The organism is Micromonospora sp. BQ32 (assembly GCF_059358895.1).
On record NZ_JCADBI010000006.1, the window covers coordinates 229294 to 286964 of the forward strand.

Consider the following 57671-nt stretch of genomic DNA (forward strand, 5'->3'; position numbering starts at 1 on the left):
CCGCCCGGCTGCCGGCCGCCACCGAGGCCGAGTTGTTGCGCATCGCGCAGGAGGCGGTGACCAACGCGCGCAAGCACGCCGGGGCGTCGAATTTGTGGGTCACCTGTGAGGTCGACCCCCCGTACGCGCAAATAGAAGTGTCGGATGACGGTCAGGGGATGGCTGACCAGCGCCCGGACGGACGGTACGGTCTTGCGATCATGGCCGAGAGGGCGGAACGTATCCGGGGCCGGTTGGAGATCAGGCCGCGGCAACCCAGCGGCACGACCGTGGCGGTGGTTCTCGGCACCTCGGCCCGGCGCGATAACGTGCGCGGCAGCGCAGCACCAGAAGGGGAGTAACCCGAGGATGACCACAAGTCCGATACCGGCCACCCGTACCAAGGTCCTCCTTGTCGACGATCATGACCTGATTCGCAAGGGTTTGCGGCACGCCTTCGAGCGCGACCGCCAGTTCGAGGTCGTCGGTGAGGCGGCCACGGCGGCGGAGGGGGTACGCCAGGCCGGCGCCTTGCAGCCGGACGTGGTGATCATGGATCTGCGGCTGCCCGACGGCAGCGGCCTGGAGGCCACCCGCGCGCTGCGCAAGTCCAGCGCGTCGATGGGCATCGTGGTGCTGACCATGTACGCAGGCGACGATCAGCTCTTCGGCGCCCTGGAGGCCGGCGCGAGCGCCTTCGTGCCGAAGACCGCCCCTGCTGACGAGGTGGTGGCCGCCGCACGGCACGCCGCCTCCTCCCCCAGCGCGTTCACCGCGGCCGACCTGGCCGAGGCGATGAAGCGCCGGCTGGCCCCGTCCGGCCCGCAGTTGTCCCCCCGGGAGGGGCAGGTGCTGCGGCTGCTCGCCGACGGAATGAGCGTGGCGGGCATCGCCAAGCAACTGTTCGTCAGTGAGTCCACGGCGAAGACGCACATCTCCAAGCTCTACGAGAAGCTCGGCGCGGCCAACCGGGCTCAGGCCCTGATGACCGCGCTCCGGCTCGGCCTGCTCGAGGCACCGGACGCACCGAAGTTCTGACCTGCCTCCCGCTCGTCGAGCGGGACGTCGCGACCGACGGTCCGCGCCAGCTTCTCCCCGGCGCGGACCGTCGCGCATCGACCGACGTCGGCGGGTAACCTCTGGCGCGCTATGGTCTGGCGTGCGTGGCGGGTGCACAATACCCGCGCGGGCGACGACGCTCGCGTCGCGGACTCGAGGGGTTAAACCATGCAGCGGCCGGACTGGGCACCCGACACCATCGACATCGAGCGCCCGAGCGTCGCGCGGATGTACGACTACTACCTTGGTGGCTCGCACAACTTCGCCGCCGACCGGGCCGCGGCGCAGGCGATGGTCGCCGCGGTGCCCGAGGCACCGTTGATGGCCCAGGCCAACCGGGCGTTCCTGCGCCGGGCCGTGCACCACCTCGCCGAGGCCGGGATCCGTCAGTTCCTGGACATCGGCTCGGGCATCCCGACCGTCGGCAACGTGCACGAGATCGCCCAGCAGCTCGACCCGCAGTCACGAGTGGTCTATGTGGACGTCGACCCGGTGGCGGTGGCGCACAGCCGCGAGATCCTCGCCGGCAACGAACAGGCCGCCGTGGTGCAGGAGGACCTGCGCAACCCCGAGGCGATCCTGACCCATCCGGACGTCCGCAAGCTGCTCGACCTGAGCCAGCCGGTGGCCGTGATGGTCGTGGCCGTCCTGCACTTCGTCTCCGACGACGACCGACCGGCGGAACTGCTGCGGACGCTGCGCGACGCGTTGGCACCCGGCAGCTACCTGGTGCTGTCACAGGCCAGCGACGACGGGCGCAGCGAGGACGAACGCGCCGAGGCGGAGCGGGTCTACCGGCGCACCGACAACCCGCTGTGGGTGCGCAGCCGCGCCGAGCTGACCGCGCTCTTCGACGGCTTCGAGCTGCTCGACCCCGGTGTGGTCTGGGTGCCCGAGTGGCGACCGGACACTCCGGAGAGCGCGGAGGACGCCGAGCGTGCCGTCTTCATGGGCGGCGTCGGGCGCCTCGGTGGCTGAGTCGCCCGGGGCGACCCCCTACCCGGGGACGTTCGCCCGGGCCTGGGCGAAGGCGGTCTCCGGCACCAGTTACCTACCGATGACCCAGGCCCAGTTGGAGTCCCTGCTGGACCGGCTCACCGGGCAACTGGCCGGCGCGTTGCTCACCGAGCCGTTCGACCTGCGTGCCGGGCACCGGGTCGGTGCCGAGTTGGTCGCCGCGCACATCGCGTCCGCCGAAGGGCTGGGTCGTACCGTCGAGGTCATCCAGCTTCGCCTGGTGCGCGACCTGGGATTGGTGGCCGAGGACGTCGAGGACCGGATGGCCCGGCTGCTGGCAGCCGTGGCGACCGGCTACGCCCGCGCGCTGCGCGACCGGACGCTCGACGAGCAGGAGTCGATCCGCCGCGCCGCGATGCGGGCCCGTACCCAGGCCGAGCGGGCGCTGCGGGCCAGCGAGGCCCGGTTCCGGCATCAGGCCACCCACGACCCGCTCACCGGCCTGCCCAACCGGACGCTGTTCACCGAACGGCTCGCCGCCGCGCTCAACGAGCCGGGTCGGGGCGCGCAGCGGGTCGGGGTGTGCTTCCTTGACCTGGACCGCTTCAAGGTGGTCAACGACACCCTGGGGCACCAGATCGGTGACCTGCTGCTGGCCACGGTGGCCGAGCGGCTGCGCAAGGCCATGGGTGAACACCTGGTGGCCCGGCTCGGCGGCGACGAGTTCGTCATCCTGGTGGAACACACCGCCGGCACCGACGACATGGTCGCGGTCGCCGAGACCGCGCTGGCCGCGGTACGCACACCAGCCCTGGTCGACGGGCACGAACTGCAGATCTCGGCGAGCATCGGCATCGTCGAGCGCCAGGTGGCCGGGGCCAACCCCACTGACCTGATGCGGGCCGCCGACAGCACCCTGCACTGGGCGAAGTCCGCCGGCGGCGCGCGTTGGGCGCTCTACGACGCCGAGCGCAACCAACGCGAACTGGCCCGTTACGCGCTCTCCGCGGCCATCCCGGCGGCGTTGGAGCGGGGCGAGTTCTACCTCGACTACCAGCCGCTGACCTCACTCCGCGACGGCAGCCTGGTCGGCGTGGAGGCGCTGGTCCGCTGGCGGCACCCCGAGTTGGGGGTGCTGCGGCCGGACAGCTTCATCGGGTTGGCCGAGGAGACCGGCCTCATCGTCCAGTTGGGCGGGTGGGTGCTGGCCGAGGCGTGCCGCGAGGCCGAGGCGTGGTCGGCCTGGAGCGCCGCCGCGCCGTTCGTCAGCGTCAACCTGGCGGTACGGCAGGTGCACCGGCCCGGGTTGGTGCAGGAGGTCCGTGCGCTGCTGCGGCAGACCGGCCTGCCACCGGAGCGGCTCCAACTGGAGATCACCGAGAGCACGATGATGAGCACCGCCGAGGAGCCGGTCCGTGCCCTGCGGGTCCTTGCCGACCTCGGGGTACGCATCGCCATCGACGACTTCGGCACCGGCTACAGCAACCTGGCGTACCTGCGGGATCTACCGGTGACCGAGCTGAAGGTGGCCGGCGAGTTCGTGGCCGGCCTGCGGTCGCCCTCCGTCGGCCGCACCGACGAGCGGATCCTCGCCTCCCTGGTCTCGCTGGCGCACGCGCTGGACCTGACCGTCACCGCCGAAGGGGTGGAGACCGCCGGGCAGGCTGAGCGGCTGCGCGCGATCGGCTGCGACGCCGCCCAGGGCTGGCACTTCGGCCGCCCGGCCCCCGCCGATCGCATCCTGGCCCGCATCCGCTGAACCTCCCCCGCCCGACCACCCGGACGAGCATGATCCCCTCGCCTTTCAACCGCCACCTCAGCCCGGCCCTCGCCGCCACCACCTCGTCGAACGGGCTCACGGTCACGCAACTAGGTGACCCGAAGTCGCTATACCTCAAAGGTATTTTTATGACTCAGAGGTATACCGCTCACCAGACATCCCGCAGCACAGGCCGCACCGGCGGCAACGTCGCGCGGTGGGCGGCGGGCCGCCGCGGAGAGATCCCGCATCTGAGGTAGACACCGTCTACGGCACGTGGTAGACACTGTCTATGAGCGCGGACGAGACGGGGCTGCGGGCGCGGCTGGTGGCCGCCGGGGTGGACCTCGTGCTGCGCGAGGGCCAGTCGGCGGTGTCGCTGCGGGAGATCGCCCGCCGTGCCGGGGTCTCGCACGGCGCACCGCGCCGCTACTTCCCCACCCACGTCGACCTGCTCTCCGCCATCGCCCGCGAGGGCTTCGCCGACCTCACCGCCCAGGTCGAGCAGACGATGCGCGACGTCGGCCCGGACCCGCGTACCCGATTGACCGCGCTGGCCCGGACGTACCTGGACTACGCGGCGGCCCACCGGGGCATGTTCGAGCTGATGTTCCGCCACGACCTGCTGGACAGCGGCCGACTGCGGCTGCGCGAGACGAGCCTGCCGCTGTTCGCCGTCCTGGCCGACCTGGTGGCGCAGGCGCGCCGGCCCACCGACGCGCCCGCAGTGGTGCTGGCCGGCGCGCTGTGGGCAAACCTGCACGGCATCGCCCAGCTCTGGGCCTGGGGCAACCTGCCGCTGGCCACCGGCGCCACCGAGGACGACGCCCTGCTGCACGCCGCGCTCGATGCCCATCTCGGCCCACCCGCCGCCTGAGCCCGAACCCGGAGTACCCGTGCCCCTGCTGTACGACCTCACCAAGCTGACCGTCGGCGCCACGCTACGGCTGGGCTGGCGGCCCCGGGTGGAAGGGCTGGAGCATCTGCCCCGGCACGGCGGCGCGATCCTCGCCGGCAACCACCTGTCCGTCGCCGATGAGTTGTTCCTCGTCACCGCGACGCCCCGACACGTCACCTTCTGGGCGAAGGTCGAGTACTTCAACGGCCGGGGTCCGGGCGGCTGGCTCAACCGGCGGATCGTCGCCGGCATGGGTGCCATCCCGGTGGACCGCGCCGACGGCCGGGCCGCCCTGCGCGCCCTCGACGCCGCCGTGCCGGTGCTGCGTGCCGGCGGCCTCGTCGCGGTCTATCCGGAGGGCACCCGCTCACCGGACGGGCGGCTCTACCGGGGCCGCGTCGGAATGACCCGACTGGCCCGCGACGCCGAGGTGCCGATCATCCCGGTCGGGGTAACCGGCACCGCCGAGGTGCTGCCGGTCGACGCGCGGCTGCCTCGCCGACATCCGATCACCCTGCGGTTCGGCCCACCGATCCCGGTCGCCGAACGGATCACCGGGCCGCGGGACATCCGGACCATCACCGACGAGGTGATGGCGGCGATCCAGAAGCTCACCGGCCAGGAGTACGTACCGCGCTACGCCCCCACGCGGGAGAGCTGAACGCGGGCGGCGGTCAGCCGGCGAGCAGTGCCGCCATGCGTTCCGCCTGTGCCTCCCAGCGCCACTCCCGTTCCACCCACGCCCGGCCAGCCGCACCCAGTTGGCGGGCCAGGTCCCGATCGGCGAGCAGCCGGGCGACCCGGTCGGCGAGCTGGGCGACGTCCCGGCCCCGTACCACGTAGCCGGTCTCCCCCTCGCGGACCGCGTCCGGTGCGCCCCCGGAGTCACCGGCCACCACCGGCAGGCCGGCCGCGGAGGCCTCCAGGTAGACGATGCCCAACCCCTCGACGTCGAGGCCACGGTTGCGGGTGCGGCACGGCATCGCGTAGACGTCGCCGGCCGCGTAGTGCGCCGGCAACTCGACCGACGGCACCGTGCCGGTGAACACCACATCCCGTTCCACACCGGACTGGCGGGCCAGCTTCTCCAGGGTCGCCCGGTACGGCCCACCACCGACGATCAGCAGCGCCGCGTCGGGCACCCGGCGGCGGATCTCCGGCAGGGCCCGGATCAGGGTGTCCTGACCCTTGCGCGGCACCAGCCGGGACACACAGACGACCACCGGCCGGTCGGTCAACCCGAGCCGGGCCCGTACCTGTTCACCGTCCACGGTCGGGTGGTAGGTGTCCACGTCGACCCCGGGCGCGAGGCGGCGCAGCTCGGTCACCCCGTCCAGCACCCGGGCCAACCGGCTGCGGGTGTACTCGCCGAGATAGGTGGTCACGTCCACACCTCGCCCGATGCGCCGCAGCGCCGGCCGGGCGGCCGGCACCGCCGCCCAACCGACCTCGTGGCCGTGGGTCTGCGCCACCACCCGGCGGATGCCGGCCCGCCGACGCAGGCCGGCCGCGAGCAGCCCCAACGGGGCCGCCGCGCCGAACCACACCGTGTCGCAGTCGTACGCGCGGGCCAACCGGGCCGCCCTGCGGGCGATCAACGGGGTGGGCAACAGCACCCGGGTGCGCTCCCGGATCACCTCGAACGGCTGGTCGGCGTCGAACTTCGCGGCCCCGCGCCAGCTCGACGCGTAGACGACCACCGAGCCGGCCGGTTGACGAACCGCGAGGTTGTGCACGAAGGACTGGATCCCACCCGGGCGGGGCGGGAAGTCGTTGGTGATCAGCAGCGTGCGGCTCATCGGCCGACCTCCCGGGCGTACGCGCGGGCGGCGGCCATCCGCTCCACGGTGGACGGATGCGAGGCCGAGTAGAGGTATTCCCAGCGGGGCGGGTCGGGGTCACCGAGGTTGACCGAACCGAGCCGGCGCTGCATCGACTCGAAGGACTCCGGGTCGTTGGTGAGCGCGAGCGCGTGCGCGTCGGCCCGCGCCTCCACCCGTCGGGACATCAGCGCCTGCACCGGAGCGGCGACCAGCCCGGCCACCGTGACCAGGGCGACCAGCAGTGGAAACGCGCTCGGTTGGGCCACCGAGTCGACACCGGCCAGCCGCAGCAGTGGCCCCCACGAGCCGAGCAGGTAGAGCGCCACCACGGCCGCCGCGGCGCCCAGCGCCCCGGTCAGCGTGCCGACCGCCACGTCGGAATCCTTCGCGTGCCCCAACTCGTGCGCCACGACGGCGGTCACCTCGGCCGGGGTCGCCTCGCGCAGCAGTGTGTCGTAGACGACCACCCGCCGGGTCGGCCCGAGACCGGAGACGTACGCGTTGACCGCCCTGGTGCGGCGGGAGGCATCGGCGACCAGCACGTCACGCACCGGCACCCCGTCGCGGGCGGCCATGCTCATCAGCTCGGTGCGCAACGGGCCCTGCTCCATCGGGGTGAACCGGTTGAACACCGGCTCCACCAGGACCGGCAGCACGAACGACAGCAGCACCACCAGCACCGCGGCGCCGGCCGCGCCGAACGCCCACCACCAGCGCGGCGCGAGTCGGATGACCGCGTAGAAGCCGAACAGCGCCACCGCGCCGATCACCGCGCTGACCGCGTACGACTTGAGCAGGTCGACCGCCCAGCCACTCCAGCCGTTGGTGCTCAACCCGTAGCGGGTGAGCACGCTCTGGCGCCAGGCGGCGAACGGGAGCGTCACCAGGTCGGCGACGAGCACCACCGCGAGCCCGCCGAGCACCGCCTGCGCGGCCCAGTGCCCATCGAACGGCCGGCCCGCCAGCTCGACCAGGCGACTGCCCAGCGGGGTCAACCCGAGCGCGAGGGCGATCAGCAGCCCAACGGCGAGCGCGGCGTAGCCACCGGGGCGCAGGGCGGCGCGGAACTCCCGACCCTTGGCCACCTGCTCGGCCGGCAGGTCGCCCAGCGCGGCCAGCTGGTCGGCCCGGGGCGCCGGCGGGCGGTGCCACGGGATGAGCAGCGCGGCCAGCAGGACCAGCGAGATGGTCAGCCCGGCCAGGGCCAGCAGCGCCCAACCGCGCGGGGTCACCGCGTCACCGCCCGTCGGGCACCGTCGCCGCCACCGAGCGCAGCGCCACCGAACGCGCCGTCGACGAGCCCGCCGTCGTGCCGTCGTACCCCGCTCATCGCGCCGCTCCTCCCGCCGTGACCGCTCATCCTATGGCCCGCGAAAAGCCCGCTTCCGGGCGCGGTGTCGCGGTCAGGCGACGCGGCGGTTGGCCCGGCGGCGAGCCGCCTCCGGGCGTGCGGGCGCGGCCAACACCTCCACGTCGAAGCCGGCCCGGGCGAACACCTCGATGGCCTCGACCTCGGCGGCGACCAACCCGGCCGCCGGGGACGTCTCGTCGAACAGGGCGGTCAGCGGGCAGCCGGAGCAGCCGTCGGCCCGCTTCGCGCACCCGTCGCAGTCGATAAGCATCCCGCCTCCTGATCGGCTCGCGGTGCCCGGCCGACGCCCTGTCGTCGCCGACCGAGCACCGTCGGTCACATCGACACTAACCACCGGGTACGACAGGAACCCCGTCCGACCGTCCGTTTCAGGGCTAGATCCACTCCAGATCAGCGATATCGGGGTATCCCACCCGGCCGGACGACCCGACATCAGGGAACTCGTGTCGATCGAGCGAAGGAGGGCATGACTGGCGGCAGCCCACCGCCGACCGGCCGTCGCCGGCGAGGTCTCAGCCCTGCGCGTCGAGGTCACGCAGCGCGAAGCGGAGGTGCTGCCACTCCTCGTCGAAGATCACGTGAAGGCAGTGCAGGACGGACACGATGGACTCGGGCCACCAGGCGCTCGGCCGGGACTCGGCGAGCAGCTCCGGCGTGACGGTCGCCAGGAAGTCGCGCACCATTGCCTGCCGCTCGGCCCGCACCTGGAGGACCGCCTCGAAGGTCGGCTGCTCCGTCGCGAAGACCGACATGTCGAAGCCGTCGGTCTCGTACTCGACGTGCGACCGACCGAGCGGGTGGAACGGCTGTGGCAGGCGCAGGACCGCCTTGCCCAGCCATGCGTCGGCGGCGAACACGAGATGGCGCAGTGTCTGCGCGAACGACCACTCCCCGTCGACCGAGACGTCGACCGCGCCCGGGGGCATGGACCGGACCCGGTCGATCGCGGACGCCCAGGCTGCTTCGAGCCCCGCCCACGCCGCGCGCAGGTCGTCGGGGTCCTCGGCCCGCCTCAGATCACGCCCGGGGAACCGCCGGTTGAGCTCGGCCTCGACCAGCGGCACGACATCGACGCCGTTGACCACGAGCCTGCCTTCGGCCAGCCACGGCGCGTCGATGTCCAGGCCATTCACGTCGACACCGCGCATCACCGCGCCGGCCAGCGTCGAGCGGTTGAATCGCGCCTCCCGCAGGTCCTTGTCGACGAAGACCCTGACGTCGTCCTGTGCCATCGCGACTCCATCCCTCGGCGGTCGCGGCGATGCTAACGCCGGGGTGGGACAGGCCCTGACCGAAACCGAGGAAGAGGGCCCGACACCGAGGCCGACAGAGGCCGCCTGGGCCGCTCACGGTGCGACGTGCCGCGCGCCGGTCGGGCCCGCCCACACCTCGCCGGGGCCCGGCCCGTCGACGTGTCGGCCGGTGCGGTCAGGAGCGGGCGAGGCGCCGCAGCAGCGAGTCGGCGCCCAGCGGGTACGCCCCGTGCCGGCGTACCCCGTCGGCGACCTCGCGGTCCGACGAGACCACGACCACCGGCCGGCCCGCCGGCTCGGCGCGGACCAGACGCCGGATCAGCTCGTCGGCGGTCTCCCCCTTGCGGGAGAAGAGCACCCGTACGCCGCGCGGTGCGGGCGGCAGCCCGTGCATCCGCTCGGCGCCGTCGAAGACCACGGTGACCTCGTCACCGGTCTGCGCGGCGATCCCGCCCAGCCCGGTGATCAAGCGTTTGCGCTGTTGCTCCAGGGACATCTCGCCGAAACCACGCTTGGTGACGTTGTAGCCGTCCACCACGAGGTGCGCCCGGGGCAGGGCGAGCAGTTGGTCGAGCCGGGCCGGGTCGTCGGTGTCGCGGGCGCGGGCGGCGGGGCCGGCCGGGGCGGTGCCCGGCTGCTCGGCGAACGCGTCGGCGACGAAGTCGGCGGGGAGTTTGTCCACCGGGTCGAGGGCCAGCTCCCGGCGAAGCCCGACGGCGGCCTGGCCGATGGTCTCCAGCAGCAGCCAGAGCCGGGCGTCGTCGACCGAACGTGCCTCCTTGGCGCTGGCCCGGGCCACCCCGGCGGCGGCCTCGGCCTCGGCCAGCCGGGCCCGGGCGCGGCGGAGTTCGGCGTCCACGTCGGCGCTGGCGCGGGCGGCCCGGCCGCGCTCGGTGGCCAGCAGCTCGGTGGCCTTGCGCTCGCGGGCCTGGGTCTCCCGCAGGGTGCGCGCCACCTGCCGGGACTCCTCGCGCAGCTGACCCAACTCCTCGCGGACGCGGGCCAGCTCGTCGCGGAGCTTCTCGGCCTCGACCCGGGCCACCGCGCGGTCGTGCTCGGCCCGGGTGGCCCGCTGCTCGGCCTCGCGGACCAACTCGGCGACGACGGCGCTGTCCGCCTCGGCGCGCACGGCCGCGCCACTGGCGTCGATCAGCTCCCGCCAGCCGCGGGGCCGGGCCAGGTAGGCCAGCGCGGCCACCTCGACCGGGTCGGCGGCGGCCGGCGCGGTGCCCTCGACCACGGCCGCACCGAGGTCACCGGCGTCGGCCAGGACCCGCGCGGTGACCCGCTGCCGGAACAGCGGGTCGGCGGTGAGCTGGGCGGCGATGACCGGTGCGCCGAGCCGGGCGCGCCGGTTGGGGGCGAACTTGGCCACCCGGCGCAACGGCACCGGCACCTCGTCGGTGGGGAGGGTGGGCAGCACCGCCGCGGTCAGCGTCACGATCCGCTGCCGGACCGGCTCGGGCAGGGTCGGCTCGGGCTCGGCAGCGGGGCCGTCGCCCGTCGTCGTCGGGTCCGATGCGCCCGATGTGTCGGTGACTACGTTGTCGTCCGGGTTGCCCACAGCACCGTCGAGCGCGACCGGATCCTCCTGCGGGAGGTGGTCGTCGTACGGCTCGGTGAGGGGCATGTGGCAAGTCTCCCACCGGGACCGGGCCCACCGCCCGGTGAGTGAGCCGATCTCTCATCCTAGCCCCATGGTGACGGATGGGGCCGCTGCGACGGGAGTGTCGGACCGGCGCGCTAGCGTGCCGCCGATGGCACAGGCGGAGTACGTCCAGGAGTCACTGGCCGGTCTCGACCCGGCGGTGGGCGGGGTGGACCCGGCGCTGCCGCTCTACGCGACGACCTTCGTGGTGGTCGACCTGGAGACCACCGGCGGCGCGCCGGACGGCGGCGGCATCACCGAGATCGGTGCGGTCAAGGTCCGTGGTGGCGAGCAGTTGGGGGTGCTGGCGACCCTGGTCAACCCGGGGCAGCCGATTCCGCCCTTCATCACCGTGCTGACCGGCATCACCCAGGCCATGCTGGTGCCGGCGCCACCGATCGAGCAGGTGCTGCCGAGCTTCCTGGAGTTCATCGACGACGCGGTGCTGGTGGCCCACAACGCCCCGTACGACGTGGGCTTCCTCAAGGCCGCCTGCGCCAAGCACGGCTACCGCTGGCCCAACCCCCGGGTCCTGGACACGGCGGCGCTCGCCCGCCGGGTGCTGACCCGCGACGAGGTGCCCAACCGCAAGCTCGGCACCCTGGCCGCCTACTTCCGCACCGCCACCCAACCCACCCACCGGGCGCTGGACGACGCGAAGGCCACCGTCGACGTGCTGCACGGGCTGATCGGCCGGCTCGGCGGGCACCGGGTGGACACGGTCGGCGACGCCATCGAGTTCGCCCGCGCGGTCACCCCGACCCAGCGCCGCAAACGGCACCTGGCCGAGGGGCTGCCCAAGGTCCCCGGGGTCTACATCTTCCGGGCCGCCGACGACCGGCCGCTCTACGTGGGCACCTCCGTCGACATCGCCACCCGGGTGCGCAGCTACTTCACCGCCGGCGAGAAGCGCGCCCGGATCTCCGAGATGCTGGGCGCGGCCGAGCGGGTCGAGGCGGTGGAGTGCGCCCACTCGTTGGAGGCGGAGGTCCGTGAGCTGCGGTTGATCGCCGCGCACGCCCCGCCGTACAACCGCCGGTCCAAATATCCGGAACGGATGATCTGGCTCAAGCTGACCGACGGTCCGTACCCTCGGCTGTCGATCGTCCGCGACCTCTCCCCCACCGACACCGCGTACCTCGGGCCGTTCAGCTCCCGGCGGGCCGCCGAGCTGGCCGCCGCCGGTTTCCACGACGCGGTGCCGCTGCGCCAGTGCACGCACCGGCTCTCGCTACGCACCGTCACGCCGGCCTGCGCGCTGGCCGAGCTGGGTCGCTGCCCGGCGCCCTGCGAGCACAAGATCACCCCCGAGGAGTACGACCACAGCGCCGCCGCGCCCTTCCGCACCGCGACGGCCAGCGATCCCCAGCCGGTGGTGGACGCGCTGCTCGCCCGGATCGACGTGCTCTCCCGCGACCAGCGCTACGAGGAGGCCGCGGTGGTGCGGTCCCGGCTGGCCGCCGTGCTGCGGGCCACCGTGCGGATGCAGCGCCTGGCCGCGCTGACCGGGATCGTCGAGCTGGCCGCGGCCCGGCCGGCCGCCCGCGGCGGCTGGGAGTTGGCGCTGGTCCGGCACGGCCGGCTGGCCGGCGCGGGGGTGTCCCCGCCGGGCGTGCACCCACGGCCCACGTTGGCCACGATCCGGGCCACCGCCGAGACGGTGTCGGGCGGGCACGGTCCGGTGCCGGCCGCCACCGCCGAGGAGTCCGAGCGGATCCTGTCCTGGTTGGAGCGACCGGAGACCCGACTCGTCGAGATGTCCTCCGGTTGGTCCTCTCCGGCGAGTGGCGCGGGCCGGTTCCGTGACCTGCTGGCGAAGGCCGAGAGCGGCGCGTCCCACCAACTCTCGACCGAACGCTCATGACCAACTGACCGATCGGACTACGTCGACTCGCTTAGGCTGTTAGAGAAGTGCAGTCCTGCCCGATTCGTGGGCCTGCTCCCGCCGCCGGGCTCCGGCGACGCGGAGCCGGGGTGAGGAGGTGTCCCTCGTGGACGTCGACGCCGGACACGGCGCCGCCCTGGGGGGCGCCCTGCCGACACAGCCGGGTGAGCTGCCGCTCGCCCGCCGGCTGAGGTCGCTGCTCAGCTGGCCGACCACCGACTCCGACCCGGTCACCCAACTGGTCCGCACCCACCGGGGCATCCACGCCGGCACCGACCCCGCGGTGCTGCGCCGGGCGTACACGATCGCGGAGAACATGCACCGCGGGCAGTTCCGCAAGAGCGGGGAGCCGTACATCACCCATCCCCTCGCGGTGGCGCAGATCTGCGCCGAGCTGGGGATGGACACCACCACCCTGGTCGCGGCGCTGCTGCACGACACCGTGGAGGACACCCGCTACACCCTCCAGGCGCTCTCCGAGGACTTCGGCGGCGAGGTGGCCCACCTGGTCGACGGGGTGACGAAGTTCGACAAGGCGTTCTACGGCAAGGCCGCCGAGGCGGAGACGATCCGCAAGATGATCGTCGCCGCCGCCAAGGACGTCCGGGTGCTGATCATCAAGCTGGCCGACCGGCTGCACAACATGCGCACACTCGGGGTGCGCTCCGCGTCGTCGCGGGAACGGATCGCCCGCAAGACCCAGGAGGTGCTGGTCCCGCTCTGTGACCGGCTGGGCATCCAGACCCTCAAACGCGAGCTGGACGACGTGGTGCTGCTGCACCTCGAGCCCGACGAGCACGCCCGGCTGGCCCGGCACGTGCACGACCGGCCGGGCTGGGACGCGTACCTCGACTCGGTGGTCACCCGGGCCCGGGTGGCGCTGCGTCGCAGCCGGGTCGACGCCGAGGTGAGCCCCCGTCCCCGGCACCTCTACTCGATCTGGAAGGACACCATCGCCGGCGGCCACACCGCCCCGTACGACCTGCCCCGCATCGTGGTGGTGGTCGACGGCCCGGCCACCGACTGTTACGCGGCGCTCGGCGCGATCCACGGCACCTGGCGACCGGTGCCCGGCCGTTTCAAGGACTTCATCGCCTCACCGAAGAACAACCTCTACCGTTCGCTGCACACCAGTGTCTGCGGCCCCCAGGACCGCGCGGTGGAGGTGCTGATCCGCACCGAGGAGATGCACCGCTCGGCCGAGTACGGCATCGCCGCGGACTTCCGCTTCCCCCGCTCGGCCAGCAGCAGCGCCGCAGCCCGGGCCGAGCAGCTGGACTGGCTGCGCCGGGTGCTCGACTGGGAGCCGGACGCCGCCGACCCGGCACAGTTCTACGAGTCGCTGCGCTGCGACCTCGCCGAGGGGCAGATCCAGGTCTTCGCCGACGGGCGGCAGGTCGTGCTGCCCGCCGGTGCCACGCCGGTCGACCTCGCGTACGAGCTGGGCAACGACCGGGGCGACCACTGCCTCGCCGCACGCATCAACGGTCGACTGGCCCCGCTCAGTTCGGAGCTGGACGAGGGCGACGTGGTGGAAATCTTCACCGAGAACGACGGCGACAACGGCTTCGAGGCCGGGGTGGCGCCGCGCGGCCCCCGCCGGGAGTGGCTGAGCTTCGTCAAGTCGCCGAACGCGCAGATGCAGATCAACCGGTGGTTCGCCGAGCACACCGAGCCGGGCATCACGATCAGCGACAAGGTGCGCCTGGGTCGGGCCACCATCGGGCTCGCCCTGCGCCAGCACAACCGGGGTCTCGCCAGTGACCTGCCGCTGCTGCGCCTCTCCGAGGAGTTGGGCTACCCCGACCTGGAGACTCTGCTGGTCGCGGTCTTCGACCGGGTGATCGAACCGGACACCGTGGTCCGCCAGCTCATCGACCTGGTCGACCATCGACAGTGACCCGGCGGGCCCCAGCGCGTTCGAAGGACATTCGTGACCACTAGCCTGGAGTCATGATCCCCCGCTCCCGCGCCACCGGTCGGGCCCTCTTCTACCAGGTCTTCTACCGGCTGCCGTTGCCGGTGCGTCGGCGCCTGGTCCGGCTGGCCGTGCCCAAGTACATCGTCGGCGCGGTGACCCTGGTCCGGGACGCCGAGGCGACCGGCGCGGGTCGGTTGCTCATGCTGCGCCAGCCGCCCGGCAAGGGTTGGTCACTCCCCGCCGGCCTGCTCAACCGGGGTGAGGCTCCGGTGGTGGGCGCGGCCCGTGAGCTGTTCGAGGAGTCCGGCGTCCGGCTCCCGCCGTCCCGGCTGCGCCCGGCCGTGCCCAACGCGATCGTGCACGCCAAGGGCTGGGTGGACATGGTCTTCGAGACCGAGGTGCCGGCGTCCAGCACCGCGCTGACCGTCGACGGCGCGGAGGTTTTCGAGGCCGCCTGGCACCCGCTGGACGACCTGCCCAAGCTGACCTGGCCGACGGCCCGGCTGCTCGCCTACTACGACATCGGGCCGCTGGCCGGGCAGTTCCCGCCACCGGTGCCCGACGACACCCCGTGACCGGCGTGGCCGGTGCGCCGGCGGACCTGTGCGCCGTGGTGCTGGCCGCCGGCGAGGGCACCCGGCTGCGCCCGCTGACCGAACGGGTACCCAAGGCGCTCTGCCCGGTGGGCAACGTGCCCCTGCTGGAGCGGGCGTTGGCGCGACTGGCCGGCCTGGGCCTGACCGGTCCCGACCGGGTCGCGGTGAACGCCTGCTACCTCGGCGACCAGGTGGTGGCGCACGTCGGCGACCGCGCGCACCTGTCCGTGGAGCCGGGCGACCCGCTGGGCACCGCGGGCGGGGTGGCCAACCTGCGGGACTGGATCGACGGGCGGCCGGTGCTGGTCGGCAACGCCGACGCGTACCTCGCCGACCCGGCTGCTCCCCCGGGCCCTGACCTGGCCGCCCTGCTCGCCGGCTGGGACGGGCAGACCGTACGCCTGCTCGGCCAGCCCGCCGCGGACCCGGCGGCGCCGGGCACCTTCGCCGGGCACTGCTTCACCGGTTTCTCGCTGCTGCCCTGGCGGCTGGTCCGGGACCTGCCGGTCGTCTTCTCGGACCTGGTCCGCGCCGTGTGGCGGCCGGCCGAGGCGGCGGGCGCCCTGACGGTGGTGCCCTATCCGGGCACCTTCTTCGACACCGGCACCCCGGCCGACTACCTGGCGGCCAACCTGCACGCCGCGGCCGGCGGCGCTCTCGTCGAGGAGTCCGCGACGGTGACCGGTCGCTGCGTGCAGTCGGTGGTCGGCGCGGGCGCCCGGGTGGACGGCGATGTCACCCGCACGGTGGTGTGGCCGGGCGCGACCGTACGCACCGGTGAGCGGTTGCGGAACGTGATCCGGGCCGGGAGCGACCTGACCGTGCCCGGCGCCCCCCGGGGCTGAGCCCCGACGGCTCCCGCCTCCGGTCTCGGGCCGGAACATCTAGCATGGGCGACGACGCCGACGAACGGAGAAATGCCCCGTGATCACCGCGATCGTGCTGATCGACTGCGCCACCGATGCGATCCCCGAGGTGGCGGAGAACCTGGCCAACCTTCCCGGTGTCAGCGAGGTCTACTCGGTGGCCGGGCACGTCGACCTCATCGCCATCGTCCGGGTCCGCGAGTTCGACCAGATCGCCCAGGTCATCGCGGGCAGCATCTCCAAGGTCCCGGGTGTGCTCAACACCGAGTCGCACATCGCCTTCCGGGCGTACTCCCAGCACGACCTGGAGGAAGCGTTCGCGATCGGCCTGGCCAGCGCCGACTGACCGCCGCCGTTCTGGCGGTCGGTGCCGGCCGCACGGCGGCGCGTGGCGCGCACAGGGCGGCCGGCCCACCCGGGTGGGTGGACCGGCCGTCTGCGGTGGCTACGTCAGCTCTCGCTGGGAGCCGGTACCTCGGTGCTGCCGCCGCCCGGAGCCGGCGACTCGGTGCCGGTGCCGCCCGGAGCCGGCGACTCGGTGCCGGTGCCGCCCGGAGCCGGCGACTCAGTGCCGGTGCCGCCCGGGCTGGGCGTACCGCTGGCGCTGGTCTGCGGAACCGGGATGCCCAGCTTGTTGGCGAGCGCCACCAACTCGTCATAGTGCGTCTGCAGCGTCGGAAGCGCCGTCTGCGCCAACTGGACCACCGACGGCTCGGAGCCCTGCGAGATCTCCGTCTGGGTGGCCTGGATGGCCTGGACGTGGCCGGCCAGCTCACTGGTCACCCAGAGCCGGTCGAACTCCGCACCGCTGGCGTTGTTCAGCCTGTCGATGACCGCCTGCTGATCGGCGCTGGGCTCGTTCGGCAGTTCCACCCCCAGCTGGGACGCGGTCTGCTGCACCGTCTGGTCCAGCTGGGTGTGGTCGGTCTTCAGCATCGCGCCCAGGTCCTTGACCCCCTGGTCCTGACCCTTCTGCTGGGCCAGGTCACCAGCGGTGATCTCGAACAGGTTGACCTGGTGTACCGCCTGCAGGTACTGGGTGTCCTGCGTCGACGGCTGTGCCGCGGCCTGCGCGGCCGCAGCCGGCGCGACACCGACCAGTACCAGCGCGGCCAACAGGCCGAGGCGTTTGATACCCAACATGCTTCCCCCCCTTGAGACGTTGGACCGCACGGATACCCGGCTCACCGGGGTTATTCCTGCGATCGCCCGTCGCGCGGGGTCGACCGGTCCCACCGTGGCCGTCCGACTCCTGGTCGGATGGGTCGGGGGCACGGATACAACGTGGCGCCCGCCGGAATCCGGCGGGCGCCACGTAACGGTGCGATTGGGCGGTCAGCGGCGTTCGCCGCTGCCGATCTCCTCGCGTTCGGGTCGGGGCTCGACCGGCGGGTGCCCCGGCGAGACCGGCGCCTCGACCGGCTTCTCGATCGGGTAGAAGAAGCCCCGGATGGCCGGGCCGAGGGCCCCCAGCCGGTTCATCTTCTTCGGCACGACCCAGCCGACGTACTCCAGCTGGCCGTGACCGTCCGCGTGCCCGTTGGACGCGCTCAGTGGCTGGTGCACCTCGACGAACCGGCCGTCCGGCAGGCGGCGGATGATGCCGGTCTCCACGCCGTGCGCGAGCACCTCCCGGTCGTGCTGTTGCAGACCCAGGCAGAGCCGGTAGGTGACGTAGTACGCCAGCGGCGGGGCCACCAGCAGGCCGATCCGGCCCGCCCAGGTCATCGCGTTCAGGCTGATCTGGAACTTGTCCGCGATCACGTCGTTGGCGCCGGAGAGCGTCAGCACGATGTAGAACGCGACGGCCATGGCGCCGACGGCGGTCCGGGCCGGCGCGTCCCGGGGACGCTCGAGCAGGTTGTGGCTCTTGCGGTCCTTGAGGTGCCGGGCTTCCAGGAACGGGTACATCGTCGACAGGCCCACCAGGATGCCGGGCAGCACGACTGTCGGCCAGAACAGCGGCGGGATGACGTACCCGTCGCCGATCGGAATGTTGATCTCCCAGGCCGGCATGAGTCGGGTCGAACCGTCGAGGAACATGACGTACCAGTCGGGCTGGCTGGCGGCCGAGACCACCCACGCCTCGTACGGGCCGAACAGCCAGATCGGGTTGATCTGGAACAGACCGCCCATCAGCGCGATGACGCCGAAGACGACCATGAAGAAGCCGCCCTGCTTCAGCGCGTACCGGGGGAACATCCGCTCGCCGACCACGTTGTTGTTGGTCCGGCCGGGGCCGGGCCACTGGGTGTGCTTCTGCTTGAAGACCAGACCCAGGTGGACGCTGATCAGCGCGACCAGCAGACCCGGGATGAGCAGCACGTGGGCGATGAAGAACCGGCTGATGATGATCGTGCCCGGGAACTCGCCGCCGAAGATCGACGAGGTGACCCAGGAGCCGATCACCGGGATGGACAGCATGATCGCCGAGGCGATCCGCAGGCCGGTGCCGGAGAGGCCGTCGTCCGGCAGCGAGTAGCCGGTGAAGCCGGCCAGGAAGCCGACCCAGAAGAGCAGCGAACCGATGATCCAGTTGGTCTCACGCGGCTTGCGGAAGGCGCCGGTGAAGAAGACCCGCAGCATGTGCACGACGATCGCGGCCATGAACAGCAGCGCCGCCCAGTGGTGCATCTGCCGCATCACCAGACCGCCCCGGACGTCGAACGAGATGTCCAGGCTGGAGGCGTACGCGGCGGACATCGGGGTGCCCTGCAACGGCGCGTAGCTGCCGTCGTAGACCACCTCGGTCATCGCCGGCTCGAAGAAGAAGGTGAGGAACACACCGGTCAGCAGCAGCACGATGAACGAGAACAGCGCGATCTCGCCGAGCAGGAAGGACCAGTGGTCCGGGAAGACCTTGTTCAGTAGCCTGCGCAGCGGGGTGGCCACCGCGAAGCGGTCGTCCACTCCCACCGCGGCCTTGCCCGGCGTCGCCGCAAGGTCAAACTTTCGACGCTTCATGGCCGCTCCCAGAAATCAGGCCCGACGGTCTCGGTGTAGTCGGACTTCGCCACGAAGAAGCCCTCGGAGTCCACCTCGATCGGCAGCTGCGGCAGCCGCCGGCTGGCGGGGCCGAAGATGGGCCGGGCGTTGTCGGTGATCAGGAACTGGGACTGGTGGCACGGGCAGAGCAGCCGGTTGGTCTGCTGCTCGTACAGGCTGGCCGGGCATCCCGCGTGCGTGCAGATCTTGGAGAACGCCGCGTAGTTGCCCCACATGTAGTCGCCGTGGCCGACCCGCTCGTTGGCCCGGCGCGACTCCTGCGCGTCGGAGTCGCGCAGGTGGATCAGCAGCGTCGGCGAGTCGGCGTGCCTGTTGCTCACGCCGTGGTCGATACCGGGGAAGACGGTCAGCTGCCCACCGCTGCTGATGTCCGCCGGGCGGACCGGCCGGCCGTCCTCGCGGACCAGGCGGATCCGCTCGCCGCCCTCGGCGGCGGCGAACCCGGTGGTGAACATCTGGTTGTTCTTGTGCGGCTGCGAGATCAGCCCACCGACCAGCGGCGCCGCGGCGACCGCGGCGACCGGCGCGAGACCGGCCAGCAGCGAGATGCCGAGCAGGGGGCGACGCTTCACACCCAGCTCGTCCGCCATGTAGAGCATGGTCTGGCCGGTGATGGTGCGGCCTTCGGAGTCCACCTGACCCTCGTGCCGGTCCTGGATCGAGACCTCCTTGGGCAGCAACTTCTTGCCCCAGGTCAGGATGCCGAAGCCGACGGCGAGCAGCGCCACGCCGAGGGTGAAGCCGAGCAGCGGGGTGTAGAACTTGTCGCCACCCCGGCCCGCCTCGTACTGCCACGGCCACCAGATGTAGATGGCCAGGAAGGCGGTCGCGGCCAGGCCGGTGATCAGGAAGAAGCCGGCGACCACCCGGGTCAGCCGACGCTCCGCCTTGGTGCCCGGCAGCACCTGCGGCTCGTAGTGGACGATCTCGATGTCGTCCCGGCGCGCGCCCTCACGAACGATGTCGAACCGGGTCAGCTTGGGGTCGTTCAGGTCGAGCGGCTCCTGGCCCTGCGGGGCCTGGTGCTCGGTGTGGGTGCTCATGCCGTCACCTCGCTACGGGTGGCGCCGAGCGGCACCACAGCACTGAATCGGATGGCCTGCTCGATCACGACTTACCCGCAATCCACAGGCTAGCGAAGACGAGCGCCACGATGCCAACCAGGAAGATCGCCAGGCCCTCGGTGGACGGGCCGTACCGGCCGAGGTTGAACCCACCCGGGTCCTGGTCGTGCTTCAGCGTCTCCTGGATGTACGCGATGATGTCGGCCTTCTGCTCCGGCCGGAGCTGGTTGTCGCCGAACACCGGCATGTTCTGCGGGCCGCTCAGCATCGCCGCGTAGATCTGGCGGTCGGTCGCGGGGTGCAGGCTCGGGGCGAACTTGCCCGAGGAGAGCGCACCGCCGCCACCACCGAAGGCGTGGCACTGCGAGCAGTTGATCCGGAACAGCTCACCGCCGGAGGCGATGTTGCCGTCCTCACGGAGGTCGTCGCCCTCGGGCACGACCGGGCCGCCGCCCAGCTCCTGGATGTACTGGGCCAGCTGACGGGTCTGCTCGTCGGTGAAGACGGGGGGCTTGCGGTGCGCCTGGGCCTCCTGGCGGGCCATCGGCATCCGCCCGGAGCTGACCTGGAACTCCACCGATGCCGCGCCGACGCCGATCAGGCTCGGCCCGCGGCCCTCGACACCCTGGGCGTTGCGGCCGTGGCAGGTCACGCAGCTCACGTCGAACAGCGCCTTGCCCTCGGCGGCGGCGCCGGTCAGCTGCGGGTTGTCCTGCGCCTGGGCGCCCGGGGCGAAGACGGTGTAGGCGCCGCCGGCGAGCATCAGCGCGGCGATCAGCCGGACCGCGGCGCCCAGCCGGCGGCGGCCCCTGCTGCGCGCGGCGGGCCGCTCACGCAACCGCGCGAGCAGACCGCGTCGGCGGTCGTTGTCAGAAGTCATGAGCGGTGTCCTTAACCGGTTGGACCTGTCTCAGGGGACGGAGCAGCAGCGCGGAATGTGACGCGCAAGATCACTGGAGCCAGTAGATCATGGCGTACAGCCCGATCCACACGACGTCGACGAAGTGCCAGTAGTACGACACGACGATCGCCGAGGTCGCCTGCGCCGGGGTGAACCGGCCCATGGTCGTGCGGACCATGAAGATGACGAAGGCGATCAGACCGCCGGTCACGTGCAGACCGTGGAAGCCGGTGGTCAGGTAGAACACCGACCCGTACCCGTCTTCGTTGATCTTGATGCCGTCGGCGACCAGGTGCCGGTACTCGTTCAGCTGGCCGAGGACGAAGATCAGGCCCATCACGAAGGTGACGGTGAACCAGCGCCGCAGCGCGTGCACGTCACCCTTCTCCGCCGCGAAGACGCCGAGCTGGCACGTCACCGAGGACAGCACCAGGATCACCGTGAAGGTGGTCGCGTACGGGACGTTCAGCGCCTCGGTGTGCTTCTCCCACTGCTCCGGCGCAGCCGCGCGGATCGAGAAGTACATCGCGAACAGCGCCGCGAAGAACATGAGTTCGCTGGAGAGCCACACGATCGTCCCGACGCTGACCATGTTTGGTCGGGTCAGAGAGTGGATCCGGCTCTTGTCAATGGCTGGGGCCGCAGTCACGCCGTCATTATTGCCCCTGACCGGGGCCGCCGATCAGCGGGGGGCCAAACCTGCGCCGTCCGTGGCCCGAGCGTCAGGGTCCGGTTCGCCTGGCCTAGCCTGAAAAGCGTGCTGCACGTCGATCCGATCTTCGCCGCCACCTCGGCCCCGCCGCCGTTCACCGTCGGCGCGGTGCTCAGCGAGACCCGGCTGGACAGCTGGCTGGCCCTCGGCCTGGTGCTCGCCGCCGGCCTGTACCTCTACGGGGTGTACCGGCTGCGCCTGCGGGGCGACCGCTGGCCGATCGCCCGTACCGTCTTCTTCCTCGGCCCCGGGCTGGGCGGAATCGCGCTGGTCACGGTCAGCGGGCTGCACGCGTACGACACCGCGCTGCTCTCCGTGCACATGATCCAGCACATGGTGCTGTCCATGGTGGCGCCGATCTTCCTGGCGCTGGGCGCGCCGATGACCCTGGCCCTGCGGACCCTGCCGGTCGCGCCGCGCAAGCGCCTGCTCGCCATCGTGCACAGCCGCGTCGCCCGGGTCTACAGCTTCCCGCTGGTGGCGTTCGCCATCTTCGTGGTCAACCCGTTCGTGCTGTACTTCAGTGACCTGTACCGCTACACCCTGGAACACGCCTGGGCGCACGAGCTGGTGCACGCGCACTTCATCATGACCGGCTGCGTGTTCTTCTGGCCGCTGCTCGGCCTCGACCCGCTGCCCGGCCGCTGGCCGTACCCGGCGCGGGCCCTGCTGATGCTGCTCTCCGTGCCGTTCCACACCGTGCTCGGCCTCACCATCATGCAGAGCAGCACGCTCTTCGGCGGCGACTGGTACCCGTCGCTCAACCTCGGTTGGGTCGATCCCTGGCAGGACCAGGTGGTCGCCGGGGGCATCCTCTGGGCCGGTGGCGAATTCGTCAGTGTGACCATGCTCGCGGTGCTGGTGGTGCAGTGGGTCAAGCAGTCCGAGCGGGAGGCCCGCCGGGTGGACCGCGAACTGGACCGCCAGGAGGCCCGCGAGCGCGCCGCCGACGCCGCGCCCGCCTGAGCTGCCCCGACGGTACGCCCCGACGCGCGAGCCGGGCGGGATGTCGGCAACGTCACGCCGACCGGTACGATCTGCGGGCAGCTACGAGGTGGAAGCGGAGTGCCGGCATGAGCGATCGTCTTTGCACCGTTTTGCTCTACAGCGACGACCCGCAGGTCCGTGATCGGATGCGGATGGCCGTCGGCACCCGGCCCGCGCCCGGTCTGCAGATCGAGTTCGTCGACGCGTCGACCTACGCGGAGACCATCCGGCTGGTCGACGACTACGAGATCGACCTGCTGGTGCTCGACGGTGAGGCGAGCCCGGGCGGCGGCATCGGCATCGCCCGGCAGATCAAGGACGACCGGGACGACGCTCCCCCGACCTGCCTGGTGATCGCCCGCGCCGCCGACCGATGGCTCGCCGCGTACGCCGAGGTCGACGCGACGCTGGTGCACCCGCTCGACCCGGTGACCACCGGCGGCACGGTGGCCGAGCTGCTGCGGACGCACGCACCCGCCTGACGTCCCACGCTACTCCGGCACCCTCACGGCGCCGGATCTCCTCGGCGTCGGTTCCAGCCCACCCGCACTTCGCATGCTCGGGAGGCCCGCCATGGGCGATCGGACCTGGCCGCACCTGCTCAACGCGCTGCTGCGCGGTGACGAACTCTCCACCGCCGACACCGCCTGGGCGATGGACGAGATCATGACCGGCTCGGCGAGCGCGGCGCAGATCGCCGCCTTCGCCGTGGCGCTGCGGGCCAAGGGGGAGACTCCCGCGGAGCTGGCCGGCCTGGTGGAGGCGATGCTGGGTCGCGCGGTCCCGGTGGCGCTCCCCGAGGAGCTGCGCCGTACCGCGCTCGACGTGGTCGGCACCGGCGGTGACCTCGCCCACACGGTCAACATCTCCACGATGACCGCGCTGGTGGTCGCCGGCGCGGGCGTCCGCGTCGTCAAGCACGGCAACCGCGCGGCCTCCTCCCTCTGCGGCACCGCGGACCTGCTGGAGTTTCTCGGCATCCCGCTGGATCTCGGCCCGGAGCAGGTCGCCCGCTGTGTCGAGGAGGCCGGCATCGGGTTCTGCTTCGCGGCCCGGTTCCACCCCGGGATGCGGCACGCCGGCCCGGTCCGCCGCGAGGTGGGCGTGCCCACCTTCTTCAACTTCCTCGGCCCGCTGACCAACCCGGCCCGCCCCCGGGCCGGCGCGGTCGGCTGCTTCGACCTGCGGATGGCGCCGGTGATGGCCGCCGTGTTCGCGGCCCGCGGCGACTCGGCGATCGTGATGCGCGGCGAGGACGGGCTGGACGAGTTCACCACCGCGGCACCGACCCGGGTCTGGGCGGCCCAGGGCGGCACCGTACGAGAGGCCGTGCTGGACGCGACGGACCTGGGGGTACCCCGGGCCACCCTGGCGGACCTGCGTGGGGGTGACGCCGCGTACAACGCGGGCGTGGCCCGTCGCCTGCTGGCCGGCGAGACGGGCCCGGTCCGGGACGCGGTGCTGGTCAACGCGGCGGCGGCGCTGGCCACCCAGGGCCCGTTGGACGGCGACCTGACCGAGGCGCTCCGCGCCGGCCTGGCCCGCGCGGCCGAGTCGATCGACTCCGGCTCGGCCGCCGCGTCGCTGGACCGCTGGATCGAGACCGCCACCGCCTGACCCGTCGGCGCCGGCAGCGGGCGGAGTCTCGGGGCGTGATCGATCCGGATTCCTTGAATCCGTGGTGTCCGGGCAGCCCGAATGCTCCGACTTCAATGAAGTCGAGTGGATCACATCCGCTGTCGACGAGCGGGCGACGGTGCCCGGAGATTTGTCGGACCCGTCTGAGAAACTACAGCTGAGTAGTTCTCCGCTCCGTCGGTGCGTGACTGTCGCATCCGGGGCGGGCCGTCTGGTATCGAGAGGAGACGCCCGTGTCGCACCGCGAGCTCCACTGCGACGTCTGCGAGGGCGTGGCGCTGTTCGAGGCACCGCCCTGCGTCGACGGCCACGGCACCGACTGTCCAGAGCTGATCTGCACCGACTGCGGCACCGCCGTGGTGGCCGGCGCGTTCGCCTTCCCGGTCACCCGGCTGCCCGTCCGCCGACGCCAGCCGGCCCGCCGCCACGCCGCCTGACCACACACAGCACAGCCCGACCGCACCGCCGCCTCACCGCAGCGCCGCCGAACTGGCCTGGAGCATGACCGAAGGCCCGCTCCCCCATCCGGGGAACGGGCCTTCGTCGTGCCGGGTTGGTCGCGACGGCGACCGGGTGGGTCAGTGCTCGGCGGTACGCCGGGTGCCGCTGTAGTACTCGAACAGGAGCCCACAGGCGGCGAGGACAACGGCCACCAGGCCGGCGCCGATCAACCAGTACTGCCAGAACACCATGCCGAGCGCGGCGATCGCGGCGGCCAGCGCCAGACCGAACGGCCAGTAGCTGCCCGGGCTGAAGAAGCCGACCTCACCAGCGCCGTCGGCGATCTCGGCGTCCGGGCGGTCCTCCGGGCGCAGGTCGATCCGGCGGGAGACGAACCAGAAGAAGCCACCGCACATCGCACAGAGCAGGAACGACAGCAGCAGGGCGACGGTGCCCACCCACTCGATGCCGCCCGACGCCCCGTTCGTCCAGGCGCCGTAGAGGATGGTGGCACCGAAGAGGAACCCGGCGATGATCAGGAAGATACGCCACTCGGTCTTCATGCGGCTGCCTCAGCTTCCCGTGCGGGCCGGAACGTCGTCCGGGTTGAAGTTACCCTGCGTCCGCCGCGTGTCGAACGGCCGGGTGGTCTGCGCGTACGGTGCCTCACCGATCGCGGTCAGCGCGTCCTGGGTGGACTTGCCGCTCTGCTTGGCCGCGAGGAACTGGTCGTACTTCTCCGGCGAGACCACCCGCAGCTCGAAGTTCATGAACGCGTGGTAGCTGCCGCACAGCTCGGCGCAGCGCCCGACGTAGGCGCCCTCGGCGTCCAGGCTGGAGACCTCGAACACGTTGCGGATCTTGCCCGGCATGACGTCCCGCTTGAAGAGCAGCTCCGGCACCCAGAACGAGTGGATGACGTCGCGGCTGGTCTCCTCGAACCGGATGGACCGGTTGGTCGGCAGCACCAGCACCGGGATGACCTCACTGGTGCCGAGCGTCGACGCGGTGGTGCGGGCCTCCGTGCCCTGACCGTCGCGGTAGTTGAACTGCCAGTTCCACTTGAACGCGACGACCTCGACCGTGACGTCCGGGTTCTTCGACAACTTGTCGACGTCGGTCTGCACGATCGCCGTGTAGTAGAAGAGCACGGAGACGATCAGAATCGGCGCGATGGTGTAGAGGAACTCCATCGGCATGTTGTAGCGGGTCTGCACCGGCAGCGCGTTGCCACGCTTGCGGTAGCGCACGACGCACCAGAAGATCAGGCCCCACACGAAGACGCCGACCGCGAGCGCGGCGATGCAGGAGGCGATCCACAGGTCGTACATCCGCTTGGACTCCGGCGAGATACCGCCCTGCGGCCAGCCGAAGCCGTCGAACGTCTGACCGACGTCACAGCCTGTGAGCAGAACCAGCAACACCACGCCACCGAGACCGAGCCCGGCCAGGCGACCGGCACCACGCCCCCGGCGTCCACCAACCCCTGGGGAAGCGCTGTGCCGTACGGCCGACGGCCGTACCTCCGAACTCCTTGCGACCACCTGGTCCTGCCTCCCTAGCGCGCCGCGGTGTGTCCTTCGTCAGCACCGGCGGCAAAGGCGTCACCGACGGTCGCAGATTACTCGACCATGACGGACTCGGCCGTGGTGGGGTCACTGTCCGCCCCCCATCGGGGGGATCCTAGGCATACCGCCGCGATAGCGTCTTGGCTGTGAGCGCGAGGAGTGAGCCGGGGTTGCGAGCCCCACAGCCGCGAACGAAGGCAGGTCCGTGAGCGCATCCCCGGTCTACCTGGACGCGGCGACCGCCGCGCCGATGCATCCGGTCGCGCGGCAGGCGCTGCTGGCCGCGCTCGAGGACGGCTGGGCCGACCCAGGCAAGCTGTACACGCAGGCCCGGCGGGCCCGGCAACTACTCGACGCCGCCCGCGAGGCCACCGCGCTGACGCTCGGTGTCCGCGCCGACGAGGTCTCCTTCACCCCCAGCGGTACGACCGCAGCCCACGGCGCGGTGCTCGGGGGCCTGGCGGGGCGCCGCCGGGCCGGGTCGACGCTGGTGCACTCGGCGATCGAGCACTCGGCGGTGCTGCACGCGGCGGAGCGACACGTCGGCGCGGGCGGGGCCGCCACCTCGGTGCCGGTCGACCGGTGGGGCCGGCTGGACCTGACCGCGTGGTCGAGCGCCGTTCGGGCCCCGGGGGTGGCGCTGGCCGCGTTGATTACCGCCAGTCACGAGGTGGGGACCGTGCAGCCGGTCGCCGAGGCGGCGGCCGCGTGCAGCGATGTGGGTGTGCCGCTGTACGTGGACGCGGCGCAGTCGGTGGGCCGGGTGCCCCTGCCGGCCGGCTGGTCGGTGCTCACGGCGAGCGCTCACAAGTGGGGCGGGCCACCCGGGGTGGGGGTGCTGGCGGTGCGCAAGGGCACTCGCTGGGAGTCACCCTGGCCGGCCGACGAGCGGGAGGGCGGACGTACCCCCGGGGTGGTGAACCTGCCGGCGGTCGTGGCGGCGGCGGCGAGCCTGCGGGCGGCGGCGGCCGACGCGGCGGCCGAGGCGACCCGGCTGGCCGCCCTGGTGGACCGGGTCCGGGCGCGGGTCGCGACGGAGGTGCCCGACGTGGAGGTGGTCGGCGACCCCGTGCTCCGGCTCCCCCACCTGGTCACCTTCTCCTGCCTGTACGTCGACGGAGAAGCGCTGCTGCACGCCCTGGACCGGCGCGGCTTCGCCGTGTCGTCCGGCTCGTCCTGCACCTCGTCCACGCTGCGCCCTTCGCACGTGCTGGAGGCGATGGGGGTGCTCTCGCACGGCAACGTACGGGTCAGCCTGCACCGGGAGACGACCGAGGCGGACGTGGAGCGGTTCCTGACCGAGTTGCCCGGGATCGTCGCCGGGCTGCGCGCCGAGGCCGGGGTGGTGGGGCTGTGACGATGCCGGACGAGGTGATCGACTGCCGGGGGCAACGCTGCCCGCTACCCGTGATCGCGGCGGCGCGACGGATGCCCGAGGTGCCGGTCGGCACTGTGGTCCGGGTGCTGGCCGACGACCCGGCGGCGGCGGTCGACATTCCCGCCTGGTGCCGGATGCGGGGCCAGGAGTTCCTCGGCTCGGTCGACGGCCCAGACGGCCCCGCCTACGACGTCCGCCGCACCCACTAACCCCAACCCCAACGCACCCCCGCGATACCCCCATCCCCGCGATCGTGCATTTCTGCGCCGACAAACGCGCACAGAAGCCGCGAACCAGCGACAAAAGTGCAAGATCGCGGGGTGTGGGGCGGGGTGCGGCGGGGCGGTGGGGGTTACGCCGGGAGGAGGTGGGGGCGGACCTCTTCTGCTGCGGTGTCGCCGTAGGACTCGGCCAGCCGCTTGACGAACAGGTCGCGGCGGACGTCGTACTCCTGGGTGCCGACGGTCTCCAGGACCAGCGTGGCCAGCAGCGAGCCGACCTGGGCGGCGCGTTCCAGGCCGAGGCCCCAGGAGAGGGCGGTGAAGAAGCCGGCCCGGAAGCCGTCGCCGACACCGGTCGGGTCGACCGCCCGGATCTCCCGCGCGATCGGTACGTGGATCGGGTCGATGCCGCGCCCGGCGATCTCCACACCGTGCTTGCCCAACGTGGTGACCCGCACCTTGACCAGGTCCAGCAGTTGGTCGTCGCTGAGCTGCGCCTTGCTCTGCAGCAGCGACTTCTCGTAGTCGTTGGTCATCAGGTACTCGGCGCCTTCGATCAGCGCCACCACGTCCTCGCCGCCCATCCGGGCGAGCTGCTGCGACGGGTCGGCGGCGAAGGCGTACCCGCGGGTGCGGCACTCGGCCGAGTGGCGCAGCATCGCCTCGGGGTCGTTGGCGCTGACCAGCACCAGGTCCAGACCGCCGAGCCGGTCGGCGACCGGGGCCAGCTCGATGTTGCGGGCCTCGCTCATCGCACCGGCGTAGAAGGAGGCGATCTGGCACATGTCGGTGTCGGTGGTGCAGACGAAGCGGGCGGTGTGCGCCACCTCGCTGACGTGCACCGAGTCACAGTCCACGCCGTGGCGCTCCAGCCAGGAGCGGTAGTCGGCGAAGTCGGCGCCGACCGCGCCGAGCAGTACCGGGCGCAGGCCGAGCTGACCCATCCCGAAGGAGATGTTCGCCGCCACGCCGCCGCGGCGGAGCACCAGGTCGTCCACCAGGAAGGAGAGGGACACCTTGTGCAGCTGATCGGCGATGAGCTGGTCGGCGAAGCGACCGGGGAAGCTCATCAGGTGATCGGTAGCGATCGAGCCGGTGACGGCGATCTTCATGTCAACCCTCGGGGTCGGGAGCAGGGCGCGGTCAGCCTACCGGCACGGCAACCCGGTGGTCACCGCTCGGTCCGACAACGGCAACCAGCCCGCCACGGCCCCCTTCGGGACCGCTCCCAGACCCGTGCGACACCCCGACCGGTACGACGATGGGACCGTCCCGGAGAACGGCCCCATCGTCGCTGGCGTGTGGTGTGACTCAGTTGAACGAGTCACCGCAGGCGCAGGAGCTGCCCGCGTTGGGGTTGTCGATGGTGAAGCCCTGGGCGTCGATCCGGTCGGCGAAGTCGATCGTCGCGCCGGAAAGGTACGGGGCGCTCATCCGGTCGACGACGACCTCGACACCACCGAAGTCGGTCACGACGTCACCGTCGAGCGAACGCTCGTCGAAGAAGAGCTGGTACCGCAGGCCGGAGCAGCCGCCCGGCTGCACGGCGACGCGGAGCCGCAGGTCGTCGCGGCCCTCCTGCTCGATCAGGGCCTTGACCTTCTGCGCCGCGACGTCGGTGAGGACGACGGAAGTAGGGGCCTGGGCCTCGGTCGACTCGGTCTGCGCTGGCGTGGTCACGTGGAAGTCTCCCTGCGCGGTTTTGGGTCCGGACGCACTGGCCAACGTCGCGCGCCGTCCAGTGATTCCCGGTTGTGGTCCTCAGCCGATCGTACGCCGCCTCGGCCGGGCTCACCCGCGTGGCGTGACCCCCGCCCCAGGTCGGCCCCCGGTCACGCGGGCGCACGGGCGGTCGGGACGCTCAGCGGCTCCACTGCCGGGCCAGCCGGGCGCCCAGCTCGCGCAGCCCCTCCGCGGGCCGGCTCAGCGCCGCGTCGAGCCCGCCACCCTCCTCGCCGCCGAAGTGCTCCACCAGGCTGTACGCATCGGTCACCCCAGCCGAGGCGGCCTCCCGCCGGCCGGTGCTCACCTGCCCGGCCACCACCACGCAGGGCACGCCCCGGTCGCGGGCCGCGCCGGCCACCCCGGCGACGACCTTGCCGCGCAGCGACTGGTGGTCGAACGACCCCTCACCGGTGATCACCAGGTCGGCGGTGTCCAGTGCGGCGTCGAGTCGGGTGGCCCGGGTGACCAGGCCGATCCCCGACTCGCAGTCGCCGCCCAGGGCGAGGAGCGCCGCGCCGATGCCGCCGGCGGCCCCGCCCCCGGGCAGCAGGCCGAGCCCCGCCGGGCAGCCGGCCAGGTCCCGTTCCAGCACCGCCGCGAAGCGCTCCAGGGCCGCGTCGAGCAGCAGTACGTCAGCGCGGTCGGCGCCCTTCTGCGGGCCGAACACGTTGCTCGCGCCGTGCAGGCCGAGCAGGGGGTTGTCCACGTCGGTGGCCGCGACCAGCCGGACACCGCGCAGCCGGGGCGCGCCGTCCAGCGCGTCGACCGCGGCGAGCGCTGCCCCGCCGTACGGCAGGGCAGCGCCGCCCTGGTCGAGGGGGGTCACGCCCAGCGCGGCGAGCATTCCGGCGCCGGCGTCGTTGGTGCCGGAGCCGCCCAGCCCGATCACCACCGTGCGGGCGCCGCTCTCCACCGCGGCGGCCACCAACAGCCCCAGCCCGTACGAGGTGGTGGTCTTCGGGTCGCGTTCGGCCGCGGAGAGCAGGTGCAGGCCGCACGCCTGCGCGCTCTCCAGATAGGCGGTCGCGCCGTCGGCGGTGAGCAGGATCTCACCGGCCGCCGGCCGGCCCAGCGGGTCGACCGTCGGCACCGGCACCCGTCGGCCTCCGAGGGCTTCGGCGAGCACCTCCACGAAGCCCGGTCCACCGTCGGCGAGCGGTCGGATCAGCAGATCGTCGCCGTCGGTGACGGTGCGCCAACCGGCGGCGACCGCGGCGGCCACCTCCGGGGCGGGCAGGGTGCCGGCGAACTTGTCCGGGCAGAGCAGCACGCGCATGCCGAGCAGTGTGGCAGCACACACCGAGCGAAGCTGCGCCGCGCTCGCGCTGTGGGACCATGGGCTACGTGACTTCGACCTGGGTGGAACCCTCCAACACGGCGACGGCTCTGCTGCTGCTCGGCCGGGGCAGCGACCCCGACACCGAGCGCGGCGTCGAGTGTCCGGGCGACCTGCCGGCGCCCAGCGATCCGGATCTGGTGGCCCGTGCCACCGCCGCGAAGGCGAAGCTGGGCAGCAAGGTCTTCGTGTTGGGGCACCACTACCAGCGCGACGAGGTGATCCAGTTCGCCGACGTGACCGGCGACTCGTTCAAGCTGGCCCGGGAGGCCGCGGCCCGCCCGGACGCGGAGTACATCGTCTTCTGCGGCGTGCACTTCATGGCCGAGAGCGCCGACATCCTCACCACCGACACCCAGCGGGTGATCCTGCCCGACCTCGCGGCGGGTTGCTCGATGGCGGACATGGCGGTGCTGGGCCAGGTCGAGGCCGCGTGGGACACGCTGACCGAGTTGGGCATCGCCGGCGATACCGTGCCGGTGACGTACATGAACTCGTCGGCCGACATCAAGGGTTTCGTGGGCCGCAACGGCGGGGTGGTCTGCACCTCGTCCAACGCCAAGCGCGCCCTGGACTGGGCCTTCGAGCAGGGGTCGAAGGTGCTTTTCCTGCCGGATCAGCACCTGGGCCGTAACACCGCGGTGCTGGAGATGGGCCTGTCGCTGGACGACTGCGTGCTCTACGACCCGCACAAGCCCGGTGGCGGGCTCACCCCGGAGCAGCTGCGCGACGCCAAGATGATCCTGTGGCGGGGGCACTGCTCGGTGCACGGCCGGTTCACGCTGGACAGCGTCAACGACGTGCGGGAGCGGGTGCCCGGGGTGAACGTCCTGGTCCACCCGGAGTGCCGGCACGAGGTGGTCACGGCCGCCGACTACGTCGGCTCCACCGAATACATCATCAAGACGATCGAGGCGGCTCCGGCCGGCTCGGCGTGGGCGCTCGGCACCGAGCTGAACCTGGTCCGCCGGCTCGCGCTCGCGCACCCGAACAAGCAGATCATGTTCCTGGACAAGGCGGTCTGCTACTGCTCGACAATGAACCGGATCGATCTGCCGCACCTGGTCTGGGCCCTGGAGGAGCTGGTCGCGGGCCGGGTCGTCAACCAGATCACGGTGGACGCCGACACCGCGTACCACGCCCGGGTCGCGCTGGATCAGATGCTCGCCCTGCCGGGCGCGGACACTCCGCCGCCGGCGGCGCCCTGATCACGATCCGTAGCGCTCTTAATACGCAAAAGTGCCGGATCACCGATTAATGCCACACACGCCGATGTGACCGAGTCCTTTTTCGTCACCGAGGGCTATGCTGCCCAAGCGACGACACACGCGGGCCGTTTGGATATGGCCGCATCCGGGGTAGCGACAACGTTCAGGCGCCCCACCATCAACACGGCAGCACCGACGCGCTGGAGGTTGCGTTGACCGACGACGTCCTGGTTGTGCACGGAGGCACTCCGCTCGAAGGGCGGATCCGCGTGCGCGGCGCGAAGAACCTGGTATCGAAGGCGATGGTCGCCGCACTGCTTGGCGACAGCCCGAGCCGACTGTTCGACGTGCCCAAGATCCGCGACGTCGAGGTGGTCCGAGGTCTGCTCGGCCTGCACGGCGTCAAGGTCACCGACGGCACCGAGGACGGCGAGCTCGTCTTCGACCCGGCGAACGTAGAGAGCGCCAGCACCGACCAGATCAACGTGCACGCCGGTTCCAGCCGAATCCCGATCCTGTTCTGCGGGCCGCTGCTGCACCGCCTCGGACACGCGTTCATCCCGGATCTGGGCGGCTGCCACATCGGCCCGCGTCCGATCGACTTCCACCTCCAGGCGCTGCGGGAGTTCGGCGCCACGGTCGACAAGCGGCCGGAGGGGTTGCACCTGTCCGCGCCGAACGGGCTGCACGGCACCAAGTTCGCCCTGCCGTACCCGAGCGTCGGCGCCACCGAGCAGGTGCTGCTGACCGCCGTGATGGCCGAGGGCGTCACCGAGCTGCGCAACGCCGCGGTGGAGCCGGAGATCATCGACCTGATCTGCATCCTGCAGAAGATGGGCGCGATCATCAAGGTCCACACCGACCGGGTGATCGAGATCCAGGGCGTGCCCAAGCTGCACGGCTACACCCACCGGCCGATCCCGGACCGGATCGAGGCGGCGAGCTGGGCGGCCGCCGCCCTGGCGACCCGTGGTCACGTCGAGGTGCTGGGCGCACAGCAGGCCGACATGATGACCTTCCTGAACATCTTCCGCTCGGTCGGCGGCGAGTACGAGGTCACCGACGCCCGCGCGCCGAAGCTGGGCGACCCCGGCCAGGAGGGCGGCATCCGCTTCTGGCACCCGGGTGGCGAGCTGAACGCGGTGGCGCTGGAGACCGACGTGCACCCCGGCTTCATGACCGACTGGCAGCAGCCGTTGGTCGTGGCGCTGACCCAGGCCCGCGGCCTGTCGATCGTCCACGAGACGGTCTACGAGCAGCGGCTGGGCTACACCGAGGCGCTCAACTCGATGGGCGCCAACATCCAGGTCTACCGGGACTGCCTCGGCGGCACCCCGTGCCGCTTCGGCCGGCGCAACTTCAAGCACTCCGCGGTGATCGCCGGGCCGAGCAAGCTGCACGCCGCCGACCTGGTCATCCCGGACCTGCGGGCCGGTTTCAGCCACCTGATCGCGGCGCTCGCGGCCGAGGGCACCTCCCGGGTGTACGGCGTGGACCTGATCAACCGGGGCTACGAGGACTTCGAGGCGAAGCTCGCCGACCTGGGCGCGCACGCCGAGCGTCCGTAATCTCGGTCACCCATCGTTCGGGCTACGACGGCTCCAGGTCGCGCTGCGACCTGGAGCCGTCGGCCGTTGCACCGCGATGTGCACCGGGCGTGGACCGTTGGCTACCCTTGCCGCGTGCCGTCGCTCTTTCGCCGCAAGTCCACCGACCTCGTCGACGAGGCCGTCACCTCGGTGACCCCCGAGGAGACCGCTGAGCGTCCCCGGGGTTACACCCCGGCCAAGGGTCGGGAGACGCCCAAGCGGCCGACCGTCGGCCGTCGCCCGGCCGGCCCCACTCGCCCCCTCACCAAGGAGGAGGAGCGGGAGCGTCGCCGTCAACTGCGTGCCGAGGCCGCGTCGGAGTTCCGCCGTGAGGGTGGTCCCCGCGACCGCGGCCCGGAGCGGCTGCTGGCCCGCAACGTGGTCGACTCCCGGCGTACCGTCGGCACCTGGTTCTTCGGCGGCGCGCTGATCGTGCTGGTCGGGTCGAACGCGGCCATGCCGCCGCTGGTCCGGTTGATCTCCAACGTGCTCTGGGGCGCGCTGGCGCTGGGCGTGGTCATCGACTCGGTGCTGATCTGCCGCAAGATCAGCAAACTGGTCCGGGAGCGTTTCCCGAAGACCGACCAGCGGATGGGCTCGCTCTTCCTCTACGCGGTCATGCGGTCGATCACCTTCCGGCGGATGCGCGCTCCGGCACCCCAGGTCAAGCTCGGCGACAAGGTCTGACCCCGGGCTCCACTGCCGCACCTCCACGATCCGCGCACCATCAGCGAAACTGCTGCCTCAGCCATCTCCGAGGCAGCAGTTTCGCCGTAACTGCGCGGATCTTGCCGTGCGTTCATCATGCTGAACGGGATGCCGTTGTTCGCCACACCGAACGTTTGACCCAATGGAGCGAAGGCATGCCTTCGGAACCGGCTGCCCCGCTGGCCACCATCGCCGCCGCCCTGCGCCGGGAGCGGGAACGGGTCGGCATCTCGCTGACCGAACTGGCCCGCCGGGCGGGGGTGGCCAAGTCCACCCTCTCCCAACTGGAATCGGGCACCGGCAACCCGAGTGTGGAGACGCTCTGGGCGCTGGGCGTCGCACTGGGCGTGCCGTTCAGCCGGCTGGTGGAACCCGTCGACGACGGCGTACGGGTCATCCGGGCGGGAGACGGGCCGCACGTCCGCTCCGAGCAGGCCGACTTCAGTGGAACACTGCTCAGCGCCGGTGCGGCGCACCTGCGCCGGGACGTCTACCTGATCAGGCTGGAACCCGGCGCGGTCCGAACCGGACAGGGACACACCCCCCGCAGCATCGAGCACGTGGTGGTCGCTGCCGGCCGGCTGCGGGCGGGGCCGGAGGCGGCGCCGGTCGAACTCGACCCGGGTGACTACGCCACGTTCCCCGGCGACGCCCCGCACCGTTACGAGGCGCTCGCTCCCGGCACCTTCGCCGTCCTGATCATGGAGCACCCCTGAACGAGCGCGGCGATCCCGCCGGAGCCGGGCGGTCCTCACGTGCGGTATGGTCGGAGACCAGATTCGGTTATAGGACCAAATGTCCGAAACCAATGGGATAACGTTTGCGCCGGTGGGCGGCACCACAGTGGCGGTGAGCGAGCCCACGCCGTTACCCTCCATCCGCAGCCACGGCCTGCCGGAGCGGCGACCTGACCGGCACGTGCGGCCCCAGCGCGACAATTTGCAACGAGGTGACAACGCGTGAGCGAGCGGACGCGAGCCGGCCACCGGGGCGTGGCAGGCGGCGACCGGACGCCCAGCCAACACCCGACGGCGGCTGCGGACAGCTCACCCCCGGCGAGAATCGGCCCAGCGGCCGGGTGTGGCGACGGGCTCGACGGATGAACGGCCGCTACACCGACCGGTGGCCAGACCCGAACGAACCGTCCTGGGTGGTCGAACCGACCACCGAGTGGCACCCCCAGTTCCCCGGCCAGCGCTACCCCGGCGACATCGGCATGCCGCACCAGCCGCCACCGCGCGGCCGGGCGACGGTTTCCGGCCGCGCCGAGGTGCCGCCGCTCGCGCCCACCCGCCCGGACGGCACCTACCTCGGCCGCTCGTGGTCCGACGAGCCGCCGGCGGACCAGGCACCTCACGGCCGGTCATGGGTGGACGACGAGCCGGGCGAGACACCGGCCTACGGCCGACCCCGAGGCGACGACCGCGCGGCGGATACCTCCGCCTACGGCCGGCCCGACAGCGCCGACTCCCGCCAGTACGACCACGAGCCGTACCGTCGCCCGCTGCCCGAGCCGCCCCGCCGCGACGAACGCCGCTCCCCCGAGTCGGACCGGCGCACCGCCTGGTCCGACCGACGCCCCGCCGACGAGCGGGGACCCGCGCGCGAAGCCGCGTGGCACCGGGACCAGCCCAACCCCGAGCGGTACGACAGCCGCCGTCCCCGGCCGGAGCCCGGCGAGCGCGATCGGGGTTACCGGGGCACACCGCCGGTCTCCCCCGCGCCCCGGCCCGAACCCGGCTGGGTGCCCGAGCCGGACGACGCACCACGTCGGCACGGCACACCGGAACGACCCGCCGCCGGTTACGAACGGCACCCCGGCGACGGGTACGGCGTCCGACCCGCCCGCGACCACGACGGCCGGACCGATGGGGCCGACCCCTGGGCACCCGTGGACGGCCACCCGCGGTACCGCGCCGACGGGTACCCGGACCGGGCCGGGGACGACCTGCGCCGCCCCGAGCCGCGCTACCGAGCGGATGAGGGGATCGGCGCAGCGCCCTCACCCAACGGTGGACGACGGCGTCGGCCCGAGCCGGACCTGCCCGACCAGCCGCGCCTCGACGACGACCGGCGACGGCCCGACCCCGGCCCGCACTGGCAGCAGCCCCGTGAGGCGGCCGCCCGCGCCGAGACGTACCCGGACCGGCGACCCCGCGAGCAGGCCCGCCCGGACGCGTACCGCGAAAACGGGTACCGCGAGGACGCGCCTCGTGAGGATGCGTACCGCGAACCCCGGCCGCAGCCGGGCCAACGGTCGGACGGCAGTCTGCCCTGGCCACCGCCGGGTCCGGTGCGCCAGGACCGCACCCCGGACCGCACCCGGGAGCCGGACCACCGCACCGACCCACATCGCGCCCCCGATCCACACCGCGCCCCCGACCCGCACCGCGCCCCCGACCCGCACCGCACTTCCGACCCGTACCGCAGCGCCGAGCCAGGCATCGCGCCGCGGCCGGCCGCCCGGCTCGACCGGCCGGCGGCCACGCCGTCCCGGCCCGAGGAGCGACCGGCGGCCAGCCCGGCGCGGTACGACGAGCGACCGGTACGCCCGGCCGCGACGGCGCCGCCCACGTCCGGCCGTGCCATGCCGGTCCCACCGGTCTCCCCGGAGCGACCGGTGTCGCCGGCCCCCGTCTCCCCCGGTTGGGACCGACCGGTGTCGGCCGCCCCGGTCTCCCCCGCTTCCCCGGAACGGCCGGTGTCGCCAGCGCCCGTCTCCCCCGCCGCCCGCGGTGGGGACCGACCGGTGTCAGCCGCCCCCGCCTCCCCGGAACGGCCGGTGTCCTCGGCCCCCGTCTCCCCCGGCTGGGACCGACCGGTGTCGGCCGCCCCGGTCTCGCCCGCATCCGACCGGCCCGTCTCGGGGCCACCCGCCGCACGACTGCGGCTGGAGTACCTACCCGCGCCGGTGGATCCGCCCGGCGCCGACGAGCGCTCGGCTGCCCCGCCCGCATCGGGACGCCGGCCGCTGGCCGAACCGCCACCGGCGTCCGGGGCGCAGCCCACCCCACCGCCGCGCTACCCCGGCCCGGGCACCGGGGGTCGCCCGGCGGAGCAGCGGCACGGCGAGGAGCCGGGCCCGGACCGCCGTCGGGTCGGCGACCCGCCGGCCGGCACCCCGGCGACCGAGCGCCGCCAGGTCTCCTCGGACCGCCCGCCGTCGGCCGAGCGGCCGTACGCCGCCGACCGACCGGCCGGGCCACAGCGCCCGTACTCGCCGGAGCGGCTGGCCCCGACGGCGGACGGCCGCCCGTCGGTCGCTCCACCACCCACCTGGCAGGCGCCGGCGCCACCGGCGACCCGTCCCGCCCCGCCCCCGGCCGATCCGACCCCTGCGGCTCCAACCCCTGCCGTCTCGCAGCCACCGGCCGAGGACGTCGCGCCGGCGCTCCCGCCGGCCCCCGGTACGCCGCGCCGCTACGTACCCCCACCGCCCTCGGAAGAGCCGGTGGCGCCCGTTCGCGAGCCGGACGACGTCCCGGGCACCCGGGGACCGGAGGCGTGGTTCAGCCCCGCTCAGCCCGCCGATTCCGACCAGGGCGAGCCGGCGACGGATCAGCAGTCGTTCGACCCGGCCGGCGACCCCGACCTCTCCACGACCCCGGCCGCACCGGACGTGGCGACGCCGACAACGAGGGCCGACATCCACCTCGACGTGGCCGACGAGCACGTCAGCGGGTCGACGCCAGACGACGCCTTCGACCCGGTCTCCGCGCCGCCCGCCTACCCGGTCTCCGCGCCGCCCGCTCAGCCGGTCTCTGGTGCTCCCCGGCTTTGGGCGGACGACCTGGACGACGACCCGCAGCCCGCTTCCGATACCGGGACGGTGGACGGCGACCAGCCCGTCTCCGACGCACCCGTCGTCGCGACGCGCTACCAGCAGGCCGAAGCCGAGAACGAGGGCGACCAGCAGCCCGCCGATGCCCTGCCCAACGTGGACGCCGATCCGGTCGGGCACGACCCGACGGACGACCCCGCGCCGCACGTCGAGCCGGTGGACGCGACTGCCGATCCGAGCACGAGCCCGACGGATGACTCGGGAGCCGACGACTGGCCGGTCGACGCTGCGCTGTCCGTGACGTCCGCGAACGACACGAGCCCGCCGGTCTCAGCACCGCCGGTCTCAGCACCGCCGGTCTCGGCACCGCCGGCTCCGGCACCGACCGACTCGGTCATGCCGGTCTCCGCTCCCCCGGCAGCGCCGGTATCGGCCCCACCCGCAGCGCCCACCTCCGCGCCGCCAGCCTCGGCCGCAACGCCCGTCTCCGCGCCACCCCTCACCGCAACGCCCGTCTCCGCGCCACCCCTCACCGCAACGCCCGTCTCCGCGCCACCGGCGCCGACCGCAGCCCCGGTGTCCGCACCACCCGCGTCAGCGCAGCCGTACCCCATACCGCCCGTCTCCGCACCACCCGCGCCGGCACAGCCGTACTCCGTCACACCGGTCTCCGCACCGCCAGCGCCCGTGTCCGCGCCGCCAGCCGCGACGCCCGTCTCGTCGGTGCCCGTCTCCGCGCCGTCAGCCTCGACACCACCGCCCGCCACGGCGCCGGTCTCCGGGCCACCGGCGTCGGTGGTGCCGACGTCCGGGCCACCCGCCTCGGCCGTACCCGGTCCGCGAAGCGGTTCGGACGCGCCGAACGTGCCGGTGTCCGGGCCACCCGACGACGCAGCACCGGTGGTGACCCGCCCGTCCCTGGCCGACCCCGGCGACCCGGAGCAGGTGCTGGCCGCGTACCGCTGGCGGTTGGACCCGGTCACCCTGCGCGAGGAGCTGACCGAGCCGGACGACCTGCGGGCCATCCGGCGGCGGCTGACCGAGAAGTTGGGTTCGGCGGTCGACAACCGGGCCCGGGCCCGTCTGCTCAGCCTGCGGGCGGTGGCGTCGCGGATTCTCGGCGACCTGGACGACGCGCTGGCCGACGGTCGGCTCGCCCTCACCTACGCCGAGGCCACCGGCGAGCTGCGCCGGACCGCGCTGGCCCAGGCCCGGCTGGCCCACGTGCTGCGCTGGCGCGGCGACTTCGCCGAGGCGGACCAGCTCTTCGCCCAGGCCAACTCGGTCGAGCTGCCCGACCGGTTGCGGGCCGCGCTGCACGAGCACGCCGGGCGGTCGTGTTACGACCAGGGACGGCTCATGGAGGCCTGCGAGCACTTCGAGAAGGCGCTCGACCTGCGCGGCGCAGGCGACGCGGAACTGCTGGACCGGGTCCGGGTGGCCCTCGACGCGGTCAGCGTCCGGGCCGAGGCGGGTGGCTTCGGGCCGTACCCCCGGGGTCGGGACGAGGTGCTCGACCGGGACCGGCCCCCGTTGCCGGACCGGGACGGGCCGCTGTGGGGTTACACCAGCCAGGACGGCGACGTGGTCATCCCCGCCCGGTACGCCGAGGCGCAGCCCTTCCACGACGGGTTGGCCTGGGTCCGCCGGCCGGACACCGACCGCTGGTCGCTGATCAACCTGCTCGGTACGACGGTGATCCCGCCGTCCTTCCGGGCCGCGCATCCGTTCAGCGACGGGCTGGCCTGGGTGGTCGGCGAGGGCGGTTGGACGGCGATCGACGCGACCGGCGCGGTGCAGGTCGCGCCCAACTTCGCCGAGGTACGACCGTTCCGGCGCGGGCTGGCCCCGGTACGGCGCGAGGGGTGGGGGGCGGTCGACCGGGCCGGCCGGATCGTGGTGCCCACCCGCTACCACGGCTTCGTCACCGAGTTGGCCGACGGCCAGCAGATCGACGGTTTCACCGACGAGGGGCTCGCCGTGGTCGACGTGGCGGGTCGGCGGGGTGTGGTGGACCGCACCGGCACCGTGCTGGTCCCACCGACGCACCCGATGCTGGTCATCCACCCGGTGGCGTTCCTGGTCGAGACCGGCAACGGGCGGTGGGGTGCGCTGGACCGGCGCGGCGTGCCGCTCATCGACCCGGTGCACCGTGATCGCGCCGAGGTGCTGGCGGAGATCGACCGGCTACTCACCGACGCCAACCCGGTGCTCTGAGTCGCCGGTCGTCAGCGGTGATCCACTGGGGCTAGGGTCGGTGCATGGAATTCCGACACCTGGGCCGTTCCGGCCTGATGGTCAGCGAGATCTCGTACGGCAACTGGATCACCCACGGTTCACAGGTCGAGGAGGACGCGGCGTTCGCCTGCGTCCGGGCCGCTCTCGACGCGGGGATCACGACCTTCGACACCGCCGACGTGTACGCCGGCACCCGGGCCGAGGACGTGCTCGGCCGGGCGTTGCAGAACGAGCGCCGCGAGGGCCTGGAGATCTTCACCAAGGTCTACTGGCCGACCGGGCCCGGCCGCAACGACCGTGGTCTGTCCCGCAAGCACATCATGGAGTCGATCAACGGCTCGCTGCGCCGGCTGCGCACCGACTACGTGGACCTCTACCAGGCCCACCGGTACGACTACAGCACCCCGCTGGAAGAGACGATGGAGGCGTTCGCCGACGTCGTGCACTCGGGCAAGGCGCACTACATCGGCGTCTCCGAGTGGACCGCCGAGCAGCTGCGCGCCGCGCACCCGCTCGCCCGGGAGCTGCACATCCCGCTGGTCTCCAACCAGCCGCAGTACTCGCTGCTCTGGCGGGTCATCGAGACCGAGGTCGTGCCGGCCAGCGAGGAGCTGGGCATCGGGCAGATCGTCTGGTCGCCGATGGCGCAGGGCGTGCTCTCCGGCAAGTACCTGCCGGGGCAGCCGCCGCCGGCCGGTTCCCGCGCCACCGACGAGAAGTCGGGCGCGGGCTTCATCTCCCGGTTCATGAACGACGACGTGCTGACCCGGGTCCAGCAGCTCAAGCCGCTCGCCGAGCAGGCCGGGCTCAGCATGGCCCAGCTCGCCGTGGCGTGGGTGCTGCAGAACCGGAACGTCTCGTCGGCGATCATCGGCGCGTCCCGCCCCGAGCAGGTGCACGACAACGTGAAGGCGGCCGGGGTGAAGCTCGACGCCGAGCTGCTCAAGGCGATCGACGACATCGTCGCGCCGATCGTCGAGCGGGATGCGGCGAAGACCGAGTCCCCCGCGCAGCGTCCCTGACGCCGTTCCGGTCCGGCCGGCGCGAACCTCCGCGCCGACCGGACCGGTCAGCTCAGCCGGGCCCGCTCAGCTCTGCCAGAAACGGATCAGCTCCAGGCCGGTGGCGTAGAGCCACGAGGGCAGACCGAGCAGGTCACCGACCGCGAAGACCGCGTCGAAGAACCAGCCGCCGATGCGCGGGTTCCACAGCAGCGCGAAGAGCAGGATGAATCCGTACGGCGCGAACAGGTCGTACATCTTGCGCCACTGCGGGTTGAGCCACGGCTGGATCATGTTGCCGCCGTCCAGCCCCGGCACCGGCAGCAGGTTCAGCACACTGGCGGTCAGCTGGAGGAAGGCGAGCAGCGCCACCCCGGCCCAGAACTCCACCGGACCACCCGACTGGGTGCCGAGCCGCACCGCCACCACCAACACCAACGTGAACAGCACGTTGGTCGCCGGCCCGGCGAGGCTGACCAGGGTGTGCCGCAGTCGGCCCGGGATGGCGTGCCGGTCCACCCAGACCGCGCCACCCGGCAGGCCGATGCCGCCGAGCAGCACCACCACCACCGGCAGCACGATCGACAGCAACGGGTGGGTGTACTTCAACGGGTTGAGCGTCAGGTAGCCGCGATGCGCGATGTCCCGGTCGCCGGCCCGGTAGGCCACCACCGCGTGGGCGTACTCGTGCAGGCACAGCGACACCAACCAGCCGGACACCACGAAGAGGAACACGTTGAACCGGACGCTGCCGTACCCGTTCCAGGTCAGCACCCCGCTGACCGCGAAGAGGGCGACCAGGCCGAGGAAGACCGGGCTGGGCCGGAACGCCGCCTTGGGAACGCCGAGGACCAGCCCGTCACCGCCCGGGCGGTCGTAGGCCATCACTCGGCCGTGGGCAGCAGGCTCATCCGGTACTCCACCCGGTCGTCCTCCACGAGCGCGACCGAGGTGACGCCGGACGCCGCGAGCTCCCGCCAGGTCTGACCGATCCAGGATTCGGCGTCGGCCTGGCTGCCGAACGACTCCGCCGGTCCCTCGACCGTCTGGCCGTCCGTGCCCTCGTACCGCCAGCTCCACGCCATGCCGCGTCTCCCCTCGCCGCTGAAGTCCCCGTGGGACGAACCCTCGCCAGCGTAGTCGGCCCGGCGCGCAACGGCCGCTCGCTCGCCCCGGCGGGACCCACGGGGTGGATCAATCCGATTGACGCCGGCCGGTACGGTGGCTCGGTGTTGACGCGGGGAGTGCTGCTCGGCGACCGGTACCGGCTGGGCGAGCGGGTGGCGACGGGTGGGATGGGCGCGGTCTGGCGCGGCACGGACGTGCTGCTGGAACGCGAGGTCGCCGTGAAGGTGCTCCTGCCGTCGCTGGTCGCCGATCCGGAGTTCACCGCCCGGTTCCGGGCCGAGGCGCGGATGCTGGCCGCGCTGCGGCACCCCGGCGTGGTGCCGGTGCACGACGTGGGGCAGGCCGCGCTCGACGACGGCAGCCAGGTCGACTACCTGGTGATGGAGTACGTCGAGGGCGAGCCGTTGTCCGCCCGGGTGCGCGCGGTGGGGCGGCTGGATCCGGCCACCACCATGTCGGTGCTGGCCCAGGCCGCGGACGCGCTGCACACCGCCCACCTCGCCGGCATCGTGCACCGGGACGTGAAGCCGGGCAATCTGCTGGTCAAGGCCGACGGCAGGGTGGTGCTTGTCGACTTCGGCATCGCCCGGTCCCGCGACATGGCCGGGCTCACCGCCGCGAACATGGTGCTCGGGACCGCCTCGTACATGTCCCCCGAGCAGGCCACCGGGCAGCCGGTCTCGGCCGCCACCGACGTCTACGCGCTCGGCGCGGTGGCGTACTTCTGCCTTGCCGGGCAGCCGCCCTTCCACGGTGACAACCCCCTCGCGGTGGCGCTGCGGCACGCCCAGGAGGACCCGGCGGCGCTGCCGGCGGACACTCCGCCAGCGGTCGCCGCCGTGGTGGCCCGCGCGCTGGCCAAGCGGCCGACGGACCGGTTCGGCACCGCCGCCGAGTTGGCCGCTGCCGCCGCCGACGCCCGCGACGCGACCCTGGCCAGCATCCCGGTCTCGGCCCGCCCACCCTGGGCGCTGGCCGCACCCACCCCCGGGACGCCCTCGGCCCTTCCGGTCACCCCGGCCGCTACGCCGCCCGCACCGACGCCCTCGGCCGGGCCGACGCCGACCGGGCAGCCCGCGCCGATCGGGGCCGCCCCCGTACGGACGCCGGCAGGCTCCGCGGCCTCGCCGGTGAGCGGGCCGGGGTCGACCCGGGAGGACGTGTTGCGCAAGGGGTCGTCCGGCCGAGGCCGGCAACTGCTGATCGGGGTCGGCGCGGTCGCTCTCGTGGCGCTGATCGCCGTGGCCGTGGCGGCCCTGCGGCCCGACGGGGAGCCGGGTGGGGCGGACCGTCCGCCCGCGCTGGCCGGCGGATCGGCGGCGGCCCCGGACGGTGGCGCGCTCGACGACGGAGGCGCGAGCAGCTCGGGACCCTCGCCCAGCGGCGCCCCGGGCGCCAGCCGCACCGCGTCCGCCGCGCCGGCCGGCTCCGTCGGAGCGACCGACGCGCCGAACGCCGCCCCGGACCCGCGCACCACGACGCCGGGCGGCACACCGACCGGTACGGCCAGCAGCCGACCGAGCCCCAGCCGCACCCCGTCGAGCCGGCCCAACCCGTACACGGCCGCCCAGGCGTGCGGCAGCGGCTACCAGGTGATCGACTCGGCGACGCTGACCGGCGGCGACGGAGAGCGCAAGGGCCGGGTCTTCCTGCTCTACCACGCGGGCACCGGCACCAACTGCGTGGTCACCCTCAAGGACACCGCGGTCGGCGCGAAGTCGGCGGCCTCGGCGTACCTGGAGGTGCAGGGACGGGCCCGCAGCACCGACAGCGGGTCCTTCGACTACTACGCCGGGCCGGTGCGGGCCAGCGCCGCCGGGACGTGCGTCAAGTGGGGCGGCTCCACCGGCGGAGTCAGTTACGGCAGCGGGTTCGAACACTGCGACTGAACGGCCGGGGGCACCCGGGCCGGCAGGCACCGCAACCGTGGTCGGCCTTAAGGTACGGGCATGTCCGTAGACGGGTGGAACACGGTCCTGGTGCTCGGCGGTATCCGGTCCGGCAAGTCCGAGTTCGCCGAGTCCCTGGTCACCGACGCGCCGGTGGTCCGCTACGTCGCCACCGCACCCGAGGGCGACCCGGAGGACACCGAGTGGGCGACCCGACTGGCGGCGCACCGCGCCCGGCGCCCGGGCAGCTGGACCACCGAGGAGACCACCGAGGACCCGCGCCGGCTGGCGGACGTGCTGGAGTCCGCCGAGCCCAACGAGACGGTGCTCGTCGACGACCTGGGCGGCTGGGTGACGGTGCTGCTCGACCCGGACCACCAGCCCGCCGACGACGTGGCGACGATCGCCGAGCTGGCCGAGGCGATCCGCGGGTGTGCCGCCCGGGTGGTGCTGGTGAGCCCCGAGGTGGGGTTGTCGCTGGTGCCGACCACCCCGCTGGGCCGGGCGTTCACCGACGCGCTGGGGGCGGCCAACCGCGCGGTCGCCGACGCCTGCGACGCGGTCGTACTGGTCGTCGCCGGTCAGCCGGTCTGGCTCAAGCCGGCCGCCACCGCGACCGAGCCGGCCGCTCCCGTCACCGCGACCGCGCCGGCGGCCGCTGCCGCCGCGCCGGTGGTGGTGGCGAGCCTGGCCGACGCCGAGCCGACCCCCGAGGTGCAGCTGCCGGACGTGCTGACCCACACGCCGCCGGCCGCCCCGAATCAGGAGCCGGGCAACCCGTGGGCCGCACCGACCATGGCGTTGCCGATGGTGGCCACCGGGCTGGTCATCCAGCCCGGCATGGAGCTGCCGATGCCCGACGAGTACGCGGGCCCGCAGGCGGTGGACCGACTGGCCACGCTGGACGTACCGGGCGCCGGGCTGGGCGTGCTGGACCGGGTGGTGGGCTTCGCCGCCGCCACCCAGGGCACCTCCACCCCCGCCGCCTGGGGCTCGGTGCGGGTGCTGCTGCTGCACGGCGACCACGCCGGCGGGGCGTCGGCCGGCACCGTCGCCGGTGAGTCGGCGCGCCGCGCCGCGCAGGCCCGTGCCGGCCAGGGCGTGTTGGCACGGCTGGCCGCCGAGAGCGGTGCCAGCCTCCAGGTGGTGGACACTCCGGCCGCCGCGCCGATCGAGGACCAGCCGGCCCTCGCGCCGGAGCAGGTGGAATCCGCGCTGCGCTACGGCTGGCGGTTGGCCGAGCAGGCCGCCGACGCCGGCGTACAGCTGCTGGTGGTCGGGGCGTGCGGCGCCGGCACCGAGGCGGCGGCCGCGGCGGTGCTCGCGGCGACCGCGGGCGCGGAGCCGCCCGCGGTGCTGGGCCGGGTGATCACCGAATCCGGCGAGATCGACGACGCGGCCTGGATGATCCGCTGCGCGGCGGTCCGCGACGCGCTGCACCGCACCCGCCGCTCGTCACGTGGCGCCAAGGACATCCTCGCCGAGCTGGGCGGCGGCGACGTGGCCGTGGCCACCGGCGTGCTGCTCGGCGCCACCGCCCGCCGGGTGCCGGTGCTGCTCGACGGGCCGGTCGGGTTGGCCGCCGGCATGGTGAGCCGTGACCTGGCCGGGCAGGCCCGGCACTGGTGCCTGCTGGCCGACCACGGCGGGCACCCGGCCGTGCGGCTCGCCGCCGACGTGCTGGGCCTCACCCCGCTGCTCGACCTGCGGCTGGATCTCGGCGAGGGCGCGAACGCGCTGGTCGCGCTGCCGCTGCTGCGCTCGGTGCTGGCGCTCTCCGCCGCGCTGCCGGTGCACCCGTCGCTGGGTGGCGGGGACGACACCGACCCGGCCGCCGACGAGCCGGAGTCCACCGAGCCTAGCTACGCCGACCCGGATCTCACCGAACCCGACTCGACTGAGCCCGACTTCGCCGAGCCGGAGCCGGCCGGACCGGGCCCGGCCAGCACCGGGGCGGACGAGCAGCCGGCGTCGGGCTGGCGTGCCGGCTGAGCCGCGGCTGCTCGCGGGCGCCCGACTGGCGGTCACCACGTTCACCACGCTGCCGGTGCGGGCCGGGCGCATCGATCGCCCGGTCGCCGGCACGGCGATGGCCCTCGCCCCGCTGGTCGGCGCGCTGCTCGGCACCCTGCTGGCCGGGGTGCTGCTGCTGGCCGGCGCGCTCGCTCCCCCGCTGGTGGCGGCCGGCCTGACCGTCGGCGTCGCCGCGCTGCTCACCCGAGGGCTGCACCTGGACGGGCTGGCCGACACCGTCGACGCACTCGGCTCGTACCGGCGGGGCGCCGCCGCCCTGGAGATCATGAAGAAGCCGGACGTCGGCCCGTTCGGGGTGGTCGCCCTGGTGGTCGTACTGCTGGTGCAGGCGGCGGCGCTCGCCGACCTCGCCGGTCGGTCCTGGCCGGCGGCTTTCGCGGCGGTGGTCGCGGCGACCGCGGCCGGGCGGTTCGGCGTCACGGTGGCCTGCCGGCGGGGCGTGCCGGCGGCCCGGCCCGACGGACTGGGCGCGCTGGTCGCCGGAACGGTCGGCCCGGTGGCCCTGGCCGCCGCCGCGGTCGCCGTCGTGCTGCTGGCGGTGCCCGCGGTGCCGGGCCGTCCGTGGCAGGGGCCGCTGGCCGTCGTCGCCGCGATCGCCGTCGCGCTACCGCTGCTCACCCACGTGGTACGCCGGCTCGGCGGGATCACCGGCGACGTCCTGGGCGCGACCGTCGAGGTGGTCACCACGCTGGTCTACCTGGGTCTGGTGCTGTCCGGCTGAACCGGGCCCGGCGGGCCGGGTAGCGTTCGGCTCGACAACACCGGCGCGGCCACCGGGGGATCCCACCATGCTCATCACGGACGACTTCCTGCCCGTACCGGTGCCGGAGTCGCTCAGCGCGACCTACCTGGTACCGATGGCGGGGCTACCGAAGGTCAGCGCGAAGACCGCGGTGGCGGCCCTGACCGGCCGACTGGCCGAGCCGGTGCACGGGCTGGCCCGACAGATGCTCGACAGCCCGCTGATGAGCGTCGACACCCGGCCGATCTCCGAGTTCCCCGAACTGCCACCGGACCTGCTCACCGCGTTCGGTGCCACCAAGGAGCAGCTGGCCCGGCTGGCGGCGGCGACGCACCTGGTGGTCGTACAGGCCGAGTACCGGCCCGGCTGGCCGCCCGCGCACGAGTGGGCCGCCCGGGCGGTCGCGGCCGCCGTGGCGGAATCCGTCGACAGCGACGTGGTGGACGTCTTCGGCCTCCAGTTCCTCGACCCGGCGACCGCGCTGCGCTCCCTCCCCGACGAGCAGGGCCGCGTCCGACTTGTCGACTGGGTGCTGGTGCCGTACTCGTCGGACACCGAGGGCCTGTGGTTCACCACCAAGGGGCTCCGCCGCTTCGGCCTGCTGGAGTTGCAGACCCAGGGGGTGCCCGACCACCTCACCCGCGCCTGGGGTGCGGTGATGACCGGGGCCGCCCGCCGACTGCTGCGGGACTGGACCGACGGGCTCACCGGAGAGGAGGTGCCGGCGTTCGTGCAGCTACCGGTGCTGGCCACGGTCACCGGACACGACATCGCGGTGGCGTACGGCAACCCGGAGCAGCACGGCGCCACCGCCCCGGTGCTGCTCCGCCTCGAACTGGACCCGGCGACCGACCCGGAGGCCGACTCGTTCCTCACCCTGCGCCCGCCGGCCGGGCACCCCGGCCCGGACGGGCGCTACTACGCCGCCGCCTGCGCGACCCTGTTCTCCGGGATCCAGCCGGACGTGCGCTACGCCCGCTCCGGGGACGCGATGAGCCGTGCGGTCGCCACCGCCCGGGCCGCGCTGGGTGACGCACGGGCCCGGTTCGTCGCCGGTCAGCTCCCCACCGAGTCGCAGCTGGTGGTGAAGTACGGCCTGCCCGGAGACGACGGCCCGGAGTACGTCTGGGCGGGCGTCACCTCGTGGGAGGCCCCGGAGCGCATCGTCGGCGTGAGCGCCAGCGACGCCAACACCGACCAGAGCGTCCGCATCGGCGCCCCCGTGGTGGTGGAGGCGTCCGACGTGGTCGACTGGGCCATCCTCGACGCGACAGGCGTCATAGAAGGCGGCTGGACCCAAGCAGTCCTGGATTCCGGCGAACCCCCCACCCCAACCCCCTAACCCCACCCGCCCCGAATCCCCGGCCCCCGGATCCCCCCGCCCGCGTTGATCATGAAGTTATTGCCACGACACGCCGACGGCGGTGGCAATAACTTCATGATCAACCAGGTCTGGAGCCGGGGGCCCGGGGTCGGGGGTCGGGGTTACTTCACTGAGGGGGTTACGAAGGGGGGGTTGGTCAGGGTCAGGGGGGCTCGGCGGCCCCGGATGTCGATCTCGACCTCGTCGCCGTCGGTCAGGTTGGCGTCGGTGTTGAGCAGGGCCAGCGCGATGCCCTGCTTGCGGGTCGGGGAGAAGGTGCCGCTGGTTACGGTGCCGACCTGGACGTCGCCCACGTGCAGGGTCATGCCGGGACGAGGGATCGCCCGGTCGACGGCAACCAGGCCGCGCAGCGTACGGCGGGGGCCGGCGGCCTTCTCGGCGAGCAGCGCGTCGCGGCCCCAGAAGGCCGGCTTGTCCCAACCGACCGCCCAGCCGGAGCGGGCCTGCACCGGGCTGATGTCCAGGGAGAGGTCCTGCCCGTGCAGCGGGTAGCCCATCTCGGTACGCAGCGTGTCCCGGGCGGCCAGCCCGCAGGCGCGCAACCCGAACGTCGCGCCGGCGGCGAAGAGCGCGTCCCAGACGGCGACCGCGTCCTCCGCCGGCACCACCAGCTCGTAGCCCAACTCGCCGGTGTAGCCGGTGCGGCAGACGGTCAGCTCCACCCCGGCCAGGCTCGCGGCGGAGAAGCTCATGTAGCCGTGCTCGGTGGGCAGGTCGAGGGCGGCCAGCAACTCGGCCGAGCGGGGGCCCTGCACGGCCAGCACCGCGTACGCCTCGTGCTCGTCGGTGACGGTCACCTGCGCGGGCGCGGCGGCGCGCAACCGGCGCACCACCTCGGCGGTGTTCGCCGCGTTCGGGATGAGGAAGACGTGGTCGTCGGCGTAGAGATAGGCGATGATGTCGTCCACCACGCCGCCGGTGGCGTCGTCGCAGCAGAGCGTGTACTGCGCCCGGCCGGGCCCGATCCGGCCCAGGTCGTTGCTGAGGCAGGAGTTGACGAAGTCGGCCGCGCCGGGGCCGCTCACCCGGGCCTTGCCCAGGTGCGACACGTCGAAGACCCCGACCGCCGTACGCACCGCGGTGTGCTCCTTGAGCACCCCGCCGCCGGCGTACTCCAGCGGCATCTCCCAGCCCCCGAAGGGGGCGAACTTGGCTCCGGCGGCGGTGTGCCGCTCGTGCAGCGGGGAACGGCGCAGCCGGGTCGCGGCGGCGTCGGAGGTCACGTCGGTCATGGGTGGCAACTTACCGGGGGCAACGTCGCTGGTTAGCATCGGCGGGAGCCCGCTGGCGCTGTCGGCGGGACAGCCATGACGTCCGGCAGGTAGGTTCCGCCGGAGACCTTCACCGCTGGTACGCGACGCCGCGACCGGCCCGGCCCGCCCGGAGTAGCTTCAGTGACTTCACCCCGCACCACCAACCTGAGCCTGGTCGACACCGACCCGGCCGAGCTCGCCGTCGACGCGATCGTGATCGGCGTGCACAGCCAGACCGGGGAGCAGGTCGCCACCAGCGGCCTCGCCGGCACCCTGTTGCTCGCCAGCGGCGCGGAGAGCATCGCGGCCGCGTTCGACGGCAAGCTGACCGAGACCCTCGCGCTGCTCGGCGCGACCGGTGGGCCGGGTGAGGTCATCAAGCTGGCCACCCTGAGCACCGTGACCGCTCCGCTGGTCACGGCGGTCGGGCTCGGCCCGGAGCCGTCGGGCGCCGCCCCGGCGCCGGAGACGCTGCGTCGGGCCGCCGGTGCCGCGATCCGGGCCCTGGCGGGCGCACCCAGGGTCGCGCTGGCGCTGCCGCTGCCGGACGACGCGGACGCCTCGGCCGAGCTGCGCGCGGTCGCCGAGGGCGCGCTGCTGGGTGGGTACCGGTTCGCCGGCTACAAGACCCGGCCCCAGCCGACCCGGCGGGAGCCGGTGGCCGAGGTGCTCATCGCGGTGCCGGACGCCGACGACGCGGGCGCCCAGGCGGAGGTCGCCCGGGCGCAGGCGGTGGCGCGCGCGGTCCGGCTCAGCCGGGACTGGGTGAACACCGCGCCGAACGAGCTGCGTCCGCCGTCGTTCGCCGACGCGGTCGCCAGCGCGGCCCGCGAGGCGGGCCTCGGGGTCGAGGTGCTGGACGAGGCGGCGCTGGCGGCCGGCGGGTACGGCGGCATCGTCGCGGTCGGGCAGGGCTCGGAGGCCCCGCCGCGGCTGGTGAAGCTGACCTACACCCCGCAGGGCGGCGGCAACGGCAAGCGGGTCGCGCTGGTCGGCAAGGGCATCACCTTCGACACCGGCGGCATCTCGATCAAGCCGGCGCAGGGCATGTGGGAGATGAAGTCCGACATGGCGGGCGCCGCCGCGGTGGGCGCGGCCATGCTGGCCATCGCCGCGCTGAAGCCGACGGTGGCGGTCAGTGCCTACCTGCCGATGGCGGAGAACATGCCGTCGGGCACCAGCTACCGGCCGGGTGACGTGATCACCATGTTCAACGGCAAGCGGGTCGAGGTGCTCAACACCGACGCCGAGGGCCGGATGATCCTGGGCGACGCCATCGCCCGGGCCTGCGCGGACGGCACCGACTACCTGTTCGAGACCTCCACCCTGACCGGCGGCCAGGTCATCGCGCTGGGCAAGCGGGTGGCCGGTGTGATGGGCACCCCGGAGCTGTGCGACCGGGTGAAGGTGGTCGGCGACGCCGTCGGCGAGCCGGCCTGGCCGATGCCGCTGCCCGACGACGTCCGTAAGGGCATGGAGTCGGATGTGGCGGACATCTCGCAGGTCAACGCCGGAATGGACCGGGCCGGTCACATGCTGCAGGGCGGCGTGTTCCTGCGCGAGTTCGTGACCGACGACGTGGCGTGGGCGCACATCGACATCGCCGGGCCGGGCTACCACTCGGGCGAGCCGACCGGCTACTGGACCAAGGGCGGCACCGGCGTTCCGGTCCGCACGCTGGTGCAGCTCGTCGAGGACGTCGCCGCCAACGGCTGACGGATGTGCGAAAGGGGCCTCCTGCTCAGGGGGCCCCTTTCGCGTGTCTCAGTATCGCTCGGGGCGACGTTTGCGGCGCTCGTTGAAGTCACGCATCCGCTGCGGGTAGCCCATCAGCCGGACGTCGTACACCGGGATGCCCATCCGGTGCGCGAAGCGCCGGGCCCCGTCCGGGCCGTCGATGCGCCGGCGGGTCCACTCCCCGTCGTCGGCGATCAGGATTACCGTGGTCTCGGTCACGGTCGTCCGAGGCTCGATGTACGCCTCGACGCCGCGCCGACTCCGGATGAAGTTTTCCAAATGGTCCAGATCGCCGCGACTGGCCGCACGGTCATGGCTCGGCACAGCCGCCTGTTTGCGGCGCCGGAACAACCCCACCGGATCTCTCCCCCACCGTGCGTCATCGACAACGGTGCCAAGGGTACGTGTCGATGACGTGTCGTTGGGCACCTCAGTACGCACCCTGTGCTCAGTGGTGACAAGATGACCGAGGTGGGGTGTGTCCGTGTTACATCCCCGTGACCCCCGATGCAGCGACGCGACCTGGGAGTTGGACGTGAGCGAGCCGAACGAAGCGACCTTCGACATTGTCATTCTCGGAGGTGGCAGCGGCGGCTACGCGACCGCGCTGCGCGCCGTCCAGCTGGGCCTGAAGGTCGCGCTGGTCGAGAAGGGCAAGCTCGGGGGCACCTGCCTGCACAACGGCTGCATCCCGACGAAGGCGCTGCTGCACGCGGCCGAGATCGCCGACCAGGCCCGCGAGTCGGAGCAGTTCGGCGTCAAGGCCGAGCTGATCGGCATCGACATGGCCGGGGTCAACGCGTACAAGGACGGTGTCATCTCCCGCCTGTACAAGGGCCTGCAGGGCCTGGTGAGCGGTTCGAAGAACATCACCTTCGTGGCCGGCGCCGGCAAGCTGGTCGGCAAGAACGTGGTCGAGGTGGACGGCAAGCGCTACACCGGCCGCAACATCGTCCTGGCCTCCGGCTCGTACGCGAAGAGCCTGCCGGGCCTGGAGGTCGACGGCGAGCGGATCATCACCAGCGACCACGCCCTCACCATGGACCGGGTGCCGTCGTCGGTGATCGTGCTCGGTGGTGGCGTGATCGGCGTCGAGTTCGCCAGCGTGTGGAAGTCCTTCGGCGTGGACGTGACGATCGTCGAGGCGCTGCCCCGACTGGTCGCCGCCGAGGACGAGGAGTCGTCGAAGGCGCTGGAGCGGGCGTTCCGCAAGCGGAAGATCAACTTTAAGGTCGGCAAGCCGTTCGAGAAGGTCGAGAAGACCGAGAGCGGCGTCAAGCTGACCATCCAGGGCGGCGAGACCGTCGAGGCGGAGCTGCTGCTGGTCGCCGTCGGTCGCGGCCCGAACACCGCCAACCTCGGGTACGAGGAGCAGGGCGTCAAGATGGACCGCGGCTACGTGCTGACCGACGAGCGGCTGCGCACCAGCGTGCCGAACGTCTACGCGGTCGGCGACATCGTCCCGGGCCTCCAGCTCGCGCACCGGGGCTTCCAGCAGGGCATCTTCGTGGCCGAGGAGATCGCCGGGCAGACCCCGGCCGTGATCGACGAGGTCGGCATCCCGCGCGTCACCTACTGCGACCCGGAGCTGGCGTCGGTGGGTCTGACCGAGGCCAAGGCCAAGGAGCAGTACGGCGCCGACAAGATCAAGACGTACAACTACAACCTGGGTGGCAACGGCAAGAGCCAGATCCTCAAGACCACCGGCTTCGTGAAGCTGGTCCGGGTCGACGACGGCCCGGTGGTCGGCGTACACATGATCGGCGCCCGGGTGGGCGAGCTGATCGGTGAGGCGCAGCTCATCTACAACTGGGAGGCGTACCCGGCCGAGGTCGCCCAGCTCGTGCACGCCCACCCGACCCAGAACGAGGCCCTGGGCGAGGCGCACCTGGCCCTCGCCGGCAAGCCGCTGCACGCGCACGCCTGATCATCCAAACCGCGGCGTCCGGCGACGGGCGAAGATCCCACCAGGGGAATGAAGGAGTCTCAGAAAATGCCGGTATCGGTCACCATGCCCCGGCTCGGCGAGAGCGTCACCGAGGGCACCGTCACTCGCTGGCTCAAGCAGGAGGGCGACACGGTCGAGGTTGACGAGCCCCTGCTCGAGGTCTCGACCGACAAGGTCGACACCGAGATCCCGTCGCCCGCTGCGGGCGTGCTGAGCCGGATCGTGGTCGGCGAGGACGAGACCGCCGAGGTCGGCAGCGAGCTGGCCGTCATCGCCGGTGAGGGCGAGTCGACCGGCGGTGGCGAGGCCGCCCCGCAGGAGCAAGCCCCGGCCGAGTCGGTCGAGCCGGCCGCCGAGCCGACGGCCGCCGCCGAGGGCACCGCCGACGAGGTGGCCCAGGACGAGGCTCCGGCCGAGACGCCGGCTCCGGCCGCCGCCTCGTCGGGCGAGGGCACCGCGGTGAAGATGCCCGCCCTGGGCGAGAGCGTCACCGAGGGTACGGTCACCCGCTGGCTGAAGCAGGTCGGCGAGACCATCGAGGTCGACGAGCCGCTGCTGGAGGTCTCCACCGACAAGGTGGACACCGAGATCCCGTCGCCGGTCGCCGGCACGGTGCTGGAGATCAAGGTCGCGGAGGACGAGACCGCCGCGGTCGGCGCCGACCTGGCGATCATCGGCGCCGCCGGCGGTGCCCCCGCCCCGGCGCAGCCCGAGCCGAAGCCCGAGCCGAAGGCGGAGGCCAAGCCGGCGCCGAAGCCGGAGCCGAAGGTCGAGGAGCCGACCCCCGGCATGTCGTACAACGAGCCCGCCGCGGAGACCGAGAGCTCGGCGCAGCCGGCGAAGACCGAGCAGGCCGCGCAGCCGGCCGCGTCGACCTCGACGCCGCCGCGCCCGTCCGCCCCGGCGCCGGGTGCCGGCGAGGAGGCCGCCGGGTACGTGACCCCGCTGGTGCGCAAGCTGGCCAGTGAGCACGGCGTCGACCTGGCCGCGCTCAACGGCACCGGCGTGGGTGGCCGGATCCGCAAGCAGGACGTGCTGGAGGCCGCCGAGAAGGCGAAGGCCGCCAAGGCCGCTCCGGCTCCAGCGGCCGCTCCCGCCGCCGCCGCCGCGCCCCCGGCCAAGCCGGCCGCGAAGCCGCAGCCGAGCGCCAAGCGGGGCACCACGGAGAAGCTGCCGCGGATCCGGGCGACGATCGCCAAGCGGATGCAGCAGTCGCTGCACGAGACGGCGCAGCTGACCACGGTCGTCGAGGTCGACGTCACCAAGGTCGCCAAGCTGCGGGTCCAGGCGAAGGAATCGTTCCAGGCCAAGCACGGCGTGAAGTTGTCCTTCCTGCCGTTCTTCGCCCTCGCCGCCATCGAGGCGCTGCAGACCCACCCGATCATCCAGGCCAGCATGGACCTGGACGGCGGCACGATCACCTACCCGGCCGCCGAGCACCTCGGCATCGCCGTGGACACCGAGCGCGGGCTGCTCGTGCCGGTCATCCACAACGCCGGTGACCTCAACATGGGCGGCATCGCCAAGCGGATCGCCGACCTGGCCGAACGCACCCGGGCCAACAAGATCACCCCGGACGAGATGGCCGGGGCGACCTTCACGCTGACCAACACGGGCAGCCGGGGCGCGCTCTTCGACACCCCGATCGTGCCGTCGCCGCAGTCGGCGATGCTCGGCACGGGTGCCGTGGTCAAGCGTCCGGTCGTGGTCAACGACCCGGAGCTGGGCGAGGTCATCGCGGTCCGGTCGATGGTCTACCTGGCCATGTCCTACGACCACCGGCTGATCGACGGCGCCGACGCGGCCCGCTTCCTGACCGCGGTCAAGGAGCGGCTGGAGGCCGGCAACTTCGATTCGGAGCTGGGCCTGGCCTGATCCACCCGCAACGCCGAAGGGCGCCCCGGTCGTCGACCGGGGCGCCCTTCCGTTTGCGGTCCTCAGCCCTTCAGCAGGACGGTCGAGACCTGCCAGAGCCGCTCGGCGGCCTCCGGGTCCAGCGCGTAGTCGGCGACGCCTGTCCGCCCGCCGGGCTGGGCGGGGGCGGCCTGCTGACAGTCTTCGAAGTAGCGCCCGCCCACCCCGTCGAGCAGCGGCGAGGCGGCGACCAGCACGGAGGTGGCGGCACCCTGTTCGACGGTCTTCCAGGCTGCCGCGTTGCCCGCGCGCAACCGGTTCAGCTCCTCCTCGCTGACGTAGCGCTGAAGGTTGGTCCGGATCGCGCCGGGCATCAGCGAGTTGGTGAGGATGCCGTCGTCGGCCCAGCGCCGGGTGGCCTCCACGGCGAACAGCACGTTGGCCGTTTTGGACTGCCCGTACGCCTGCCACGGCTCGTACTCGCGCTTGTCGTACTGGATGTCCTCGAAGACCACTGGTGAGCGCAGGTGGGCGGCGGAGCTGACCGAGACGATCCTGGCCCCGTCGCCGGCCGCGAGTGCCGGGCGCAGCCCGGTGGCGAGCGCGAAGTGCCCCAGGTGGTTGGTGGCGAACTGCATCTCCCAGCCCTGCGGGGTGCGGGACAGGGGTGCGGCCATGATGCCGGCGTTGTTGACCAGCATGTGCAGCGGACCGTCCCAGTTGGCCACGAAGTCGGCGATCGAACCCTGGTCGGCGAGGTCGAGCGGGGCGACCAGGACGCGGTCGTTGCCGGTGGTGCCGGTGATGTCGTTCGCGGCCTGCTGCCCGGCGTCGGGGTTGCGGACGGCCAGGGTGACCTCCGCGCCGGCGCTGGCCAGGGCGCGGGCGGTCTCCACGCCGATCCCGGAGGAACCGCCGGTGACGACCGCCCGCCGCCCGACGAGGTCCACGCCCCGAATCACCTCCATGGCCGTGGAGTTATGGGCGAACGAAGTGGTGATCGGGTTGTTGGTCGTCATTGTCCATCCTTGTCCGGGGTGGGGCGGACCGACCGGCCCGCTGCGGGAGGCCGTGGTCCCGGTGTTTCCCGACCCGGGCCGGAGGTAACGCCGGACTCCGCCGCCATCGCCGTTCGTGCCTCCGACCAGCCCGGACGCTGCCAGAGTGGGTTCGTGGGCGGCTACCGGCGGGGCGGACAGCTGGGACCGGCCGTCCCGATCGCCCCCGGTGCCCGGGTGGACAAGTTCGAGGTCTTCTTCGATCTGGTCTTCGTCTTCTCGTTCTTCATCATCACCCGGGCGACCGCCGCCAACATCTCCGGCCGGCAGCTGCTGCACGCCGGTCTGGTGCTCGCGGTGCTCTGGTGGATCTGGGTGGTGCACAGCCTGGTCGCCACCCGGGTCCGGCTCGGCGAGGGCTACGTCCCGGTGCTCATGGTGATCGCGATGGTCGCCCTGTTCGCGTTCGCGTTGGCGCTGCCACAGGCGTTCAACGACCCGAAGGGGAGCGCCGCCGGCCCGATGCTGGTGGCCATCAGCTACGTCGTGGTCCGGGCCGTCCACATGATCCTCTATCAGCATGTGGTGAAGGACAGCCCGCAGGAACGGCGGCAACTGCGGCGCTTCGCCCCGGAGCTGGCGGTGAGCATCGTGCTGCTGCTGGCCGCCGCGCTGATCCCGCCGCAGATCGCCGACCCCGACCAGGCTGCCATGGTCCGCGACGGGCTGTGGATCACCGTGGTGGTGGTGCAGTACGCCACCGGCTTCATCGTCGGCACCTGGGGCTGGGGGGTGACCAGCGCCGAGCATTGGACGGAGCGCTACGACCTCATCCTGATCATCGCGCTGGGTGAGTCGATCATCTCGACGGGGGTGGGCGGCAACCTGCTCGGCAAACCGGTCACCTGGCCGGCGGTGGCCGCCGCCGCGCTCGGCATCGTGGTCACCGCCGCCCTCTGGTGGGCGCACTTCGACTTCATCGGGCCGGCCGCCCGGATCGCCCTGCACGCGGCCGAGGGCGCTCCCCGGGTGGCGATGGCCCGCGACGCGTACGCGTATCTCTACCTGCCGATGATCGCCGGGGTGATCCTCTTCTCGATCGGCAACGAGGAGGTCCTGCACAAGATCACCGACCCGGCCGGCGGGATCGCCGAGAAGGTCGAGGGACCGGCGGTGCCGATGCTCT

51 protein-coding genes (2 of these 51 only partly in view) are annotated in these 57671 nt (G+C 72.8%); 31 read left to right on the top strand and 20 right to left on the bottom strand.

Annotated elements, in window-relative coordinates:
- From AC5L30_RS15095 to AC5L30_RS15120, 6 genes are all read left to right on the top strand, one after another.
- Window positions 1–341, top strand: the 3' end of a protein-coding gene (locus AC5L30_RS15095) for a sensor histidine kinase (protein ID WP_494867880.1). Its footprint begins 1351 nt before the window's first position; only the last 341 of its 1692 coding nucleotides appear in the window; its start codon lies off the left edge, out of view; the stop codon is at window positions 339–341.
- A 7-nt stretch (window positions 342–348) separates the two neighbouring features.
- The gene (locus AC5L30_RS15100) at window positions 349–1017 is read left to right on the top strand and encodes a response regulator transcription factor (protein ID WP_030337723.1); all 669 of its coding nucleotides are present in this window, start codon (window positions 349–351) and stop codon (window positions 1015–1017) included.
- Window positions 1018–1206: 189 nt separating this feature from the next.
- On the top strand, window positions 1207–2016 hold the full coding sequence (locus tag AC5L30_RS15105; RefSeq protein ID WP_494867883.1) for an SAM-dependent methyltransferase: 810 nt from the start codon (window positions 1207–1209) through the stop codon (window positions 2014–2016).
- Between the two features lie 79 nt (window positions 2017–2095).
- Window positions 2096–3754 carry a putative bifunctional diguanylate cyclase/phosphodiesterase gene (locus AC5L30_RS15110; RefSeq protein WP_494867967.1) on the top strand — a complete coding sequence of 553 codons (1659 nt, stop codon included), beginning with the start codon at window positions 2096–2098 and terminating at the stop codon, window positions 3752–3754.
- A gap of 292 nt (window positions 3755–4046) precedes the next feature.
- The gene (locus AC5L30_RS15115; protein ID WP_494867884.1) at window positions 4047–4631 is read left to right on the top strand and encodes a TetR/AcrR family transcriptional regulator; all 585 of its coding nucleotides are present in this window, start codon (window positions 4047–4049) and stop codon (window positions 4629–4631) included.
- 19 nt (window positions 4632–4650) lie between these two features.
- Entirely contained in the window at window positions 4651–5313 is a 663-nt protein-coding gene (locus tag AC5L30_RS15120; protein WP_494867885.1) for a lysophospholipid acyltransferase family protein, read from the top strand.
- A gap of 13 nt (window positions 5314–5326) precedes the next feature.
- On the opposite strand, the gene AC5L30_RS15125 is transcribed toward AC5L30_RS15120, so the two are convergent.
- From AC5L30_RS15125 to AC5L30_RS15145, 5 genes are all read right to left on the bottom strand, one after another.
- Window positions 5327–6451: a glycosyltransferase family 4 protein gene (locus AC5L30_RS15125; protein WP_494867886.1), complete on the bottom strand. Its 1125-nt coding sequence runs from the start codon at window positions 6449–6451 to the stop codon at window positions 5327–5329.
- On the bottom strand, window positions 6448–7707 hold the full coding sequence (locus tag AC5L30_RS15130; RefSeq protein WP_494867887.1) for a M48 family metalloprotease: 1260 nt from the start codon (window positions 7705–7707) through the stop codon (window positions 6448–6450). The genes AC5L30_RS15125 and AC5L30_RS15130 overlap by 4 nt, the downstream gene beginning before the upstream one ends.
- A gap of 171 nt (window positions 7708–7878) precedes the next feature.
- Window positions 7879–8097 (bottom strand): hypothetical protein, encoded by a 219-nt coding sequence (locus AC5L30_RS15135; protein WP_494867888.1) that lies wholly within the window; start codon window positions 8095–8097, stop codon window positions 7879–7881.
- A gap of 262 nt (window positions 8098–8359) precedes the next feature.
- Entirely contained in the window at window positions 8360–9079 is a 720-nt protein-coding gene (locus AC5L30_RS15140) for a DinB family protein (protein ID WP_494867889.1), read from the bottom strand.
- Window positions 9080–9275: 196 nt separating this feature from the next.
- Window positions 9276–10730, bottom strand: coding sequence for an NYN domain-containing protein (locus AC5L30_RS15145; RefSeq protein ID WP_494867890.1), 1455 nt, complete (start codon window positions 10728–10730; stop codon window positions 9276–9278).
- A 127-nt stretch (window positions 10731–10857) separates the two neighbouring features.
- Here AC5L30_RS15145 and AC5L30_RS15150 point away from each other — a divergent pair, with 127 nt between their 5' ends.
- The 5 genes from AC5L30_RS15150 (at window position 10858) to AC5L30_RS15170 (ending at window position 16362) form a co-directional block, all read left to right on the top strand.
- Entirely contained in the window at window positions 10858–12612 is a 1755-nt protein-coding gene (locus tag AC5L30_RS15150) for a DEDD exonuclease domain-containing protein (RefSeq protein WP_494867891.1), read from the top strand.
- 127 nt (window positions 12613–12739) lie between these two features.
- Window positions 12740–14533: a RelA/SpoT family protein gene (locus AC5L30_RS15155; RefSeq protein WP_494867969.1), complete on the top strand. Its 1794-nt coding sequence runs from the start codon at window positions 12740–12742 to the stop codon at window positions 14531–14533.
- A gap of 53 nt (window positions 14534–14586) precedes the next feature.
- Entirely contained in the window at window positions 14587–15129 is a 543-nt protein-coding gene (locus tag AC5L30_RS15160) for an NUDIX hydrolase (RefSeq protein WP_494867893.1), read from the top strand.
- On the top strand, window positions 15126–15995 hold the full coding sequence (locus tag AC5L30_RS15165) for a nucleotidyltransferase family protein (protein ID WP_494867894.1): 870 nt from the start codon (window positions 15126–15128) through the stop codon (window positions 15993–15995). Before AC5L30_RS15160 ends, AC5L30_RS15165 begins: the two co-directional genes overlap by 4 nt.
- Before the next feature lie 79 nt (window positions 15996–16074).
- Window positions 16075–16362, top strand: a complete 288-nt coding sequence (locus tag AC5L30_RS15170; RefSeq protein ID WP_074313163.1) for an Lrp/AsnC family transcriptional regulator — start codon at window positions 16075–16077, stop codon at window positions 16360–16362.
- Window positions 16363–16466: 104 nt separating this feature from the next.
- On the opposite strand, the gene AC5L30_RS15175 is transcribed toward AC5L30_RS15170, so the two are convergent.
- The 5 genes from AC5L30_RS15175 to ctaE all read right to left on the bottom strand — a co-directional run bounded on the left by AC5L30_RS15175 (window position 16467) and on the right by ctaE (window position 21636).
- Entirely contained in the window at window positions 16467–17159 is a 693-nt protein-coding gene (locus AC5L30_RS15175; protein WP_494867896.1) for a DUF4142 domain-containing protein, read from the bottom strand.
- A gap of 192 nt (window positions 17160–17351) precedes the next feature.
- Window positions 17352–18980 (bottom strand): cytochrome bc1 complex cytochrome b subunit, encoded by a 1629-nt coding sequence (gene qcrB, locus AC5L30_RS15180; RefSeq protein WP_494867897.1) that lies wholly within the window; start codon window positions 18978–18980, stop codon window positions 17352–17354.
- Entirely contained in the window at window positions 18977–20065 is a 1089-nt protein-coding gene (qcrA, locus tag AC5L30_RS15185; RefSeq protein ID WP_494867898.1) for a cytochrome bc1 complex Rieske iron-sulfur subunit, read from the bottom strand. The genes qcrB and qcrA overlap by 4 nt, the downstream gene beginning before the upstream one ends.
- 64 nt (window positions 20066–20129) lie before the next feature.
- Complete coding sequence (gene qcrC, locus AC5L30_RS15190; RefSeq protein ID WP_210785092.1) at window positions 20130–20966, bottom strand: cytochrome bc1 complex diheme cytochrome c subunit; 837 nt, start codon at window positions 20964–20966, stop codon at window positions 20130–20132.
- Between the two features lie 70 nt (window positions 20967–21036).
- Window positions 21037–21636 carry an aa3-type cytochrome oxidase subunit III gene (gene ctaE, locus AC5L30_RS15195; protein ID WP_494867899.1) on the bottom strand — a complete coding sequence of 200 codons (600 nt, stop codon included), beginning with the start codon at window positions 21634–21636 and terminating at the stop codon, window positions 21037–21039.
- 108 nt (window positions 21637–21744) lie between these two features.
- Here ctaE and AC5L30_RS15200 point away from each other — a divergent pair, with 108 nt between their 5' ends.
- The 4 genes from AC5L30_RS15200 to AC5L30_RS15215 all read left to right on the top strand — a co-directional run bounded on the left by AC5L30_RS15200 (window position 21745) and on the right by AC5L30_RS15215 (window position 24761).
- Complete coding sequence (locus AC5L30_RS15200) at window positions 21745–22665, top strand: cytochrome c oxidase assembly protein (protein ID WP_494867900.1); 921 nt, start codon at window positions 21745–21747, stop codon at window positions 22663–22665.
- 107 nt (window positions 22666–22772) lie between these two features.
- Window positions 22773–23168 carry a helix-turn-helix domain-containing protein gene (locus AC5L30_RS15205; protein WP_357759704.1) on the top strand — a complete coding sequence of 132 codons (396 nt, stop codon included), beginning with the start codon at window positions 22773–22775 and terminating at the stop codon, window positions 23166–23168.
- Between the two features lie 91 nt (window positions 23169–23259).
- Entirely contained in the window at window positions 23260–24303 is a 1044-nt protein-coding gene (gene trpD, locus AC5L30_RS15210) for an anthranilate phosphoribosyltransferase (protein ID WP_494867901.1), read from the top strand.
- A gap of 254 nt (window positions 24304–24557) precedes the next feature.
- Window positions 24558–24761 carry a hypothetical protein gene (locus tag AC5L30_RS15215; protein WP_494867902.1) on the top strand — a complete coding sequence of 68 codons (204 nt, stop codon included), beginning with the start codon at window positions 24558–24560 and terminating at the stop codon, window positions 24759–24761.
- Window positions 24762–24902: 141 nt separating this feature from the next.
- On the opposite strand, the gene AC5L30_RS15220 is transcribed toward AC5L30_RS15215, so the two are convergent.
- Window positions 24903–25328, bottom strand: a complete 426-nt coding sequence (locus AC5L30_RS15220; RefSeq protein WP_494867903.1) for a cytochrome c oxidase subunit 4 — start codon at window positions 25326–25328, stop codon at window positions 24903–24905.
- Between the two features lie 9 nt (window positions 25329–25337).
- On the bottom strand, window positions 25338–26309 hold the full coding sequence (gene ctaC / locus AC5L30_RS15225; protein WP_494867904.1) for an aa3-type cytochrome oxidase subunit II: 972 nt from the start codon (window positions 26307–26309) through the stop codon (window positions 25338–25340).
- A 229-nt stretch (window positions 26310–26538) separates the two neighbouring features.
- Between ctaC and AC5L30_RS15230 the strand changes: the two genes are divergently transcribed.
- Together AC5L30_RS15230 and AC5L30_RS15235 are read left to right on the top strand one after the other, a co-directional pair.
- The gene (locus tag AC5L30_RS15230; protein WP_494867906.1) at window positions 26539–27690 is read left to right on the top strand and encodes a cysteine desulfurase family protein; all 1152 of its coding nucleotides are present in this window, start codon (window positions 26539–26541) and stop codon (window positions 27688–27690) included.
- A complete protein-coding gene (locus AC5L30_RS15235; RefSeq protein WP_196918979.1) occupies window positions 27687–27920 on the top strand; it encodes a sulfurtransferase TusA family protein in 234 nt (77 codons plus the stop codon). Before AC5L30_RS15230 ends, AC5L30_RS15235 begins: the two co-directional genes overlap by 4 nt.
- A gap of 143 nt (window positions 27921–28063) precedes the next feature.
- Here the strand turns inward: AC5L30_RS15235 and AC5L30_RS15240 are convergent, their stop codons facing one another.
- From AC5L30_RS15240 to AC5L30_RS15250, 3 genes are all read right to left on the bottom strand, one after another.
- Window positions 28064–29044 (bottom strand): carbohydrate kinase family protein, encoded by a 981-nt coding sequence (locus tag AC5L30_RS15240; protein ID WP_494867908.1) that lies wholly within the window; start codon window positions 29042–29044, stop codon window positions 28064–28066.
- A gap of 199 nt (window positions 29045–29243) precedes the next feature.
- Window positions 29244–29612: an iron-sulfur cluster insertion protein ErpA gene (gene erpA, locus AC5L30_RS15245; RefSeq protein ID WP_030337969.1), complete on the bottom strand. Its 369-nt coding sequence runs from the start codon at window positions 29610–29612 to the stop codon at window positions 29244–29246.
- A 181-nt stretch (window positions 29613–29793) separates the two neighbouring features.
- Window positions 29794–30933: a glycerate kinase family protein gene (locus tag AC5L30_RS15250; protein WP_494867909.1), complete on the bottom strand. Its 1140-nt coding sequence runs from the start codon at window positions 30931–30933 to the stop codon at window positions 29794–29796.
- A gap of 68 nt (window positions 30934–31001) precedes the next feature.
- Between AC5L30_RS15250 and nadA the strand changes: the two genes are divergently transcribed.
- The 6 genes from nadA (at window position 31002) to AC5L30_RS15280 (ending at window position 41539) form a co-directional block, all read left to right on the top strand.
- Window positions 31002–32201 carry a quinolinate synthase NadA gene (nadA, locus tag AC5L30_RS15255; RefSeq protein ID WP_494867910.1) on the top strand — a complete coding sequence of 400 codons (1200 nt, stop codon included), beginning with the start codon at window positions 31002–31004 and terminating at the stop codon, window positions 32199–32201.
- Window positions 32202–32413: 212 nt separating this feature from the next.
- On the top strand, window positions 32414–33769 hold the full coding sequence (murA, locus tag AC5L30_RS15260) for a UDP-N-acetylglucosamine 1-carboxyvinyltransferase (RefSeq protein WP_030337972.1): 1356 nt from the start codon (window positions 32414–32416) through the stop codon (window positions 33767–33769).
- A gap of 114 nt (window positions 33770–33883) precedes the next feature.
- Complete coding sequence (locus tag AC5L30_RS15265) at window positions 33884–34477, top strand: DUF3043 domain-containing protein (protein WP_494867911.1); 594 nt, start codon at window positions 33884–33886, stop codon at window positions 34475–34477.
- A gap of 176 nt (window positions 34478–34653) precedes the next feature.
- Window positions 34654–35214: a helix-turn-helix domain-containing protein gene (locus tag AC5L30_RS15270; RefSeq protein ID WP_494867913.1), complete on the top strand. Its 561-nt coding sequence runs from the start codon at window positions 34654–34656 to the stop codon at window positions 35212–35214.
- Between the two features lie 383 nt (window positions 35215–35597).
- Window positions 35598–40496: a WG repeat-containing protein gene (locus tag AC5L30_RS15275; RefSeq protein ID WP_494867914.1), complete on the top strand. Its 4899-nt coding sequence runs from the start codon at window positions 35598–35600 to the stop codon at window positions 40494–40496.
- A gap of 44 nt (window positions 40497–40540) precedes the next feature.
- On the top strand, window positions 40541–41539 hold the full coding sequence (locus AC5L30_RS15280; RefSeq protein ID WP_494867916.1) for an aldo/keto reductase family protein: 999 nt from the start codon (window positions 40541–40543) through the stop codon (window positions 41537–41539).
- Window positions 41540–41605: 66 nt separating this feature from the next.
- Here AC5L30_RS15280 and AC5L30_RS15285 read toward each other — a convergent pair whose 3' ends face one another.
- Both AC5L30_RS15285 and AC5L30_RS15290 read right to left on the bottom strand, forming a co-directional pair.
- Window positions 41606–42403: a site-2 protease family protein gene (locus AC5L30_RS15285; protein ID WP_494867918.1), complete on the bottom strand. Its 798-nt coding sequence runs from the start codon at window positions 42401–42403 to the stop codon at window positions 41606–41608.
- Window positions 42403–42603 carry a hypothetical protein gene (locus tag AC5L30_RS15290; RefSeq protein ID WP_030337978.1) on the bottom strand — a complete coding sequence of 67 codons (201 nt, stop codon included), beginning with the start codon at window positions 42601–42603 and terminating at the stop codon, window positions 42403–42405. Before AC5L30_RS15290 ends, AC5L30_RS15285 begins: the two co-directional genes overlap by 1 nt.
- A 144-nt stretch (window positions 42604–42747) precedes the next feature.
- Here AC5L30_RS15290 and AC5L30_RS15295 point away from each other — a divergent pair, with 144 nt between their 5' ends.
- The 4 genes from AC5L30_RS15295 (at window position 42748) to AC5L30_RS15310 (ending at window position 48653) form a co-directional block, all read left to right on the top strand.
- The gene (locus AC5L30_RS15295) at window positions 42748–44535 is read left to right on the top strand and encodes a protein kinase domain-containing protein (RefSeq protein WP_494867919.1); all 1788 of its coding nucleotides are present in this window, start codon (window positions 42748–42750) and stop codon (window positions 44533–44535) included.
- A 60-nt stretch (window positions 44536–44595) separates the two neighbouring features.
- Entirely contained in the window at window positions 44596–46527 is a 1932-nt protein-coding gene (locus AC5L30_RS15300) for a bifunctional adenosylcobinamide kinase/adenosylcobinamide-phosphate guanylyltransferase (protein ID WP_494867920.1), read from the top strand.
- Window positions 46517–47290 carry an adenosylcobinamide-GDP ribazoletransferase gene (locus tag AC5L30_RS15305; protein ID WP_494867922.1) on the top strand — a complete coding sequence of 258 codons (774 nt, stop codon included), beginning with the start codon at window positions 46517–46519 and terminating at the stop codon, window positions 47288–47290. The genes AC5L30_RS15300 and AC5L30_RS15305 overlap by 11 nt, the downstream gene beginning before the upstream one ends.
- Before the next feature lie 67 nt (window positions 47291–47357).
- Window positions 47358–48653: a DUF2314 domain-containing protein gene (locus AC5L30_RS15310; protein ID WP_494867923.1), complete on the top strand. Its 1296-nt coding sequence runs from the start codon at window positions 47358–47360 to the stop codon at window positions 48651–48653.
- A 143-nt stretch (window positions 48654–48796) separates the two neighbouring features.
- Here the strand turns inward: AC5L30_RS15310 and gcvT are convergent, their stop codons facing one another.
- Window positions 48797–49927, bottom strand: a complete 1131-nt coding sequence (gene gcvT / locus AC5L30_RS15315) for a glycine cleavage system aminomethyltransferase GcvT (protein ID WP_494867924.1) — start codon at window positions 49925–49927, stop codon at window positions 48797–48799.
- Window positions 49928–50089: 162 nt separating this feature from the next.
- On the opposite strand from gcvT, the gene AC5L30_RS15320 reads away from it, so the two are divergent.
- Window positions 50090–51664, top strand: a complete 1575-nt coding sequence (locus AC5L30_RS15320; protein ID WP_494867925.1) for a leucyl aminopeptidase — start codon at window positions 50090–50092, stop codon at window positions 51662–51664.
- Between the two features lie 48 nt (window positions 51665–51712).
- Here AC5L30_RS15320 and AC5L30_RS15325 read toward each other — a convergent pair whose 3' ends face one another.
- A complete protein-coding gene (locus AC5L30_RS15325; RefSeq protein WP_494867926.1) occupies window positions 51713–52042 on the bottom strand; it encodes a hypothetical protein in 330 nt (109 codons plus the stop codon).
- Between the two features lie 178 nt (window positions 52043–52220).
- Here AC5L30_RS15325 and lpdA point away from each other — a divergent pair, with 178 nt between their 5' ends.
- Together lpdA and sucB are read left to right on the top strand one after the other, a co-directional pair.
- Complete coding sequence (gene lpdA / locus AC5L30_RS15330) at window positions 52221–53612, top strand: dihydrolipoyl dehydrogenase (protein ID WP_494867927.1); 1392 nt, start codon at window positions 52221–52223, stop codon at window positions 53610–53612.
- Between the two features lie 66 nt (window positions 53613–53678).
- Window positions 53679–55508, top strand: coding sequence for a 2-oxoglutarate dehydrogenase, E2 component, dihydrolipoamide succinyltransferase (gene sucB, locus AC5L30_RS15335; protein WP_494867929.1), 1830 nt, complete (start codon window positions 53679–53681; stop codon window positions 55506–55508).
- 62 nt (window positions 55509–55570) lie between these two features.
- On the opposite strand, the gene AC5L30_RS15340 is transcribed toward sucB, so the two are convergent.
- On the bottom strand, window positions 55571–56506 hold the full coding sequence (locus AC5L30_RS15340; protein ID WP_494867931.1) for an SDR family NAD(P)-dependent oxidoreductase: 936 nt from the start codon (window positions 56504–56506) through the stop codon (window positions 55571–55573).
- Between the two features lie 153 nt (window positions 56507–56659).
- Here AC5L30_RS15340 and AC5L30_RS15345 point away from each other — a divergent pair, with 153 nt between their 5' ends.
- On the top strand, window positions 56660–57671 hold the 5' portion of the coding sequence (locus tag AC5L30_RS15345) for a low temperature requirement protein A (RefSeq protein WP_494867933.1). 326 nt of this gene lie beyond the right edge of the window; only the first 1012 of its 1338 coding nucleotides appear in the window; its start codon is at window positions 56660–56662; its stop codon lies beyond the right edge, outside the window.

What these genes read in the sequence shown, in the direction of transcription:
- AC5L30_RS15100 (WP_030337723.1), top strand. Translation starts at nt 349, where the DNA reads ATGACCACAAGTCCGATACCGGCCACCCGTACCAAGGTCCTCCTTGTC.
- AC5L30_RS15105 (WP_494867883.1), top strand. Translation starts at nt 1,207, where the DNA reads ATGCAGCGGCCGGACTGGGCACCCGACACCATCGACATCGAGCGCCCG.
- AC5L30_RS15110 (WP_494867967.1), top strand. Translation starts at nt 2,096, where the DNA reads ATGACCCAGGCCCAGTTGGAGTCCCTGCTGGACCGGCTCACCGGGCAA.
- AC5L30_RS15115 (WP_494867884.1), top strand. Translation starts at nt 4,047, where the DNA reads ATGAGCGCGGACGAGACGGGGCTGCGGGCGCGGCTGGTGGCCGCCGGG.
- AC5L30_RS15125 (WP_494867886.1), bottom strand. Translation starts at nt 6,451, where the DNA reads ATGAGCCGCACGCTGCTGATCACCAACGACTTCCCGCCCCGCCCGGGT.
- AC5L30_RS15135 (WP_494867888.1), bottom strand. Translation starts at nt 8,097, where the DNA reads ATGCTTATCGACTGCGACGGGTGCGCGAAGCGGGCCGACGGCTGCTCC.
- AC5L30_RS15140 (WP_494867889.1), bottom strand. Translation starts at nt 9,079, where the DNA reads ATGGCACAGGACGACGTCAGGGTCTTCGTCGACAAGGACCTGCGGGAG.
- AC5L30_RS15145 (WP_494867890.1), bottom strand. Translation starts at nt 10,730, where the DNA reads ATGCCCCTCACCGAGCCGTACGACGACCACCTCCCGCAGGAGGATCCG.
- AC5L30_RS15150 (WP_494867891.1), top strand. Translation starts at nt 10,858, where the DNA reads ATGGCACAGGCGGAGTACGTCCAGGAGTCACTGGCCGGTCTCGACCCG.
- AC5L30_RS15160 (WP_494867893.1), top strand. Translation starts at nt 14,587, where the DNA reads ATGATCCCCCGCTCCCGCGCCACCGGTCGGGCCCTCTTCTACCAGGTC.
- AC5L30_RS15175 (WP_494867896.1), bottom strand. Translation starts at nt 17,159, where the DNA reads ATGTTGGGTATCAAACGCCTCGGCCTGTTGGCCGCGCTGGTACTGGTC.
- qcrB (WP_494867897.1), bottom strand. Translation starts at nt 18,980, where the DNA reads ATGAAGCGTCGAAAGTTTGACCTTGCGGCGACGCCGGGCAAGGCCGCG.
- qcrA (WP_494867898.1), bottom strand. Translation starts at nt 20,065, where the DNA reads ATGAGCACCCACACCGAGCACCAGGCCCCGCAGGGCCAGGAGCCGCTC.
- qcrC (WP_210785092.1), bottom strand. Translation starts at nt 20,966, where the DNA reads ATGACTTCTGACAACGACCGCCGACGCGGTCTGCTCGCGCGGTTGCGT.
- AC5L30_RS15205 (WP_357759704.1), top strand. Translation starts at nt 22,773, where the DNA reads ATGAGCGATCGTCTTTGCACCGTTTTGCTCTACAGCGACGACCCGCAG.
- trpD (WP_494867901.1), top strand. Translation starts at nt 23,260, where the DNA reads ATGGGCGATCGGACCTGGCCGCACCTGCTCAACGCGCTGCTGCGCGGT.
- AC5L30_RS15220 (WP_494867903.1), bottom strand. Translation starts at nt 25,328, where the DNA reads ATGAAGACCGAGTGGCGTATCTTCCTGATCATCGCCGGGTTCCTCTTC.
- AC5L30_RS15240 (WP_494867908.1), bottom strand. Translation starts at nt 29,044, where the DNA reads ATGAAGATCGCCGTCACCGGCTCGATCGCTACCGATCACCTGATGAGC.
- AC5L30_RS15250 (WP_494867909.1), bottom strand. Translation starts at nt 30,933, where the DNA reads ATGCGCGTGCTGCTCTGCCCGGACAAGTTCGCCGGCACCCTGCCCGCC.
- AC5L30_RS15270 (WP_494867913.1), top strand. Translation starts at nt 34,654, where the DNA reads ATGCCTTCGGAACCGGCTGCCCCGCTGGCCACCATCGCCGCCGCCCTG.
- AC5L30_RS15275 (WP_494867914.1), top strand. Translation starts at nt 35,598, where the DNA reads ATGAACGGCCGCTACACCGACCGGTGGCCAGACCCGAACGAACCGTCC.
- AC5L30_RS15280 (WP_494867916.1), top strand. Translation starts at nt 40,541, where the DNA reads ATGGAATTCCGACACCTGGGCCGTTCCGGCCTGATGGTCAGCGAGATC.
- AC5L30_RS15285 (WP_494867918.1), bottom strand. Translation starts at nt 42,403, where the DNA reads ATGGCCTACGACCGCCCGGGCGGTGACGGGCTGGTCCTCGGCGTTCCC.
- AC5L30_RS15290 (WP_030337978.1), bottom strand. Translation starts at nt 42,603, where the DNA reads ATGGCGTGGAGCTGGCGGTACGAGGGCACGGACGGCCAGACGGTCGAG.
- AC5L30_RS15300 (WP_494867920.1), top strand. Translation starts at nt 44,596, where the DNA reads ATGTCCGTAGACGGGTGGAACACGGTCCTGGTGCTCGGCGGTATCCGG.
- AC5L30_RS15310 (WP_494867923.1), top strand. Translation starts at nt 47,358, where the DNA reads ATGCTCATCACGGACGACTTCCTGCCCGTACCGGTGCCGGAGTCGCTC.
- gcvT (WP_494867924.1), bottom strand. Translation starts at nt 49,927, where the DNA reads ATGACCGACGTGACCTCCGACGCCGCCGCGACCCGGCTGCGCCGTTCC.
- sucB (WP_494867929.1), top strand. Translation starts at nt 53,679, where the DNA reads ATGCCGGTATCGGTCACCATGCCCCGGCTCGGCGAGAGCGTCACCGAG.
- AC5L30_RS15340 (WP_494867931.1), bottom strand. Translation starts at nt 56,506, where the DNA reads ATGACGACCAACAACCCGATCACCACTTCGTTCGCCCATAACTCCACG.